The organism is Sporosarcina gallistercoris, from assembly GCF_014836415.1.
Classification (GTDB): domain Bacteria; phylum Bacillota; class Bacilli; order Bacillales_A; family Planococcaceae; genus Sporosarcina; species Sporosarcina gallistercoris.
In genome coordinates this window covers 115,344-173,014 of sequence record NZ_JACSQY010000001.1, presented here as the reverse complement: position 1 = coordinate 173,014, position 57,671 = coordinate 115,344, and the positions used below count along the sequence as shown (strand labels likewise).

At 43.7% G+C, this 57,671-nt stretch carries 65 protein-coding genes (2 of these 65 cut by a window edge); 58 read left to right on the top strand and 7 right to left on the bottom strand.

Translation table 11 applies throughout. The features are described 5' to 3' along the window. From H9659_RS00955 to mtnN, 7 genes are all read left to right on the top strand, one after another. On the top strand, positions 1-49 hold the 3' end of the coding sequence (locus H9659_RS00955) for a DUF1292 domain-containing protein (RefSeq protein WP_191688052.1). It extends 248 nt beyond the left edge of the window; only the last 49 of its 297 coding nucleotides appear in the window; the start codon falls outside the window, past its left edge; its stop codon occupies positions 47-49. A 113-nt stretch (positions 50-162) separates the two neighbouring features. Continuing rightward, positions 163-1,287 (top strand): endolytic transglycosylase MltG, encoded by a 1,125-nt coding sequence (gene mltG / locus H9659_RS00950; protein ID WP_191688051.1) that lies wholly within the window; start codon positions 163-165, stop codon positions 1,285-1,287. Positions 1,288-1,310: 23 nt separating this feature from the next. Further along, positions 1,311-1,949, top strand: coding sequence for an O-methyltransferase (locus H9659_RS00945; protein ID WP_191688050.1), 639 nt, complete (start codon positions 1,311-1,313; stop codon positions 1,947-1,949). A gap of 33 nt (positions 1,950-1,982) precedes the next feature. Further along, on the top strand, positions 1,983-2,621 hold the full coding sequence (gene udk / locus H9659_RS00940; protein ID WP_191688049.1) for a uridine kinase: 639 nt from the start codon (positions 1,983-1,985) through the stop codon (positions 2,619-2,621). A 102-nt stretch (positions 2,622-2,723) separates the two neighbouring features. Further along, a complete protein-coding gene (gene greA, locus H9659_RS00935) occupies positions 2,724-3,197 on the top strand; it encodes a transcription elongation factor GreA (protein WP_191688048.1) in 474 nt (157 codons plus the stop codon). A 105-nt stretch (positions 3,198-3,302) separates the two neighbouring features. After that, the gene (locus tag H9659_RS00930; protein WP_318240669.1) at positions 3,303-4,022 is read left to right on the top strand and encodes a YrrS family protein; all 720 of its coding nucleotides are present in this window, start codon (positions 3,303-3,305) and stop codon (positions 4,020-4,022) included. Positions 4,023-4,050: 28 nt separating this feature from the next. Beyond that, positions 4,051-4,743 carry a 5'-methylthioadenosine/S-adenosylhomocysteine nucleosidase gene (mtnN, locus tag H9659_RS00925; protein WP_191688047.1) on the top strand — a complete coding sequence of 231 codons (693 nt, stop codon included), beginning with the start codon at positions 4,051-4,053 and terminating at the stop codon, positions 4,741-4,743. 217 nt (positions 4,744-4,960) lie between these two features. On the opposite strand, the gene sigK is transcribed toward mtnN, so the two are convergent. Then, on the bottom strand, positions 4,961-5,665 hold the full coding sequence (sigK, locus tag H9659_RS00920; RefSeq protein ID WP_191688046.1) for an RNA polymerase sporulation sigma factor SigK: 705 nt from the start codon (positions 5,663-5,665) through the stop codon (positions 4,961-4,963). Between the two features lie 179 nt (positions 5,666-5,844). Here sigK and H9659_RS00915 point away from each other — a divergent pair, with 179 nt between their 5' ends. The 11 genes from H9659_RS00915 to H9659_RS00865 all read left to right on the top strand — a co-directional run bounded on the left by H9659_RS00915 (position 5,845) and on the right by H9659_RS00865 (position 14,442). Further along, entirely contained in the window at positions 5,845-6,360 is a 516-nt protein-coding gene (locus H9659_RS00915) for a YqeG family HAD IIIA-type phosphatase (protein ID WP_191688503.1), read from the top strand. After that, positions 6,357-7,460, top strand: a complete 1,104-nt coding sequence (gene yqeH, locus H9659_RS00910; RefSeq protein ID WP_191688504.1) for a ribosome biogenesis GTPase YqeH — start codon at positions 6,357-6,359, stop codon at positions 7,458-7,460. The genes H9659_RS00915 and yqeH overlap by 4 nt, the downstream gene beginning before the upstream one ends. A 15-nt stretch (positions 7,461-7,475) precedes the next feature. Beyond that, complete coding sequence (aroE, locus tag H9659_RS00905) at positions 7,476-8,318, top strand: shikimate dehydrogenase (RefSeq protein ID WP_191688045.1); 843 nt, start codon at positions 7,476-7,478, stop codon at positions 8,316-8,318. Then, on the top strand, positions 8,305-8,595 hold the full coding sequence (yhbY, locus tag H9659_RS00900) for a ribosome assembly RNA-binding protein YhbY (RefSeq protein WP_191688044.1): 291 nt from the start codon (positions 8,305-8,307) through the stop codon (positions 8,593-8,595). The genes aroE and yhbY overlap by 14 nt, the downstream gene beginning before the upstream one ends. An 11-nt stretch (positions 8,596-8,606) precedes the next feature. Next, positions 8,607-9,179, top strand: a complete 573-nt coding sequence (locus H9659_RS00895) for a nicotinate-nucleotide adenylyltransferase (RefSeq protein ID WP_191688043.1) — start codon at positions 8,607-8,609, stop codon at positions 9,177-9,179. After that, positions 9,166-9,720: a bis(5'-nucleosyl)-tetraphosphatase (symmetrical) YqeK gene (yqeK, locus tag H9659_RS00890; protein ID WP_191688042.1), complete on the top strand. Its 555-nt coding sequence runs from the start codon at positions 9,166-9,168 to the stop codon at positions 9,718-9,720. Before H9659_RS00895 ends, yqeK begins: the two co-directional genes overlap by 14 nt. A gap of 15 nt (positions 9,721-9,735) precedes the next feature. Then, complete coding sequence (gene rsfS, locus H9659_RS00885; RefSeq protein ID WP_191688041.1) at positions 9,736-10,086, top strand: ribosome silencing factor; 351 nt, start codon at positions 9,736-9,738, stop codon at positions 10,084-10,086. After that, positions 10,083-10,817 (top strand): class I SAM-dependent DNA methyltransferase, encoded by a 735-nt coding sequence (locus H9659_RS00880; RefSeq protein ID WP_191688040.1) that lies wholly within the window; start codon positions 10,083-10,085, stop codon positions 10,815-10,817. Before rsfS ends, H9659_RS00880 begins: the two co-directional genes overlap by 4 nt. Positions 10,818-11,003: 186 nt before the next feature. Then, positions 11,004-11,543, top strand: coding sequence for a helix-hairpin-helix domain-containing protein (locus H9659_RS00875; protein WP_318240668.1), 540 nt, complete (start codon positions 11,004-11,006; stop codon positions 11,541-11,543). 41 nt (positions 11,544-11,584) lie between these two features. Further along, on the top strand, positions 11,585-12,148 hold the full coding sequence (locus H9659_RS00870; RefSeq protein WP_191688039.1) for a ComE operon protein 2: 564 nt from the start codon (positions 11,585-11,587) through the stop codon (positions 12,146-12,148). A 17-nt stretch (positions 12,149-12,165) separates the two neighbouring features. After that, positions 12,166-14,442 carry a DNA internalization-related competence protein ComEC/Rec2 gene (locus H9659_RS00865; RefSeq protein WP_191688038.1) on the top strand — a complete coding sequence of 759 codons (2,277 nt, stop codon included), beginning with the start codon at positions 12,166-12,168 and terminating at the stop codon, positions 14,440-14,442. Between the two features lie 52 nt (positions 14,443-14,494). Here the strand turns inward: H9659_RS00865 and H9659_RS00860 are convergent, their stop codons facing one another. Further along, positions 14,495-14,629, bottom strand: a complete 135-nt coding sequence (locus tag H9659_RS00860) for a YqzM family protein (RefSeq protein ID WP_025784809.1) — start codon at positions 14,627-14,629, stop codon at positions 14,495-14,497. Positions 14,630-14,785: 156 nt separating this feature from the next. Here H9659_RS00860 and holA point away from each other — a divergent pair, with 156 nt between their 5' ends. Then, entirely contained in the window at positions 14,786-15,796 is a 1,011-nt protein-coding gene (gene holA / locus H9659_RS00855) for a DNA polymerase III subunit delta (protein WP_191688037.1), read from the top strand. Between the two features lie 38 nt (positions 15,797-15,834). Here the strand turns inward: holA and rpsT are convergent, their stop codons facing one another. Beyond that, positions 15,835-16,086 carry a 30S ribosomal protein S20 gene (gene rpsT / locus H9659_RS00850; protein WP_191688036.1) on the bottom strand — a complete coding sequence of 84 codons (252 nt, stop codon included), beginning with the start codon at positions 16,084-16,086 and terminating at the stop codon, positions 15,835-15,837. A gap of 196 nt (positions 16,087-16,282) precedes the next feature. On the opposite strand from rpsT, the gene gpr reads away from it, so the two are divergent. The 25 genes from gpr (at position 16,283) to recO (ending at position 41,045) form a co-directional block, all read left to right on the top strand. Beyond that, positions 16,283-17,326, top strand: a complete 1,044-nt coding sequence (gene gpr / locus H9659_RS00845; protein WP_191688035.1) for a GPR endopeptidase — start codon at positions 16,283-16,285, stop codon at positions 17,324-17,326. Positions 17,327-17,370: 44 nt separating this feature from the next. Beyond that, a complete protein-coding gene (spoIIP, locus tag H9659_RS00840; RefSeq protein WP_191688034.1) occupies positions 17,371-18,168 on the top strand; it encodes a stage II sporulation protein P in 798 nt (265 codons plus the stop codon). Positions 18,169-18,354: 186 nt separating this feature from the next. Beyond that, a complete protein-coding gene (gene lepA, locus H9659_RS00835) occupies positions 18,355-20,178 on the top strand; it encodes a translation elongation factor 4 (RefSeq protein ID WP_404828945.1) in 1,824 nt (607 codons plus the stop codon). 71 nt (positions 20,179-20,249) lie between these two features. Beyond that, positions 20,250-21,383, top strand: a complete 1,134-nt coding sequence (hemW, locus tag H9659_RS00830; RefSeq protein WP_191688032.1) for a radical SAM family heme chaperone HemW — start codon at positions 20,250-20,252, stop codon at positions 21,381-21,383. Positions 21,384-21,479: 96 nt separating this feature from the next. After that, the gene (gene hrcA, locus H9659_RS00825) at positions 21,480-22,532 is read left to right on the top strand and encodes a heat-inducible transcriptional repressor HrcA (RefSeq protein ID WP_191688031.1); all 1,053 of its coding nucleotides are present in this window, start codon (positions 21,480-21,482) and stop codon (positions 22,530-22,532) included. Further along, a complete protein-coding gene (gene grpE, locus H9659_RS00820) occupies positions 22,529-23,125 on the top strand; it encodes a nucleotide exchange factor GrpE (protein WP_191688030.1) in 597 nt (198 codons plus the stop codon). Before hrcA ends, grpE begins: the two co-directional genes overlap by 4 nt. Positions 23,126-23,173: 48 nt before the next feature. Further along, on the top strand, positions 23,174-25,000 hold the full coding sequence (gene dnaK / locus H9659_RS00815; protein ID WP_191688029.1) for a molecular chaperone DnaK: 1,827 nt from the start codon (positions 23,174-23,176) through the stop codon (positions 24,998-25,000). A 127-nt stretch (positions 25,001-25,127) separates the two neighbouring features. Next, entirely contained in the window at positions 25,128-26,264 is a 1,137-nt protein-coding gene (gene dnaJ / locus H9659_RS00810; RefSeq protein ID WP_191688028.1) for a molecular chaperone DnaJ, read from the top strand. A gap of 15 nt (positions 26,265-26,279) precedes the next feature. Beyond that, positions 26,280-27,224 carry a 50S ribosomal protein L11 methyltransferase gene (gene prmA / locus H9659_RS00805; RefSeq protein ID WP_191688027.1) on the top strand — a complete coding sequence of 315 codons (945 nt, stop codon included), beginning with the start codon at positions 26,280-26,282 and terminating at the stop codon, positions 27,222-27,224. Between the two features lies 1 nt (position 27,225). Further along, complete coding sequence (locus tag H9659_RS00800) at positions 27,226-27,966, top strand: 16S rRNA (uracil(1498)-N(3))-methyltransferase (RefSeq protein ID WP_191688026.1); 741 nt, start codon at positions 27,226-27,228, stop codon at positions 27,964-27,966. Between the two features lie 16 nt (positions 27,967-27,982). Further along, complete coding sequence (gene mtaB / locus H9659_RS00795; RefSeq protein WP_191688025.1) at positions 27,983-29,326, top strand: tRNA (N(6)-L-threonylcarbamoyladenosine(37)-C(2))-methylthiotransferase MtaB; 1,344 nt, start codon at positions 27,983-27,985, stop codon at positions 29,324-29,326. 99 nt (positions 29,327-29,425) lie between these two features. Beyond that, positions 29,426-30,094: a deoxyribose-phosphate aldolase gene (deoC, locus tag H9659_RS00790; protein ID WP_191688024.1), complete on the top strand. Its 669-nt coding sequence runs from the start codon at positions 29,426-29,428 to the stop codon at positions 30,092-30,094. A 100-nt stretch (positions 30,095-30,194) separates the two neighbouring features. Then, a complete protein-coding gene (gene rpsU / locus H9659_RS00785; RefSeq protein WP_025784794.1) occupies positions 30,195-30,368 on the top strand; it encodes a 30S ribosomal protein S21 in 174 nt (57 codons plus the stop codon). A 286-nt stretch (positions 30,369-30,654) separates the two neighbouring features. Then, a complete protein-coding gene (locus tag H9659_RS00780; RefSeq protein WP_225217575.1) occupies positions 30,655-31,965 on the top strand; it encodes an NfeD family protein in 1,311 nt (436 codons plus the stop codon). Continuing rightward, the gene (floA, locus tag H9659_RS00775; RefSeq protein ID WP_191688022.1) at positions 31,965-32,966 is read left to right on the top strand and encodes a flotillin-like protein FloA; all 1,002 of its coding nucleotides are present in this window, start codon (positions 31,965-31,967) and stop codon (positions 32,964-32,966) included. The genes H9659_RS00780 and floA overlap by 1 nt, the downstream gene beginning before the upstream one ends. A gap of 36 nt (positions 32,967-33,002) precedes the next feature. Further along, positions 33,003-33,533: a hypothetical protein gene (locus H9659_RS00770; RefSeq protein WP_191688021.1), complete on the top strand. Its 531-nt coding sequence runs from the start codon at positions 33,003-33,005 to the stop codon at positions 33,531-33,533. Positions 33,534-33,590: 57 nt separating this feature from the next. Further along, entirely contained in the window at positions 33,591-33,857 is a 267-nt protein-coding gene (locus H9659_RS00765) for a hypothetical protein (RefSeq protein WP_191688020.1), read from the top strand. Then, positions 33,838-34,932, top strand: a complete 1,095-nt coding sequence (locus H9659_RS00760) for a sporulation protein YqfD (RefSeq protein ID WP_191688019.1) — start codon at positions 33,838-33,840, stop codon at positions 34,930-34,932. Before H9659_RS00765 ends, H9659_RS00760 begins: the two co-directional genes overlap by 20 nt. Continuing rightward, positions 34,933-35,889 (top strand): PhoH family protein, encoded by a 957-nt coding sequence (locus H9659_RS00755; RefSeq protein WP_191688018.1) that lies wholly within the window; start codon positions 34,933-34,935, stop codon positions 35,887-35,889. Positions 35,890-35,943: 54 nt separating this feature from the next. Then, positions 35,944-38,061 carry an HD family phosphohydrolase gene (locus H9659_RS00750; RefSeq protein WP_191688017.1) on the top strand — a complete coding sequence of 706 codons (2,118 nt, stop codon included), beginning with the start codon at positions 35,944-35,946 and terminating at the stop codon, positions 38,059-38,061. A 21-nt stretch (positions 38,062-38,082) separates the two neighbouring features. Next, positions 38,083-38,553: an rRNA maturation RNase YbeY gene (ybeY, locus tag H9659_RS00745; protein ID WP_191688016.1), complete on the top strand. Its 471-nt coding sequence runs from the start codon at positions 38,083-38,085 to the stop codon at positions 38,551-38,553. Between the two features lie 40 nt (positions 38,554-38,593). Further along, positions 38,594-38,908, top strand: coding sequence for a diacylglycerol kinase family protein (locus H9659_RS00740; RefSeq protein WP_404828944.1), 315 nt, complete (start codon positions 38,594-38,596; stop codon positions 38,906-38,908). Between the two features lie 18 nt (positions 38,909-38,926). Then, positions 38,927-39,334, top strand: coding sequence for a cytidine deaminase (locus H9659_RS00735; RefSeq protein WP_191688014.1), 408 nt, complete (start codon positions 38,927-38,929; stop codon positions 39,332-39,334). Beyond that, positions 39,321-40,229, top strand: coding sequence for a GTPase Era (gene era, locus H9659_RS00730; protein WP_191688013.1), 909 nt, complete (start codon positions 39,321-39,323; stop codon positions 40,227-40,229). Before H9659_RS00735 ends, era begins: the two co-directional genes overlap by 14 nt. 30 nt (positions 40,230-40,259) lie before the next feature. Continuing rightward, positions 40,260-41,045, top strand: coding sequence for a DNA repair protein RecO (recO, locus tag H9659_RS00725; RefSeq protein WP_191688012.1), 786 nt, complete (start codon positions 40,260-40,262; stop codon positions 41,043-41,045). 155 nt (positions 41,046-41,200) lie between these two features. On the opposite strand, the gene H9659_RS00720 is transcribed toward recO, so the two are convergent. Further along, on the bottom strand, positions 41,201-42,580 hold the full coding sequence (locus H9659_RS00720; protein WP_191688011.1) for a glycine--tRNA ligase: 1,380 nt from the start codon (positions 42,578-42,580) through the stop codon (positions 41,201-41,203). A 326-nt stretch (positions 42,581-42,906) separates the two neighbouring features. On the opposite strand from H9659_RS00720, the gene H9659_RS00715 reads away from it, so the two are divergent. The 9 genes from H9659_RS00715 (at position 42,907) to H9659_RS00675 (ending at position 51,531) form a co-directional block, all read left to right on the top strand. Further along, positions 42,907-43,536, top strand: a complete 630-nt coding sequence (locus H9659_RS00715; RefSeq protein WP_191688010.1) for a helix-turn-helix transcriptional regulator — start codon at positions 42,907-42,909, stop codon at positions 43,534-43,536. 10 nt (positions 43,537-43,546) lie between these two features. After that, a complete protein-coding gene (locus H9659_RS00710; protein ID WP_191688009.1) occupies positions 43,547-44,389 on the top strand; it encodes a pyruvate, water dikinase regulatory protein in 843 nt (280 codons plus the stop codon). A gap of 164 nt (positions 44,390-44,553) precedes the next feature. Then, on the top strand, positions 44,554-46,365 hold the full coding sequence (gene dnaG, locus H9659_RS00705; RefSeq protein WP_191688008.1) for a DNA primase: 1,812 nt from the start codon (positions 44,554-44,556) through the stop codon (positions 46,363-46,365). Between the two features lie 33 nt (positions 46,366-46,398). After that, positions 46,399-47,517: an RNA polymerase sigma factor RpoD gene (gene rpoD / locus H9659_RS00700; protein ID WP_025784778.1), complete on the top strand. Its 1,119-nt coding sequence runs from the start codon at positions 46,399-46,401 to the stop codon at positions 47,515-47,517. A gap of 62 nt (positions 47,518-47,579) precedes the next feature. Next, positions 47,580-48,137: a hypothetical protein gene (locus H9659_RS00695; RefSeq protein WP_191688007.1), complete on the top strand. Its 558-nt coding sequence runs from the start codon at positions 47,580-47,582 to the stop codon at positions 48,135-48,137. Positions 48,138-48,220: 83 nt separating this feature from the next. Continuing rightward, positions 48,221-49,363, top strand: coding sequence for an acyl-CoA dehydrogenase family protein (locus tag H9659_RS00690; RefSeq protein ID WP_191688006.1), 1,143 nt, complete (start codon positions 48,221-48,223; stop codon positions 49,361-49,363). Between the two features lie 145 nt (positions 49,364-49,508). Continuing rightward, entirely contained in the window at positions 49,509-49,883 is a 375-nt protein-coding gene (gene cccA / locus H9659_RS00685; RefSeq protein ID WP_191688005.1) for a cytochrome c550, read from the top strand. 143 nt (positions 49,884-50,026) lie between these two features. Further along, positions 50,027-50,725 (top strand): tRNA (adenine(22)-N(1))-methyltransferase, encoded by a 699-nt coding sequence (locus H9659_RS00680; protein ID WP_191688004.1) that lies wholly within the window; start codon positions 50,027-50,029, stop codon positions 50,723-50,725. Continuing rightward, the gene (locus tag H9659_RS00675) at positions 50,722-51,531 is read left to right on the top strand and encodes a Nif3-like dinuclear metal center hexameric protein (protein ID WP_191688003.1); all 810 of its coding nucleotides are present in this window, start codon (positions 50,722-50,724) and stop codon (positions 51,529-51,531) included. Before H9659_RS00680 ends, H9659_RS00675 begins: the two co-directional genes overlap by 4 nt. A 34-nt stretch (positions 51,532-51,565) precedes the next feature. Here the strand turns inward: H9659_RS00675 and H9659_RS00670 are convergent, their stop codons facing one another. Next, a complete protein-coding gene (locus H9659_RS00670; RefSeq protein ID WP_191688002.1) occupies positions 51,566-52,537 on the bottom strand; it encodes a 4-hydroxy-3-methylbut-2-enyl diphosphate reductase in 972 nt (323 codons plus the stop codon). A gap of 66 nt (positions 52,538-52,603) precedes the next feature. Beyond that, positions 52,604-53,083 carry a VrrA/YqfQ family protein gene (gene vrrA / locus H9659_RS00665; protein ID WP_191688001.1) on the bottom strand — a complete coding sequence of 160 codons (480 nt, stop codon included), beginning with the start codon at positions 53,081-53,083 and terminating at the stop codon, positions 52,604-52,606. A gap of 111 nt (positions 53,084-53,194) precedes the next feature. Between vrrA and H9659_RS00660 the strand changes: the two genes are divergently transcribed. Both H9659_RS00660 and H9659_RS00655 read left to right on the top strand, forming a co-directional pair. Beyond that, positions 53,195-54,490, top strand: a complete 1,296-nt coding sequence (locus tag H9659_RS00660; RefSeq protein ID WP_191688000.1) for a DEAD/DEAH box helicase — start codon at positions 53,195-53,197, stop codon at positions 54,488-54,490. An 11-nt stretch (positions 54,491-54,501) separates the two neighbouring features. Next, complete coding sequence (locus tag H9659_RS00655) at positions 54,502-55,416, top strand: deoxyribonuclease IV (RefSeq protein ID WP_191688501.1); 915 nt, start codon at positions 54,502-54,504, stop codon at positions 55,414-55,416. 88 nt (positions 55,417-55,504) lie between these two features. Here the strand turns inward: H9659_RS00655 and H9659_RS00650 are convergent, their stop codons facing one another. Next, positions 55,505-55,753 carry a hypothetical protein gene (locus H9659_RS00650; protein ID WP_191687999.1) on the bottom strand — a complete coding sequence of 83 codons (249 nt, stop codon included), beginning with the start codon at positions 55,751-55,753 and terminating at the stop codon, positions 55,505-55,507. A gap of 99 nt (positions 55,754-55,852) precedes the next feature. On the opposite strand from H9659_RS00650, the gene H9659_RS00645 reads away from it, so the two are divergent. The 3 genes in view from H9659_RS00645 to H9659_RS00635 are tightly spaced (each overlapping or abutting the next) and all read left to right on the top strand, a layout consistent with a single transcriptional unit that may run on beyond the window. Then, positions 55,853-56,626, top strand: a complete 774-nt coding sequence (locus tag H9659_RS00645) for a metal ABC transporter ATP-binding protein (RefSeq protein ID WP_191687998.1) — start codon at positions 55,853-55,855, stop codon at positions 56,624-56,626. After that, complete coding sequence (locus H9659_RS00640; RefSeq protein WP_191687997.1) at positions 56,619-57,482, top strand: metal ABC transporter permease; 864 nt, start codon at positions 56,619-56,621, stop codon at positions 57,480-57,482. Before H9659_RS00645 ends, H9659_RS00640 begins: the two co-directional genes overlap by 8 nt. Continuing rightward, positions 57,479-57,671, top strand: the 5' portion of a protein-coding gene (locus tag H9659_RS00635; protein ID WP_191687996.1) for a Fur family transcriptional regulator. Its footprint extends 218 nt past the window's final position; 193 of the gene's 411 nt are visible here — the first part of the coding sequence; its start codon is at positions 57,479-57,481; its stop codon lies off the right edge, out of view. Before H9659_RS00640 ends, H9659_RS00635 begins: the two co-directional genes overlap by 4 nt.

The window sequence follows — 57,671 nt, the reverse complement described above, 5'->3', positions numbered from 1 at the left end:
AGAAGTTTTCGGTACTTTCTTGGACGAGCAAGACGAAGACGAAGAATAAGCCATATGCGCACGTACGGAACGGTGCACACCGTTCCGTTTTTTTCATTGCAAACGATTGGTAGCATTTAGTCAGCTGACCCGTGATACAACGAGAAAGAGGTGACCTTCCATATGGCGAAGGGTTCAAAAAAAGAAGTGATGTTTGAACGCATGCAAGAACAGAAGAAAGAAGTCAAAGTCGTGCGGAAAATTGTCTTTTGGATAGCGATTGCATTGATTCTAGTTGTTGCTGTTGGTGGATTCTTCACTTATCGATACATAAAAAGTGCACTTGAGCCAATCGAAGCGGAATCCGAAAAGACGGTCCAAATTGAAGTTCCTATTGGATCAGGTTTGGATACGATTTCTCAGATTCTTGAAGAGAAAGGGCTTATTAAAAATGCGAAAATTTTCAAGTATTATGCTAAAGTGAACAACGAATCAGACTTTCAAGCTGGTACCTACGATTTGTCTAAATCTATGACGCCTGATGAACTACTCAAGAGTTTAAAAACAGGAAAAGTCTATAGGACTCCTGTATTTACAATGACGATTCCTGAAGGGTTGACAGTTGAGCAAATTGCTGAACGGGTCGCAGCGAAAACAACCGTTACAAAAGAAGAGTTTTTAACTTATATAGACGCAGATGACACGATCGTCAATTTGCAAGCCGTCTATCCGGAAATCATTACAGACGAAGTGAAAAATGAGAACATTCGTCATCCGTTGGAAGGCTACCTATTCCCTGCTACGTATTCGTTTTATGAAGAAGAACCAACCGTCCAGACAGTTGTGGAAACGTTGATAGATGGAACAAAAGCGAATGTTACGCCTTATCTAGCGGCGCTTGAAGAAAAAAAGAAGTCCGTACACTGGTTGCTTACGTTTGCATCATTGCTGGAACGTGAAGCAACTGCACAAGCGGATCGCCAGACGATAGCGAGTGTATTTAACAATCGCATAGAAGAAGGCATGCCGCTGCAAACGGATCCCACTGTGCTCTATTCACTAGGAGAACATAAGGATAAAGTGTCGTTAAAGGATCTAGAAGTCAAGAATGCGTATAACACGTATCAGAACAAAGGGTTGCCACCTGGTCCGATTGCGGCCCCAGGAGCTGCTTCGATTGAAGCTGTCATTGATCCATCTGATACATCTTATTTCTATTTCCTTGCAGATAAGACCGGGAAAAATCACTTCGCCAAAACGTACGATGAACACTTGAAGTTAAAAGCAAAGTACATCGATGGGAAGTAAAAAAGCAGGATGGAGTTAGAATCATGACGAATTATGAAACCTATAGGGTGAACTTCGAAAAGGAAGTGCATCCCCTTGTGAAGGAAATGGAAAAATATGCTGAAGAACAGTTTGTTCCGATCATGGATCGCATCGGTATTGAGACATTCATCGGCTTGTTAAGTATTCAAAATCCGGCTACTCTGTTGGAAATTGGAAGCGCAATCGGATATTCTGCGATTCGTCTTGCGCAGGCGAATCCAGAACTGCATATTGCAACGATTGAACGTGACGAGGAACGACACGCAAAAGCGGTTCACTATATCGAACGTGCCAAGCTCAACGAACGAATTTCTCTGTTCAAGGATGATGCCTTGACTTTTGACACAACGTTGCTTCCGTACGATTGTTTTGATGCTTGTTTCATTGATGCGGCTAAAGGGCAGTATAAACGGTTCTTCGATAAGTACGAACCTCTTGTGAAAACAGGCGGTATCATTTATTGTGACAATATGTTTATGCATGGACTGGTGTTTTTGGAAGACCAGGACATACCAAGACGCAGTCGCACGATGATTCGTAATTTAAAAGCATTTACAGAGTGGATAATGGAAAATCCTGCGTATGAAACTTCCTTACTTCCTGTAGGAGACGGAATTTTAATCGCTCGTAAAAACTCATAATGTCGCATTCACTACAGAGGAGGAATTAGGAAGATGGGAACGCAAAAACCATTAATCATTGGTATTGCAGGAGGCTCGGGATCGGGTAAAACAAGTGTTACAAAAAAGATCCATCAAGTTTTTCAAGAGCATTCTGTAGTTGTAATCGAACAGGATTTTTACTATAAAGACCAGTCTCATTTAGAGTTTGAAGAACGTCTTTCCACAAATTACGATCATCCGCTTGCCTTCGATACGGACTTGTTAATAGAGGATCTGGAGAAGCTCCTCATTCGACAACCAATTGAGAAGCCTGTCTATGACTATGCATTGCATACACGATCGAATGAGAAAATTGCAATCGAGCCGAAAGATGTTATCATTCTAGAAGGAATCCTGATTTTAGAAGATAAGCGTCTCCGTAATTTAATGGACATTAAATTATTTGTCGATACGGATGGGGATTTGAGGATCATCAGAAGGATCTTACGGGACATCAATGACCGGGGAAGAACAATCGAATCTGTCATTGATCAGTACATGAGTGTTGTGCGTCCAATGCATAATCAGTTCATAGAACCGACAAAGCGTTATGCAGACATTATCATTCCTGAAGGCGGGCATAATGAGGTCGCAATTGACTTAATGGTAACGAAAATAAAAACAATTCTTGATTCTGGTAATGATTTGTAATATGATGTTGTCAGATATTCATATAGTAAACACTATGTCGCATACCTTTCTATAAGGTGCGACATATTATTTTGATGATTTTGCAAATTGAGGAGTGAGGAAATGGTTTCTGAAAAAAAATATCCAATGACTGTTTCAGGTAAACAGAAATTAGAGGATGAACTTGAATTTTTGAAAACGGTTAAACGCAAAGAAGTAGTGGAACGTATTAAAATTGCGCGAAGTTATGGAGATTTGTCTGAGAACTCCGAATATGATTCTGCTAAGGAAGATCAGGCGTTCATTGAAGGGAAAATTTCATCGCTTGAATCTATGATTCGTAATTCTGTTATCATATCAGAAGCGACACGTACTGAGGAAGCTCAGCTTGGAAGCACAGTCACATTTAAGGAAATCCCTGATGGGGAAGTTGAAACGTATACGATAGTCGGATCCGCAGAAGCTGATCCTTTAGAAGGGTTGATTTCAAATGATTCACCTATTGCCAAAGGAATTATTGGCCGTAAAAAAGGGGATCAAGTGAAAATCATAACACCCGGTGGCGAAATGCAAGTTGAAATCACAGAAGTGAAGTAACATAGAGATGCCGCCTTCGAAATAAAGGCGGCTTTTTTTGTGAAACATCACGCATGAAGAAACGTCCAATCGTTAGAGACGTGGAACTAAAGGAGATGATTTCAAGTGACTGAACAAAAACCGGAATTTTCAAGAGTACGTCGGAAACGACAAAACAATAAAGGAAACAAGATGTTGAACTGGATGATAGCTATTGTTGTTTTGTTAATCGTCCTTGTAGGTGTGAAAATACTTTCAAGTGACAATGCACCAAAAGACAAAGAAGTAGCTATCACTGAAACAACTCCAAAAGAGGATACGAGTGGTACTGAAACTGATACTGAAGGATCTGACGCTGATGACAAAGTGGAAGACTCAGATCAGGATGCAGACGCCGATGATAAGGACTCTCCAAAAGAAGGAACTGTCAGTGACGAAACTGATGAAGACGAAGATAGTGAGGATTCATCAGAAAAGAAGGACAATGAGAAAGAGGGAACTGTTACATATACAGCTAGTGAAGACGCCGTCGTGGATGAAACGGTTTCAAACACGTCGTGGAAGCCTATAGGAACCTCGCAGTCAGGGAATCATGTTTCGCAGTATGATGGGTCGTCAGTAGACTGGCAGGAGAAAAAGAAGGCACTAGCGTATGCAACAGGCATGACTGAAAATGACATGATTTTCTTGAAGATTAAAAATGGCGGAAGCCCACAGAAGTCAATCGGGATCGTCTCTTCAAAAGACAAATCAAAAAAATATAGAGTCTATTTGGAATGGGTTGACGGAGAAGGTTGGAAGCCGACGCAAATGGACGTGTTGAATACACTCGATTTTAACTATTAACAGATCAGTAGAGATAGGGGATACAACGATGAAAGTTGGAATTATTGGAGCGATGGAAGAAGAAGTTACCATTCTCAAAAATCAGTTACAGAACGCTCGTCACACAGTGATCGCTGGCTATGAATTCAGTGAAGGAACACTTGGAGGCCGTGAAGTCATACTTGTGAAAAGTGGCATTGGTAAAGTGAATGCTGCAGTGGCGACTACGTTATTGCTTCAACTTTTCAAGCCGGATGCAGTATTGAATACAGGATCAGCCGGCGGAATTGGTGAAAATCTAGAAGTCGGCACGGTCGTATTATCGAGTGATGTTACACACCATGATGTAGACGTGACTGCTTTTGGATATGCACTTGGTCAAGTTCCAGGTGGACCTGTCACATACGTCGCGGACGAAAAGCTGCTGCAAGTGGCTTCTACTGCAGTTGAAGACATCGGGAAGCACGCACATGCTTCTGGCCTAATTGCTTCAGGAGATGTGTTCATGAGTGACCCATCCCGGGTAATGAGTGTGAAGCAGCAGTTTCCGGAACTGATTGCTGCAGAAATGGAAGCTGCCGCAGTTGCACAAGTGTGTCACGAATTCAAGGTGCCATTTGTGGTCATAAGAGCCCTTTCAGATATTGCCGGTAAAGAGTCATCTTTGTCGTTCGATGAATTTCTTCCTGCTGCTGCACAACATTCTTCGGAAGTTGTTCTCCAAGTCATCTCGAAACTTTGACACATTCGTGGTAAACTAGACATACGTACGAAAACCTATTTCATGGAGCGAGGAGGCAACTAGTATGTTACTTTTAATGTTAGGCGCATTTATCGTCACGACCGCTCTTACAGGCGTGATCTACTTTGAAGTGAAAGCTGATTGAAGCTGATCAGTGTAGACGTCTCCAGCGAGGGTACGAATGCTGGAGATGTCTTTTTTTCTTTGAAAAATCCCGTTATTTCGAGTCTTGTTCACGTTTGAACAGCTGATACAATTTGACAATCGCTCTTTTCTCAATTCTTGAGACATAACTGCGAGAAATTTGAAGCTGGTCTGCAATTTCCTTTTGTGTCATCGGTTTGTCATTTAACAAACCAAAACGTTTTTGAAGAATTTCGAGCTCACGGCCTTCTAATTTGTGTAAGTGACGATAAAGACGTTCTTTGCGTTCATTCAATTCGGCTTGGTCGTGAGGAGTTTCCTCGTCGGTTTGCAGTAAATCCGCAATTTCTAACGACTGACCTTCACTGTCTGTGCCGATCGGTTCGTATAAAGAGATGTCTTTTTGCGTTTTTTTCTGAGTACGCAAAAACATTAAAATCTCGTTTTCGATGCAACGGGCTGCATACGTAGCCAGTTTTGTTTTACGATCCGGTGTGAAGCTGGCAATGGCTTTCATGAGACCGATTGTGCCAATTGAAATGTAATCGTCAAGCTGTTCATGTTTCGGATGGAACTTCTTAACGATATGAGCAACGAGCCTCATATTGCGCTCGATCAGTTCATCGCGGGCATCTTCGTCCCCTTGGGCCAAACGTTCGAGACAATCGGCTTCTTCCGCTTTTGATAGGGGGCGTTTAAACGCCTGACCTCGGATGTATCCTAGAACTGCAGGGATTTCGAGCCATAGTTGGACGATCGCCATCACTAAGCCGCTCAAAATGATCCACCTCCTGTGTCGTTGTCTGACATCCTATGCGGTATAAAGATGGCGTATCACCGCTGATTTTGGCGGACAGGCAGTTTTTAAAAGGCAGGGCTGTCCTTATGGGTCAACAAGTATTTTGGCATGGATATGGTATAATAAGTGCGAGTCAGCACAGTAATGGAGTGGATAAGATGTACAATTATTTCTTACCGAATGAATATGTTAAAGATGTATATCAGCTTTCGCCAACTGATTTTTTAAATAAAGGTATCAAAGGGATCATTACGGACCTCGATAACACGCTTGTCGCTTGGGATCGTCCTGATGCTACTCCGGAAATTGCTACTTGGATCAAAGACATGCAAGATGCAGGTCTGCAAGTAACGATTTTATCGAACAATAACGAGCTTCGTGTGAAAGCATTCTGTGACCCGATTGAAACACCTTTCATCTTTTCAGCGAGAAAACCTTTGTCCAAAGCGTTTAAAAAAGCGCTCACGCAGATGGAACTTCAAAAAGAGGAAGTCGTGATGATTGGGGATCAGTTAATGACTGATATACTTGGGGGCAACCGATTCGGATTGCATACGATTCTAGTTGTTCCCGTTGCAAGTTCTGATGGCGTCATGACGAAATTCAATCGTCAGCTGGAACGTCGTATAATGAAAACGTTGAAACGAAAAGGAATGATTTCGTGGGAGGAATAGATTTGGAACTCACTTGCATTGGATGCGGAATTGCCATTCAAACAGAAAACCCTGCAAAAGAGGGGTATGCACCACCCGCTTCACTTGAAAAGGATGAGGTAATTTGTCAACGTTGTTTCCGTTTGCGGAATTATAATGAGCTGCAGCCGGTGTCTCTATCTGGAGATGATTTTCTAGCCATTTTAAACGGAATCGGTGACCGGAAAGGTCTTGTAGTCCTTGTAGTCGATATTTTCGACTTCAACGGCAGTTGGATCCATGGTTTGCAGCGCTTTGTCGGTAAAAAAGATATTGTTTTAATCGGAAACAAAGCGGATGTGTTACCGAAATCGGTGAATCGTAATAAGCTGATCAATTGGATGAAGGAACAATCTGCTAAACTTGGTTTGAAGCCTGTAGACGTCATGTTGGTATCTGCAGTGAAAGGCCAAGGAGTTCCTGAAGCGCTAGCGAGGATTGATGAGTTACGTAAAGGTCAAGACGTCTATGTAGTAGGTTGTACAAATGTCGGTAAGTCCACATTTATCAATAGAATTATCAAGCAAGCTACAGGTTTTGGAGAAGTGATTACAACTTCTCATTTCCCGGGCACAACTCTGGATCTTGTTGAAATTCCATTGGATGACGGGAAAGCGATTTATGACACCCCGGGTATTATTAACAGCCATCAGATCGCTCATTATTTAGACCCTAGTGAATTGAAGGCCATCACACCTAAAAAGGAGATCAAGCCGAAGATTTTTCAGCTGAATGCGGAGCAAACGCTTTTCATCGGTGGTTTAGCGCGCTTCGATTTCATGAAAGGCGAGCGTTCGTCGTTCAACGTACACACAGCAAATGCACTACCGCTTCATCGGACGAAGCTTGAAAATGCAAATGCATTATATGAAACACATCTTGGTGACATGCTGTCTCCGCCAGGCAAACAATCTTTGGAGGCATTCCCTAAGCTCGTCCGCCATGAGTTTTCTATCAAAAAGGCAAAGACGGACATTGTCATTTCAGGCCTAGGCTGGATTACTGTTCAGCATCCTAATGTCGTTGTAGCTGTTCATGCTCCTCGTGGCGTTGACGTCGTCCTGCGCCCGTCATTAATTTAACTAGGGGGATTCAGGATGAAAAAATGGTTTGCAGTCATCGGAGATCCTGTTGCACAATCGATGTCTCCTGGTATGCACGATTACTGGCTCCAGGAAAACGGGATCGATGCCGCCTATCTTCCTATTCATGCGAAATCCGAGAATCTCCAGTCGGTTATTACGAGCTTGAAATTGTTAGGCTGTAGTGGCTGGAATGTGACGGTACCGCATAAAAGTGATATACTCCCTTTTCTAGGCAGTGTTGACGATGCGGCAGCACATATGGATGCAGTCAATACTGTAGTGATTGAGGAAGAAGGGTCACTAGTTGGATATAATACGGATGGAATCGGTTTTGTGCGTGCATTGGAAGAGAAGTATGGAAAAACCCGTAAAGAAGAAGAGATTCTTATAATCGGAGCTGGCGGGGCTGCAAAGGGGATTGCTTTTGCATTGCGTAGCGCTGGATATGGACCGATTACGTTTACAAATCGGACTATGGCGAATGCTGAAGAGTTAAGTGAACGTTTACCCAATTCTACTTGTTTAACGATTGCCGAAGCAGAACAGCAACTTTCACGTTTCGGGATCATTATTCAAACAACTTCTGTAGGAATGGCATTTTCCTCCGAGGGGATGCCTCTGAATCCTATTAATGTTTCACCAGGAACCGCCGCCATTGATATTATCTATAATCCTCTGGAAACGGAATTTTTAGCAACTGCCCGGAAAAAAGGCGCAGATCCAGCGAATGGGATTGGCATGTTTGTCCACCAAGGAGCACTCTCTTTTGAGAAATGGACAGGCATTCGCCCAGACACCGTTGGAATGATGGAACAACTTACACAACAATTGGAGGATCAACATGCTAACAAGTAAACAAAAGAGCTTTTTGCGCAGTGAAGCACATCACTTACAACCTATATTCCAAATTGGTAAAAGTGGCATGACTGACGCAATCATTAAACAAATCGAAGAAGCGTTAGAAGCTAGAGAATTGATTAAACTATCTGTATTACAAAATTGTGAGCAAGACAAAGAAGAGATTGCTGATATCCTATCGCAACAGGACGGATTCGAAGTTGTCCAAATCATTGGCAAGACGATTATCCTTTATAAAGAGTCGAAAGAGAAGAAAAAGATCGTATTACCATAAGGAGGCTGGACATGCGGAAGATCGGGATTCTTGGCGGTACGTTCAACCCGCCGCATATCGGACATCTCATTATGGCAAGTGAAGTTCGCGAAGCACTTGAATTGGAGGAGGTGAGGCTTATGCCCACGGCAATTCCTCCCCATAAGCAACTTCCGGACACAGCTACACCTATTCAGCGTCTTGCGATGACGGAATTGGCAGTGCAAGGAAACGGATATCTCAGCAGTTGTGATGAAGAAGTCCATTTCGGAGGCGTCTCCTATACGTTCCTTACAATGCAGCGTCTGCTTGCAAAAGAACCTGATACCGAATTTTATTTCATCATCGGGGGAGATATGGTGGATACTTTGCACACTTGGTACAAAATTGACGAACTCCTAAAGATGGTTCGTTTCGTGGGTGTCCAAAGACCGGGTGCTTTGCGGAAGACCGACTTTCCGATTGCATATGTAGACACGCCATTAATCGATGTCTCTTCCACTCTCCTTAGAACAAAATATGCTGCCCATAAGACAACTGCATATTTAGTGCCGGAGTCGGTGGATGGTTATATTCGTCAGGAGGGCTTATATGGAACCTGCTAACCTTATTCAAGAACTGCAGCAACGGATGCCACAGCAGCGTTTTCAACACGTGTTACGAGTGACTGAGACGGCTAAATCGCTCGCTAGCATGCATGGCGAGTCGATTGAAGCTGCAGAAACGGCAGCGCTATTCCATGACATTGCGAAATTCATGGAACCCGAAGAAATGCGCGAACTTTTAATCGCTCACCAAGAAAATCCTTTGTTATTTGAATTCCATAAAGAACTATGGCATGCACCAGCAGGAGCAATCATTGCCCGAGAGGAATTCGGAGTAGACAGAGAAGATATTTTGAATGCTATTCGTTTTCATACGACCGGAAGAGCCAATATGTCCAAACTGGAAATGATTATATATATCGCAGATATGACAGAACCCGCTCGCAACTTTCCCGGGGTCGATGAATTACGCCTTTATGCAGAAGGTCCGTTAGACCAAGCGATGCGTGCCTGCATTACACACACCGTTACACACTTAATTGGAAAACAGGTACCAGTATACCCGGATTCGATTGAGTGCTACAATTATTTTGTGAAGTGAAAGGAAAGTGAAACAATGCCAACATTATTAGAAGTAACATTTAAAGCAGCTGACGACAAACGAGCAGAAGACATTGTCGTACTGAATATGGAAGGCGTCTCGTTAATTGCGGACAACTTTGTAATCTGTCATGCGAATTCCGAGCGCCAAGTGCAAGCCATTGCTCGCGAAATAGCGGACAAAGCTTCTGAAGAAAACTATGAAGTGAAACGGATCGAAGGAATGGATTCAGGTCGCTGGGTTCTTGTTGACCTTGGAGACGTGGTCGCTCACATATTCCACAAAGACGAGCGTGGTTTCTATAACTTGGAACGACTTTGGGGCGATGCTCCGATGATCGAAGTTGGAGACGACTCCGTTCAATGATGTATGCTCAATTTGCATCTGTATACGATGAGCTGATGTTAGATATTCCCTATCCGGCGTATGTCGACTTAGTGGATACAGCGCTTCATGGGTTATCAGGTAAAAAGATCCTGGATGTCGCTTGCGGCACCGGGATTCTTTCCGTTCTTCTTGCAGAAAGAGGTGCGGACGTCACGGGAATCGATTTATCTGAAGAGATGCTTGCTGTCGCTAGCTCGCGTGCAAGCGAGCGTTTTCCATCAATGATATTTTTGCATCAGGCTATGCAACAGTTGAACGTGCCTGGACAGTACGACGCAGCAGTGATTCCGATCGATTCACTGAATTACTTGGAAGATGAGCAGGATGTGAAGCAAACATTCAAAAAGATACATGATGCGCTTACCCCTGGAGGCTTGTTCTTGTTTGATGTCCATTCAACATTTAAAACTGACGTACTCTTCATGGAGAGTCCGTTTACCTATGATAGTAAGAAAATATCGTACATATGGGAAACAGAGGAAGGGGAAGAACCTCACTCTATTCACTCGGAACTCGCTTTTTTCGTTCGTGAGGAAGATGGCCGATATGTTCGTTTTGACGAAGTCCACTATCAACGGACGTTTCCAGTCATGAACTACGTTGAATGGCTGGAGCAAGCTGGATTTTCTGTAGAACGAATTTTTGCGGATTGGTCGGATGAAGCGCCGGAAGAAGAGAGTGAGCGAATATTTTTTCAACTCCGTAAATAACAGTACCGATTCCTTTCCGCATGCGGTATAGTATAGGGGACTCGATGCGCCAGCATCTTTAAGAAAGGGTGACATATTCTGTTTTCTGAATTGATCTTTGGAAAATGGCGGAAAGTCACCACTCCTCTTGCAATAGCGGCAGTTATCTCTGTATTTTTGTTCTTTCCCCGAGGACAAGGAGATGAAGTGCCACTCCCTGATGAAAGTTTGTATGATTCACTGGAAACCCCACCTGATAATGAGAAGGTTGACCTGGTTGCTGAACCTGACATCCAGCCTCCCAAAATAATTGTTGTAGATGTGAAAGGTGCCGTTCTTCATCCGAACGTCTATACATTACAGGAAGGGCAGCGTCTGATAGATGCCATAACGGCTGCAGGAGGATATACAGCGGACGCAGATAGCAGACTTCTGAATCACGCACAGCGTTTAACGGACGAGGCGGTAATCTATGTACCGCTTGTCGGTGAAGAAGTGCCTATATTTGAGTCGGCCCCTAATGAGGGGGAAGCTACAAGTGACTCCGGTTCGTCATTAGTTAATATTAATAGTGCGGATGAGTCTCAGTTGATGACCTTAACGGGAATCGGTCCTTCAAAAGCTGCAGCCATCATCAAATACAGGACGGAACAAGGTGCATTTCAAACAAACGAGGATTTGAAAAAGGTTTCCGGTATCGGTGACAAGACGTTTGAAGCCTTGTCGGATGCGATAACCGTAAAATGAATGGATGAATCATAACGTTGTATAAGTTCGGAGGCGAATGTATGGAGAGAATTACGTGGGAACAGTTTTTCATGGCGCAATGCAGCTTGCTTGCTGTCCGAAGTACGTGCACCCGGCTTGCGGTTGGTGCAGTCATTGTACGGGACAACCGAATAATCGCTGGAGGCTATAACGGATCTGTATCCGGTGGAGATCATTGCATTGACAAAGGATGCTACGTTGTTGACAATCATTGCATCCGTACAATTCATGCGGAGATGAACGCCCTATTGCAATGTGGGAAATATGGGATTCCAGCTGCAGGTTCCACGTTGTATGTGACACATTTCCCTTGTTTGCAATGTTCAAAGGCGATTATACAAGCTGGTATTTCCAAGGTCTATTATGGCATGGATTATCGGAATAGTGATTACGCGATCGAATTGTTCAAGCATGCAGGAATTGATGTAGAACATATACCATTTGATAGCCGCACTCTGGACTTTGAGAAAACTTCCAAAGAGAAATTATTTAACGATATGTTGCAAACGATGCAGCAGATGGATGTTCCTGAAAACGACCTGAAACGTTTTTCGGAACGTGCACAACAACTATTCGGAAACTGATACCTGAAACCCGCTTGATGTACTGGACAATCTCAGTAGCCGTATCAGCCCTTGCTGCATACGGCCTTACTGAATTGTTATGGCTCAACCTGCTTCTACTCCCCCTCATTCTGACAAGTAAAAAAGACCTCCCCAATTTATTGATACTGCTAGCAGTCAGCTCACTTTCCTTTGGTTACTTCAAAAATTATATAGCGGCAAACACGCCCATACAGACCGATGAGACAATCATACGATCTTTGCAATGGACCGATTCCGTTAAAATTGACGGCGGTAAAGTAAAAGGTTTTGCAAAAGATACAGATGGAATACCTTATTACGTCTTATACTCGATTGAAAGTGAAGAGGAAAAAAAGCGCCTACTGGAAATCCCTTTGGCAGGCGTGAGGGTTTCTATGCGAGGGACACTTGAACTTCCAGAACCACCCGCTCATGAGTTTTCATTCGACATGGCTTCCTATCTTCGTATGAATGGTGCCGCCTATCTATTACGTGCAACTCAAATGACTGTACATGGAAAAGTGGATCGGCCATGGACCCGATTATCAGAAAGGCGTACTGCTGTTAATAATCATATTAAGAACACGTTTCCCATCTCATTGCAAACAGAAGCTGAAGCATTACTTATTGGCGATCGGAGTGGTATGGATGCCGAGCTATCTTCAGAATATAGGAAGCTGGGCATCACTCATTTGTTCGCGATCTCTGGACTTCACGTGGGTCTGTTAACGGTCATGCTCCGTATTACGGCCAAACGGTTACGTATTCGTATTGAGACGATTGATGCAATCCTGTTGTTCTTATTACCTTGCTATGCGCTGCTTGCAGGAGGGGCCCCTTCCGTCTGGCGTGCAGTGACCGTGACGATGCTGCTGCTTGTATCAGCAACTGGAAAGTTGAGACTGAAAATGGACGATGCGTTAGCGTTAAGTGCTATAGGATTTATAGTGATAAAGCCGTATGTTCTGTTCCAACCAGGGTTTCAGCTATCTTACCTTGCTGCATTCTCACTGCTATATTCAGCTAGTTATCTACGGAAACAGCAATCGGTTCTGGCGATTTCAGCGAGTGTCACTGCAATCACGCAAATTGCGCTAGCTCCGATCCTATTAGTGCACTTCTATGAGCTATCTCTCTCATCCTTTCTAGTGAATTTACTATATGTTCCTTTGTACTCAGTAGTAATTCTTCCGAGTAATATCGTGTTACTCTTCGTTTCTCTGCTTTCTCAAAGAGCGGCTGCACCACTGTTCTTCATATATGAACCGTTCCGTAAGTGTGTCGCCTTTATTACCAGTTGGCTGGCAGATCTACCTTGGCAAGTGTGGACTGCCGGAAAGCCGGAAACGCTATGGTTGATAGCTATGGTTATGGGTACTGCCTGTGCCTTTCTCGTGATTGAACGATGGAACAGGAAACTGCTAGGACTGGTAATTGTTCTTATTCCTGCAATCCTTTTTCAGGTAAAACCATATTTGGATCCTACTACGTATGTCTCTTTTTTGGATGTCGGCCAAGGAGACAGCATGGTTATCGAACTGGGGTATCGCAAAGGTGTGTATGTAATCGATACGGGAGGCTCTGTCTCGATTGGTCCTCCTAACTGGAAAACACCTGAGAAGCAATTTGAAGTAGGCAGGCAGATTGTCGTCCCGTATTTAAAAGGGAGAGGGATCAGCAAGATTGATAAGTTGATCATTTCCCATGCACATGATGATCATATGGAAGGAGCGGAGGAATTGCTTCAAGAATTGAGAGTCAAACAAGTGCACGTACCAGTTGGAAGTTTGGAAGAAGAAAATATGGTTCCTCTTTTAAGAGAAGCAAAGCAGAGGAAGATACTTGTCAAAAGTATGCTAGCGGGGGATGGATGGAAAACTGGCCGTGCAGAATTCACGTACGTATCGCCATTCGATGAAAAATACTTACACAATGACAGTTCCCTCGTATTACTGATGAAAAATGATTATGGCTACTTGTTATTCACGGGTGATTTGGAAATGGAGGGTGAACAGAAGATCATTCGGAAATACGGAAAAACAGAACTCACTCCGCTCATTTTGAAAGTTGGCCACCATGGAAGCAAAACCTCGACAACCGAAGCGTTCTTAAATATGCTACAGCCCGATTTTGCGGTTATTTCCGTTGGTCGTAATAACCGATATGGCCATCCTCATGACGAGGTCGTGGATCGTCTTAACACGCGAAATGTAAAAGTGTTTTCAACAGCCGAGCATGGAACTGTCACATTGCAAATGGATGGAGACACGTTAATACCAACGATTACAAGATAAAAAAAGAAAGACTCCGCGTTCTGGAGTCTTTCTTTGTTCAACTATTGTCTGATCAGCGCGCAGCGACTTCGACAATCGTAGCAATTACCCAAATTAAAGAGAAACCTACGAAAGATACAATGAAGCCAACACCTGAGTCAAGAAGATCGTTACGTTTGGACTGGACGTCCTTTTCGAATTCGTTCATTGCTACACCTCCTGATTCAACTACAAGTATAGAACAAAGGGACTTAAAAATCCATAGTTAAACGGAGATATGGCAATTGCGTTTCAATTTGTCACAAATTCTCCATACAGCATATCTGTCATGTATAATTAAAAATAGTGAATGAGGTGATTGGCTATGGTATCAGAAGCATGGAAAGAGATAAAAAAAAATCCGGAACAGCCAGTTTATTTATTAACAGGATCAGAGCTGTATTTGTTACAGCAGACATTGGCTAAAATCATTTCTGAAACGCCGGGTATAGAGCAACAGGATGTCATATACTTCGATTTGGAGGAGACCCCCGTCGATCGTGTAATCGAGGAAGCGGATACGCTCCCTTTCTTACAAGATCGTAAGGTGATTGTCGCTAAAAATGCATCGTTCTTGAAAGCGAAAGAGCGAGGAAAAGAGAAGATTGAACATCCGATAGCTCAACTTGAAGCGTGGCTGCAAGATCCTTCGCCGACAGCCACGGTTATTTTCACAGCGCCATATGAAAAGTTGGATTCCAGGAAGAAAATCACAAAAGTGATGTCGTCAAATGCATTTGTCATTGAAGCGAATAAGTTGACGGGGACCGATCTGGCAGTTTGGGTGCAGCAACAAGCAACGGCTTTCGGAGTTGTGATGGATAGGGATATAGCTGACTACCTTGTAGAAGCAACAGGGGAAAATATGATGCAGTTGTCTAAAGAACTCGAGAAACTTGCCGCTTATCTAGGGGACGCAGGGAAGATTACAAAAGAAGTTATTGATAGCTTAGTTCCGAGATCTCCGGAAACGGAGATTTTCAGACTGACGGACACCTATATTGCCGGAAATCGAGCAAAAACGCTGGCGGTGTATCATGATCTATTGAGAAGTGGTGAAGAACCGATTGCTATGACCTCGCTAATCGCCGGTCAAGTTCGGCTGATGTTGCATGTGGGGACGCTAAAGCGAAAAGGATACCATCAACAGCAAATTGCCAGTACACTGAATGTCCATCCATACCGTGTGAAATTGGTCATGAATAATCGGAACAGTCCTTCAGAACAGCGCTTATTACGTGTATTGAATGACCTCGCATCGATCGATTTGAAATTGAAATCCACATCAGGCAGTCGGGAAAGGGTACTCGAATTATTCTTTATGGAAAAATTATAACAAAAAAACTGTCCGTCAATGACGGACAGCTTTTAAAATTACAAAGCTTTTTTTGTAAGACGTGCTTTTTGACGTGCAGCTGTATTTTTATGGATAAGGCCTTTGCTGGCAGCAGTGTCCAATGATTTAATAGCAGCGCGCTTCAATTCCTCTGCGTTGTCAGCTTTGTTGTCGATTGCAACATCAGCTTTACGTAAAGCAGAACGCATTGCGGACTTTGTGCGTGAGTTTTGTTCGTTAGTCGCGTTGCTTTGCTTAACGCGTTTGATTGCACCTTTAATGTTTGGCATTTCATTCACCTCCAGAAATCAGGTAAGAAGAGTGTTTCCACGATCTCTCGGATATCTCTTTATAACAAAAATAATTTTATCAAACTCAAGCCGTTTATGCAACAACAAAACACAGACAGGAATAATCTCCTGTCAAAAAAACGACAAAGCATAAAACGTAACCATCACGTACACACTTATATTAGAGGTGATGGTCATGGAAAACTACGACTTTTACAGGACGGATCTAGTCGTTGAGAGTGAAGAGATGGTGAGACACCGAACTTCAGAGGAAAAAGAGAAACTCGATGAATCTTCGGGTATTCAGTTTAACGAAGAAAAAAAGGACAGAACGATTTTGACGACCGTGGTTGTCGATGAAGAAGGGGAGAAACGGATAGGGAAGAAGAAAGGCACGTATATTACGTTAACAGACCCCTTATTGCATGCAGATGATCACGTAGGATTAAAGAAATTGGCAAAGACGATGACGCAGCAACTGAGAAAATTGACAGAGCCTTTGCAGCTTAAGGAAGATAGTAAACTGTTATTCATTGGACTTGGCAATAAGGATGTAACCCCTGATGCTGTCGGTCCATTGACAATGGAGCGCCTCAACGCAGTGGTGCCTGATTACTATAAAGAGGATGGCGCCGATGTTTTCGTCTATTCACCAGGTGTGACGATTCAAACAGGATTGGAGACGGCAGACTTCATTAAAGCAGTCGTGGACGTTGTGCATCCTGATTTACTCATCGTCATCGATGCCCTTGCCGCGCGGGATAGTTCAAGATTGTGCAGAACCATCCAACTCACAGATACAGGAATCCACCCAGGTTCAGGAGTAGGGAATAGCCGGAAAGAAGTGTCACAAGAATCGTTAGGTGTGCCTGTCATCGCAATCGGAATCCCTACTGTGGTGGATGGACCTGTCCTTATTGCGGACGCAATCGATACATTATTCGGATATATGGCAGCCAAAATTGAAGAGGAAAGTAAACCATCTTCACGCCTTTCAGTTACACCGTGGCTTTATTCCGATACTAAAAGTGCTGACCGGACCAACTTAGTGCCGGTGTTTGGAGACTGGGCATCCTGGCCTCACGAAGAGCGTGTCCAACTATTTGAAGAAGTCCTGTCCAATCATCAGTTGAAAACGTTCATTTCACCTAAAGAAATCGATAGCTGGGTACAACATTATTCCGCAGCCCTTTCTACTTCCTTAGGGTCCTGGATACGTAATATAAAACAGAGTTCTTGACTTGCGTCTCTCTGCATATAGTAGCGGAGACGGGGGGATGACTGTTGAAAAAAACACTGAAAATCTGGACTCTTGCTATACTTATCTTATTTCTATTCCCGATCCTGCTACAATTGCTTCCCGCGAAACAATCGGACAGTTCTTCAGTGATGCTGAAACAAAAAGCATATATTGTTTACGCATCCAATGTACTTGAAGCGCCAAAACCTTCAAGCGACAAGAAAGTATTAATCCATTTCACGCATTCTGAAGAAGCGTATGAGCCGATTACTCTCGCTAATGACGGAAAGGTTGCAGTTTCTCACAAAACGGAAAACATCACAAAATTAGGGGAGAAACTTCAGCTGCAATTTGCCGCATTCGGAATAGAAGCTGATTTACTACCGGTTGATATTCAAAAAGTGATGGCGAAAAAGGGGATCTCTTATCATCGCTCTTATAAAGCGATCCGACCATATTTACAACAATCGCTGGCGGATAAAACCTATGATATCGTACTGGATATCCACCGTGACTCCGTGACTGCGGACAAAACTACAGTTACTGTGAACGGGGAGCGATATGCCAAAATAGCATTTGTCGTCGGCAAAGAACATAAGAATTACTCTAAAAATTATGATGTGGCAAAGCGATTGAATGAACAAATGGAAGCACGGGTACCTGGTATTACGCGTAATATTATTGTAAAAGGTGGTCCAGGAGTGGATGGAAAGTACAATCAAGACCTACACCCGGGATTTGTTCTAGTGGAACTTGGAGGAATCGGAAATAATGAGGAAGAGCTGAATCGAACGGTTTCCGTTATCGCTGAAGCAGCTGCTTCATCATTTGCAGGTGAATAGAAGAGTGAAATTGAACGCGCGTGAATCATCATACAGTTTTAAGAAGGGGAAGCGAAACCAGCTTCTCTTTTTTTGCACATTTTTTGAAGAAACATGGAATTAATGCTGAGTTAAAAGGAAATGTGTAACACCCCTGCTCGGTTTCTGCTATAATTCATACTAGCCGAATTAGGAGTGAAAATTATGATGAATCATCAACAGAAATTGGAACGACAGAAAAACATACGGAATTTTTCAATCATCGCTCATATCGACCATGGAAAATCCACTCTCGCAGATCGCTTGCTCGAAAAAACTGAGACAATCACTGCGCGAGAGATGAAATCCCAAACCCTTGACTCGATGGATCTCGAAAGGGAGCGAGGGATCACCATTAAACTGAATGCGGTCCAGATTTCATATACTGCAAAAAATGGGGAAGACTATACATTCCACCTGATTGATACACCAGGACACGTCGATTTCACGTATGAAGTATCCCGCAGTCTTGCAGCATGTGAAGGAGCAATCCTAGTAGTGGATGCTGCTCAAGGTATCGAAGCACAGACGCTTGCAAACGTATACTTAGCTCTTGATAATGACTTGGAAATCCTCCCGGTTATCAACAAAATCGATTTGCCTGCAGCTGATCCAGAACGCGTGAAAGACGAAATCGAAAATGTAATCGGCATCGATGCTTCAGAAGCGGTCTTGGCATCAGCAAAAGCAGGAATCGGAATCGAAGAAATCCTAGAACAGATCGTTGAAAAAGTACCGGCTCCAACTGGTGACCCCAGTGCACCATTGAAGGCATTGATATTCGACTCTCATTACGATCAGTATAAAGGGGTCATCGTCAACATTCGAATCATGGAAGGTACCGTTAAACCAGGAGATACAATTCGTATGATGGCAACCGGGAAAGAATTCGAAGTCGTCGATCTTGGCGTCTTCACGCCGAAAATCTCACCTCGGGAAGAATTGACTGTAGGGGATGTTGGCTATTTGTCAGCAGCTATTAAAACTGTTGGAGATACACGGGTAGGGGATACGATCACACTCGCAGAAAATCCAGCAGAAAAAGCGCTGGAAGGATACCGTAAGATGAACCCTATGGTGTTCTGCGGGTTATATCCGATCGATACGTCCAAGTACAATGACCTCCGGGACGCGCTGGAGAAACTTGAGCTGAATGACTCGGCTTTGGAGTACGAGGCGGAAACTTCACAAGCACTCGGCTTCGGCTATCGTTGTGGCTTTTTAGGCCTCCTTCATATGGAAATCATACAAGAGCGGATCGAGAGAGAATTCAACATCGATCTAATCACAACTGCACCAAGCGTAATCTACAATGTTGTCATGACAGATGGTAGTGAACTGAAAGTCGACAATCCATCTATGATGCCGGATGCGCAAAAAACGGAATATGTGGAAGAGCCTTATGTGAAAGCGTCGATTATGGTCCCGAATGATTATGTCGGTGCGGTCATGGAACTTTGTCAGAAAAAGCGCGGGAATTTCCTAACAATGGACTACATGGATTCTTCACGTGTCAATATTTTTTACGAGCTCCCATTGGCAGAAATCGTCTATGATTTCTTCGACCAGTTGAAATCAGGGACAAAAGGGTATGCATCACTCGACTATGAATTGATTGGCTATAAGAAATCGAAGCTGAATAAAATGGACATCCTGTTGAACGGAGAAACAGTCGATGCGCTCAGCTTCATCGTACACCGTGATTTTGCATACGATCGAGGCAAAGCGATTGTTGAAAAATTGAGATCGCTGATTCCACGCCAGCAATTCGAAGTTCCTGTTCAAGCTGCAATCGGACAAAAAATCATCGCACGGTCTACAATTAAATCTATGGGGAAAAACGTACTTGCAAAATGTTATGGAGGAGACATCTCCCGGAAAAGAAAACTTCTAGAAAAGCAAAAAGAAGGAAAGAAAAAGATGAAACAAGTAGGATCCGTGGAAGTTCCTCAAGAGGCGTTCATGGCAGTACTGCGTATGGACGAGGAATAATCGGATTTCAAGCTGCACGAGCAGAGGGCGTATAGCCCTCTGTTTGGCGTTTACAGGAGGGAAAGCAACTAATGAGAGGTATTTACATCCACATTCCGTTCTGTCACCAAATCTGCCACTATTGCGATTTCAACAAAGTTTTTTTTGAAAACCAGCCAGTGGATGAATATATTGAAACGATTAACAAAGAACTGACGCTTTTAAAACAAAGCGGGACAGATTTTACCAAGGTTGAAACGGTCTTCTTCGGAGGGGGCACTCCTACAGCGCTGACCGCAAAACAGTTAGACCGATTACTTGAAATTGTTCATAGCCACGTAAACGTTGACAGTCTGTCGGAGTTTTCAACTGAAGCGAATCCTGATGAGCTGACACAAGATAAGCTGGATGTATTGAAAAATGGGCAAGTGAAACGGTTAAGTCTCGGTGTTCAGTCTTTCGATGAAGAACTTCTGAAGAAAATAGGGCGTTCCCACAGCCCCGAACAAGCGATTGACGTTGTCAATAACGCTAGACGAACTGGTTTTGACAACATTAGTATCGATTTAATATATGCATTACCGGGCCAATCCCAAACTCAATGGAAAGACACGTTGGACCAGGCGATGGCACTTGAGCTGCCGCACTATTCAGGATACTCGCTGATTATAGAACCGAAAACGGTGTTTTATAATCTGATGAACAAAGGACGTCTGCCGCTGCCAGGAGAAGATGAAGAGACAATGATGTTCGACGAACTCATTAATCGGATGGAGCGCGCAGGAAGAACACAATATGAGATCAGTAACTTCGCAATTCCCGGGAAAGAATCCATCCATAATATGATTTACTGGGAGAATGATGAATACGCAGGAATCGGGGCTGGCGCTCATGGCTATCTGAATGGTGTGCGTTACGCAAACATCGCACCACTCAAACGCTATATGGAACATGTGGAAACTGCGCAATTGCCAAGGATCGAAGAAAATACTGTAACTCCTCAAGAAAGAATGGAGGAAGAAATGTTCTTGGGACTTCGAAAAACAGAAGGCGTTTCTGTCAAACACTTCACTGAAAAATTCGGAGTTTCACTGGAAGAGAAATACGGGGCAGTTATCAACGATCTGATACGCAAAGACTTGGTGGAATTACAAGAGAACCGAATCCGATTAACTCGAAACGGCATTTTTAAAGGAAATGAAGCTTTTCAGCAATTCCTCGGGTGAAAAGCGATTCAAATGTTTGACACTGTCGTTATGATTTGATAAATTATGAGTAGTATTAGCACTCATTAATAAAGAGTGCTAACAGGAGTGATGATTATGTTGACAAACAGACAATTGCTTATCTTGCAACTGACGGTTAACGACTTCATCGAATCCGCTCAGCCTGTGGGCTCCCGGCAGCTTTCCAAAAAGGAGGAAGCTCCTTTTAGTCCGGCAACCATCCGGAATGAGATGGCGGATCTAGAAGAAATGGGTTTTCTTGAAAAGCCACATACATCTTCCGGAAGGGTTCCTTCTGAAAAAGGATATCGATTTTACGTCGACCACTTGCTGACACCTCAAAAGCTGAAAATGGAGGACAACCTTCAATTACGCTCCATCTTCCAGGAGAAAGTACTGGAAGCGGAAGTACTTATCAGAAACTCAGCATCTATTCTCTCTGAACTGACGAACTATACGACTGTCTTACTCGGACCTGATACTACGGCTCATAAAGTGAAGCGGTTTTCAATAGTTCCACTGTCAGGAACGAAAGCGGTAGCCATCATGGTGACGGATAGCGGAAGAGTGGAAAATCATGTATTCGATGCAGCTGACGGATTATCACCTTCGGATATTGAGAAAATGGTCAATCTGTTGAATGAGCGTCTCGTCGGAACTCCGCTCTCTGAAATTCCGCGTAAACTAGCTACTGAATCGAAAGTGCTATTTGAACGACATGTTAAAAATGCGGGGAATATTCTTCTTTCCCTTCAAGACGCCATGTCTGGGAAAACCGAGGAACGGCTGTTTTACAGCGGACAGATGAACATGATGAAACAACCTGAATTCAATGATGTTCAAAAAGTTAAAACGTTTTTAGAAGCTATCGAGCAAGGAATGCCGCTCACATTATTCCAAAATGATCTTGCTGGTATACAAGTGCGAATCGGTTCGGAAAACAATGAGCAAACACTGGATGATTTCAGTGTCATAACGACAGCATATGCGGTCGGTACTAATATGACTGGTTCGATTGCCATTATTGGACCGAAACGTATGGACTATGGAAGAGTGATTACATTGCTTGATATTTTAAGTGATGATCTCTCTAGCGCACTAGCGAGACTCACGATTGACGGAAGAACGGACAGGAGGAACGAATCATGACAGAAAAAAACCAGACATCTGAAGAGCTGGAAACTGCAGCGAATCCGGAACAGGACGAGGCAGTTGGTACTGAGCCTATTGAAGAGGAAGCAGTCGAAGCGGAAGAACAAGAGCAAGTGACTCTGACGGCAGAGGAAATGAAAGATGCTGAAATTGAAGAGCTCAAAACAAAGTTGCAGGAAGAAGAGAACAGACGTCTGCGAGTATTAGCGGACTTGGATAATGTCCGCAGAAGGGCAACGCTAGATCAAGAAGCACTGCAAAAATACCGTGCACAGGAAGTGTTAACGAATCTTGTACCTGTGTTGGATAACTTCGAGCGCGGACTCTCTGTGAAAGTTGAAAGTGAAGATGCTAAATCCCTTCTCACCGGAATGGAAATGGTATTCCGGAGCCTGGAGGAAGCCCTGAAGTCATCAGGATTAACTGAAATTGAGGCCGCTGGAATAGAATTCGATCCGAATTACCATCAAGCTGTCATGACGGATTCAGATGAGAACTTCCCATCAGGATCTGTGCTTGAAGTATTGCAGAAAGGGTATACGTTGAAAGATCGTGTGCTCCGGCCGGCAATGGTTAAAGTAAACGAATAATCATTCAACCAATAAACTTTGATGAACCAACTTAGGAGGAATTTTGATATGAGTAAAATTATCGGTATTGACTTAGGAACAACAAACTCAGTAGTTTCAGTATATGAAGGCGGAGAAGCGAAAGTAATTCCAAACCCGGAAGGTAACCGTACAACACCATCTGTTGTCGCATTCAAAAATGGGGAACGCCAAATCGGTGAAGTAGCCAAGCGCCAGTCTATCACGAACCCGAACACGATCATGTCCGTTAAGCGTCACATGGGTACGGACTACAAGGAAAAAGTGGAAGATAAGGAATACTCACCACAAGAAATTTCTGCAATGATCCTTCAATATATGAAAGGTTATGCGGAAGAATATCTTGGAGAAAAAGTAACAAAAGCTGTTATTACAGTACCTGCATATTTCAACGATGCACAGCGCCAAGCAACAAAAGATGCTGGTAAAATCGCGGGACTTGAAGTTGAGCGGATCATTAACGAGCCGACAGCAGCAGCGCTTGCTTACGGTTTGGATAAAACTGAAGAAGACCAGACAATCCTAGTATATGACCTTGGTGGCGGTACATTTGACGTGTCCATCCTTGAACTTGGGGACGGAGTATTCCAAGTGCGTTCAACTGCTGGTGATAACAAACTAGGTGGGGATGACTTCGATGACGTGATCATCGATTATCTCGTACAAGAGTTCCGTAAAGAGAATGGAATTGATCTTTCCAAAGACAAAATGGCGATGCAGCGTTTGAAAGATGCCGCTGAAAAAGCTAAAAAAGATTTATCAGGTGTTACATCTACTCAAATTTCACTTCCATTCATTACAGCAGGAGAAGCTGGACCGCTTCACTTGGAGATTTCGTTGACACGCGCTAAGTTCGACGAGTTGACAGCTTCACTTGTTGAGCGTTCGATGGTTCCAACACGTCAGGCAATTAAAGATGCGGACCTTTCCCCTTCTGACTTGGATCGCGTAATTCTAGTAGGTGGTTCGACTCGTATTCCAGCCGTACAAGAAGCCATCAAGAAAGAGACAGGTAAAGAGCCATTCAAAGGCGTGAATCCGGATGAAGTAGTAGCAATGGGTGCGGCCGTTCAAGGCTCAATCCTTACTGGTGACGTTAAAGATGTAGTATTGCTAGACGTTACACCTTTATCTCTAGGTATTGAAACAATGGGCAGTGTATTCACAAAATTAATCGAACGTAATACAACGATTCCGACAAGTAAATCTCAAGTGTTCTCAACTGCGGCTGATAACCAGCCAGCTGTAGATATCCACGTCCTGCAAGGTGAGCGTGCGATGGCAACTGACAACAAGACGCTTGGTCGTTTCCAATTGACGGATATTCCACCGGCTCCACGTGGCGTTCCGCAAATCGAAGTGACATTCGATATCGACAAAAACGGTATTGTTACAGTCAAAGCAAAAGATATGGGAACACAAAAAGAGCAAAATATTACAATCCAATCGAGCTCAGGTCTTTCTGACGATGAGATCGACCGCATGGTAAAAGACGCTGAAGCACATGCAGAAGAAGATAAGAAACAAAGAGAAGAAGCGGACCTTCGTAACGAAGCAGATCAACTCGTATTCATGGCTGAAAAGACATTGAAAGATTTGGAAGGCAAAGTATCTGAAGAAGAAGTGAAAAGTGTTGAAGATGCGAAAGAAGCATTGAAAACTGCTATTGAAGCGAACAACCTGGAAGAGATGAAAGAGAAGAAAGATGCACTTGAACAAGTCGTTCAACAAATGACGATGAAAATGTATGAGCAAGCTCAAGCGGAAGCTAATGCACAAGGCGAAAACGCAACCGGTTCCGATGATAGTGTCGTTGACGCTGACTTCTCGGAAGTAGAAGATGATAAGAAAAACTAAATCAGTAACAGATTGACGGAAAAGTCAAAGTCCGATATTCCGGCTTTGGCTTTTTCGTTTGTTACCAAACTAACTCAAGAAGTGTTACAATACACACAATGCTAAATGAGTTTCGGGAGTGTAGACAATGAGCAAACGGGATTATTATGAAGTGCTTGGCGTGTCGAAGACGGCTACCAAGGAAGAAATCAGGAAAGCCTATCGTAAGCTTTCCAAGCAATACCACCCTGACTTGAACAAAGAGGAAGGCGCAGAAGCACAGTTTAAGGAAGTAACAGAAGCATTTGAAGTGTTGAGTGATGAGAATAAGCGCGCATCCTACGATCAGTATGGTCATGCAGATCCGAACCAAGGTTTTGGCGGTGGTGGATTCAGCGGCTTTGGTGGCGGCGATGGCTTCGGATTTGACGACATTTTCAGTTCCTTCTTCGGAGGAGGCGGCGGAAGCCGGCGACGCGATCCGAATGCACCGCGTAAAGGCGACGATCTCCAATATACAATGACCGTCGATTTTATGGAGGCGGCTTTCGGTAAAGAGACGGAAATTGAAATACCACGTGAAGAAGTTTGTGATACTTGTGATGGAACTGGCGCTAAAAAAGGAACTTCAGTGAAAACTTGTACGAATTGTGGCGGTGCCGGACAGATTTCTGTTACGCAAAACACACCACTTGGTCAAATGGTGAACCGTAAAGTATGTAACGTCTGTCAAGGGACAGGTAAAATCATTCCGGAAAAATGTGAAACTTGTCATGGCAGCGGCCGGATCAAGAAACGTAAAAAAATCAAGGTAACAATCCCTGCGGGTGTAGATGATGGACAGCAACTTCGTGTAGCCGGCCAAGGTGAAGCGGGTATGAATGGTGGACCTTCAGGAGATTTATATATCGTATTCCGTGTTCGTCCACATGAGAAATTCATCCGCGAATCTGATGATATCATCTTGGAAGTCTCACTGACATTCCCTCAAGCCGCTCTTGGCGATGAAATAGAGGTACCGACGATTCATGGATCCGTGAATTTGAAAATTCCTGCTGGCACACAAACTGGAACTACATTCCGTCTGCGTGGAAAAGGGATTCAGAATGTCCATGGTCATGGAATCGGTGACCAACATGTAATTGTGAAATTGCTGACACCTAAGAAAATGACAGAAAAGCAAAGAGAACTGCTTCGGGAATTCGCTTCAATCGAAGGGGATGCCCCAGGAGAATATTCTAGTTCGCTTTTCGATAAAATCAAACGATCGATTAAAGGTGATTGAAAGGATTGAGCGTACGTGAAATGGTCTGAAATAGCGATTCACACGACAAATGAGGCAACTGAGGCAGTTGCTAACATTCTCCATGAGGCAGGCGCAAGTGGTGTAGTCATTGAAGACTCCGGCGAACCGGAACGCACCCATGAAGATCGTTTCGGCGAAATCTATGACTTGGATCCGCAAGACTTCCCTTCAGAAGGGGTTTTAGTGAAAGCGTATCTACCGGCAAGCAGTTTCTTAAAAGAAACGGTGCAAGAAATCAGTGAATCGATAGATAAGCTTAAACAATTCAATTTGGATACAGGTAAGAAAGCCATCACCACTACTGAAGTCGATGAAGAAGATTGGGCGACTGCTTGGAAAAAGTATTATCATCCGGTGAAGATTTCAGGTCGTTTCACGATTGTTCCAACTTGGGAGACCTATGTACCGGTTGAATCCGACGAGCTGCTAATTGAACTTGACCCGGGTATGGCGTTCGGCACAGGAACGCATCCGACTACGGTCATGTGTTTACAAGCTCTAGAAAAATATGTGAAGCCGGAAGACTATGTCATCGATGTGGGAACAGGTTCAGGTGTTCTTGCAATCGGAGCAACCTTGTTAAACGCTAAACGTGTACTCGCATTGGATTTAGACGAAGTTGCTGTTCGCTCCGCTAAAGAAAACATTGCATTAAACCATTGTGATGAAAAGGTGGAAGTCGTACATGGCAACCTGTTGGATTCTGTCAAAGAACCGGCGGACTTGATCGTCGCAAATATTTTGGCGGAAGTGATTGTTACATTCTCGCAAGACGCCTATCAGTTATTAGCCGAAAATGGATTATTTATCGTATCCGGAATCATCGGAGCTAAAAAAGACTTTGTAAAAGAAGATCTCATTCAAAAAGGATTCGAAATCGTTGAATCTGTTGTTATGGAAGATTGGGTTGCCTTGGTTGCCCGCAAACGGGGGGAATAACGTGCAGCGCTACTTTCTTGCAAAGCCGTTTGACGAAGACGGCTTTGCAATTATAACTGGAGAAGACGAAAAGCATATTACACGTGTGATGCGTATGCGCGAAGGCGAAGAGATCTGTTGTGTTTCTAAAGGTGTTGGTCACATTGCAACTATTCATCGATTTGATGAAAATGGGATAATTGTTCAGGACACAGGCAATACTTTTTCAATGAGCGAACTTCCTGTCCAAGTTACATTAGCATGTGGTTTACCTAAAGGGGATAAGCTGGAGCTGATTGCCCAAAAAGGAACTGAGCTTGGAATGACAGGGATGATACCTTTTCAAGCGGAACGCTCGATTGTGAAATGGGACGAAAAAAAGGGAGACAAAAAAACAGCGAGGCTTCGTAAAATTGCAAAAGAAGCTGCTGAACAATCCCACCGGACAGTCATTCCTGAGATTTCCGAGCCGCTAACCTTTAAAGGCATGCTGAAACAAGCGGAATCTTTCGATGTACTCCTCTTTGCAGATGAAGAAGAAGCGAAGGAAGGAACTTCGAATAGGATTGCAGTGCGTCTCGAGAAGGTGTATCATGGACAATCGATACTGGTCTTATTTGGACCTGAAGGCGGCCTGTCGAGAGTCGAAGCAGCAGCTTTAAGGGATGCCGGGTTCTTATCAATGTCGCTTGGACCACGTATTCTCCGCACAGAAACCGCACCATTATATGTCTTATCCGCCGTGTCTTACGAATTCGAATGAAAGAGGTGAGCAGCTGATGCCATTGGTTGCCTTCCATACATTGGGCTGTAAAGTGAATCACTATGAAACTGAAGCGATCTGGCAGCTTTTTAAAGATGCTGGTTATGAACGGACCGACTTTGAAAAAAACTCCGATGTATATGTCATCAATACATGTACAGTTACCAATACCGGTGACAAAAAAAGCCGACAAGTCATCCGTCGTGCAGTGCGCCAAAATCCGGATGCAGTCATTTGTGTAACAGGTTGTTATGCGCAAACGTCACCTGCAGAAATCATGGCGATTCCTGGCGTCGACATTGTCGTCGGTACGCAAGACCGTACGAAATTGCTTGGATTAATCGAACAGTTCCGCAAAGATCGCCAGCCGATCAATGCTGTGCGCAACATTATGAAAAATCGGGTGTATGAGGAACTGGATGTACCTGCATTCACTGACCGTACACGTGCATCGTTGAAAATCCAAGAAGGATGTAACAACTTCTGTACATTTTGTATCATCCCATGGGCTCGCGGTCTTATGCGATCACGAGATCCTGAAGAAGTTGTTCGTCAAGCACAGCAGTTAGTCGATGCCGGATATTTGGAAATCGTTTTAACAGGTATCCATACGGGCGGATATGGAGAGGATTTGAAAGACTATAATCTTGCTAAATTGCTGATCGATCTCGAAACAAAGGTCAAAGGTCTTAAACGACTTCGGATTAGTTCCATTGAGGCAAGTCAGCTAACGGATGAAGTGATTGAGGTGCTGAATAACTCGTCAATCATAGTTCGTCATCTGCATATTCCAATACAATCCGGTTCGAATACCGTTCTAAAAAGAATGCGCCGTAAATATACGATGGAATTCTTTGCGGAGCGTTTAGATCGTCTCCGCGAGGCATTGCCTCATCTGGCGATCACTTCAGATGTGATTGTCGGATTCCCAGGTGAAACGGAAGAGGAGTTTATGGAAACCTATAATTTCATCCGTGATCATCGTTTTTCTGAGCTGCATGTATTCCCGTATTCCAAACGTACAGGAACACCAGCAGCACGCATGGAAGACCAAGTGGAAGAAGACGTGAAAAACGAACGTGTCCATCGTCTAATCGAATTGAATGATCAGCTTGCAAAACAATATGCTGCTGAGTTTGAAGGGGACGTGCTTGAAGTCATCCCCGAAGAGAAATTCCAAGAAGATCCAGAAAATGATTTGTATGTAGGGTATACGGACAATTATTTAAAAGTGGTGTTCCCTGCCGATGAAGCAATGGTCGGGAAAATTGTTCGGGTAAAACTATTGAAAGCCGGATATCCTTACAACGAAGGACAATTCGTCCGAGTGATGGAAGAAGAACCAGAATTAGTCCATTAACAGGGACCGCTTGGCATTTTGCCTAGCGGTTTCTTTTCTATTGTGATCGATTTCTGATATGATGAAAGAGGTACGTACATCCTCCAGGAGGTCATGAAAATGAATTCAATAGCAAAAATGATCGATCACACATTATTAAAAGCAGATGCGACAAAAGAACAAGTATTGGAACTTTGTAACGAAGCCAAACGATATGAATTTGCTTCTGTATGTTTAAACCCGACATGGGTCAAAACAGCTTCGGAACTGCTTGTGGATACATCGGTAAAGGTTTGCACAGTTATTGGATTTCCGCTCGGTGCCACAACATCAGAAGTGAAAGCTTTTGAAGCGGAAAATGCAATTAAAAACGGTGCAAGTGAAATTGATATGGTTATTAATATCGGGGCATTGAAGAGTGGGGACACGAAAGCGGTTCAACAAGATATCGAAGCAGTTGTAAACGCCGCGGCAGGAAAAGCAATTGTAAAAGTGATCATTGAAACTGCATTGCTTACCGACGCAGAAAAGCGTACAGCATGTGAATTGTCGGTACTTGCAAAAGCGGATTTCGTAAAAACCTCTACTGGATTTTCAACTGGGGGAGCTACAGTGGAAGATGTTAAATTGATGCGCAGCACAGTTGGCCCTGAAATGGGTGTCAAAGCTTCGGGTGGAGTTCGTAGTTTAGAAGACTTGACAGCTTTGAAAGAAGCTGGCGCAACACGTATTGGCGCAAGCTCTGGCGTGGCGATCATGAATGGTCTTCAGTCAAAATCCGACTATTAATTTCATCTTTTATATTGACCGTTAGAGAATAATACGTTATAATTTTCAAGTACATAGCAGTATGCTATGTTCGAAGTGTGTTCGGAGGGAGGGACAAGAGATGACTAAAACAACTGTTCGTAAGAACGAATCACTTGAAGATGCTCTTCGCCGCTTCAAACGTACTGTATCAAAGAGTGGTACGATACAAGACGTAAGAAAGCATGAGTTTTATGAGAAGCCAAGTGTTAAGCGTAAAAAGAAATCTGAAGCTGCTCGTAAACGCAAATTCTGATTAACTCCTATATTGTTTGCTTAAAGCAACGTTAACCCAGTAAAATGCGCGTAAGCCGGAAAATCCTATGGATTTTCCGGCTTACTTTTTTTGTTTCCTTATTTGCAGACCTTCTTGGAACAGAACCGATCTTACATACCAATGGCTGATGGATTTAAATCTTAACAAAACTTTTCGGATAATGAAACTTACGTGTGTTTCGTCCGTATAATAGGTATACTTGAAGGACAATCAACTTAGAGAGTAGGTGAGATTTTTGCAGAAGCTCATAAGAGGATTTCTGCTTTTGACACTTATCGTATCAGCCTTTGCACTTCCATTTTCGGCTACGTCACTAGCGAAAACTGGAACCGTTTACAAAGTCCCGATTCATAATGAAGTCGAAAAAGGCTTATATGCATTTCTGAAGCGATCATTCACAGAAGCGGAACAATCAGGTGCAGATGTAATTGTACTCGATATCAATACACCAGGCGGCTTCACAGATGCAGCAGAGGAAATTGCGAAGTTGATGGATGAGACTGACTTGAAAATTATCGCACACATCAACAAACGCGCATTGTCAGCTGGAGCTTTCCTTGCTCTCCATGCAGACGAAATCTATATGGCACCAGGGTCTACGATGGGCGCAGCGGCAATAATAGATGGCTCTGGCAATGCGGCAGAGAAGAAAGCCCAAAGCGCATGGTCTGCAGCTATGATAAATGCGGCAAAATCGCAAGGCAGAAAGCCGAAATTTGCATTAGCAATGGCGAATCCTGAGGAAGACATCCCGGAATTTCGTGCGGGTAAGGGGGAGCTGTTAACATTAAGAGATGAGGAAGCCGCTCTACCTGAAGTTGGTTACAGTGAAGGGACAGTCGCTAATTTTGATGAGTTGTTAGCGAAGATCGGCAAAAAAGATGCAGTGATTATTTCCTCTGATCCGACATTCAGTGAACAGATCGCACGTTTCATCACCAATCCTGTTGTTGTTCCGATTTTACTTTCCATTGCGGGACTTGGTCTGATTGTGGAATTGTATTCTCCGGGATTTGGGGTTGCCGGTACAATGGGTGTTTCGGCGTTGTTACTCTTTTTCTACGGACATTTGATAGCGGGCTTGGCAGGCTATGAAACAATTCTTCTTTTCCTCCTTGGTGCGGGACTGATTGTCGCAGAGTTGTTCTTGCCTCACGGGATTGCAGGAATAGCAGGTGCAGTCGCTGTCACCGGCAGTATAATAATGGCAGGTGCAAATCCTGCATATATGGCATTATCAGTGCTCATTGCAATCGTGATTGCTATAACGGGGATGGTGGTTATTATGAAATTCTTTGGAAAGAAACTGCATTTGTTGAACAGAATGATTCTTATGGATGCAACGGACACGGAAAGTGGTTATGTTTCAAATGTGAATCGTATCGATTGGCTCGGTAAAACCGCAATCACTCTCACACCGCTTCGGCCGTCGGGAGCAATTGTCATGGATGGAGAACGGATTGATGTAGTTTCAGAAGGAAACTACATTGATAAAGGAAAGCATGTTAAGATAGTGAAAGTTGAAGGATCTCGGACAGTTGTCAGGGAACTTCAAGAAATGGAGGGAAATGAATAATGATCAGTGGTAGTCTAATTGGGATTGTAGTAATCGCCGTCGCTGCGATTATCGTGTTGTCTGTGTTCTTTACGTTCGTACCTGTAGCATTGTGGATTTCCGCAATATCCGCAGGTGTTCGAGTAAGTATCTTAACACTCGTCGGAATGCGTCTCCGTAGAGTTATTCCGAGCCGTGTTGTAAACCCGCTCATTAAAGCTCACAAAGCTGGCGTTGATGTGACGATTAATCAGCTAGAGAGTCACTATCTTGCTGGTGGTAACGTAGACAGGGTTGTGAACGCTCTAATCGCAGCTCAACGTGCAAACATTGAACTGACGTTTGAACGTGCTGCAGCAATTGACCTAGCAGGTCGTGACGTGTTGCAAGCCGTACAAATGTCCGTAAACCCTAAAGTTATTGAAACACCATTCATTGCAGGTGTTGCCATGAACGGTATCGAAGTAAAAGCAAAAGCACGTATTACCGTTCGTGCTAACATCGACCGCCTCGTCGGTGGTGCTGGTGAAGAGACGATTGTCGCGCGTGTTGGTGAAGGTATCGTCTCCACAATCGGTTCTTCTGTGGATCACGCGAAAGTGTTGGAAAATCCGGATTTGATTTCTCAAACAGTTCTTACGAAAGGATTGGATTCGGGTACAGCATTTGAAATCCTCTCAATCGATATCGCTGACGTGGATATCGGTAAAAACATTGGTGCAGAATTGCAAACTGAGCAAGCACAAGCAGATAAGAATATTGCGCAGGCAAAAGCGGAAGAACGTCGTGCAATGGCTGTTGCAAGCGAACAGGAAATGAAGGCCAAAGTTGTGGAGATGCGCTCTAAAGTTGTGGAAGCGGAAGCGGAAGTACCACTTGCTATGGCAGAAGCACTTCGCAACGGCAATATTGGCGTGATGGATTATATGAATTACAAGAACCTTCAAGCAGATACGGGTATGAGGGATTCCATCGGGAAAATAAGCGGCTCTGGTGATGAGGACAATAAGCCGAATAACTAATAGTTGGCCGCAACTTCCCGGAAAGGGGATGTGCTGATGGAACAAATTATCATTCTGATTGTGATCGGACTTCTCAGTACGTTATTCGGTAAAAAGAATAAGGGCGAAGAGCAAAATCAGGAGCAACGGAAGCCTCAAAAGACAATGACTCCCAATGGGGGCCCAGGTTCAGCAAGACAGTCGATGCCTCAAAGAGCGGAAGCATCTCCAAATCGGCAGGCATCATCATCTGAACAGATGGATCCCTTTAAAAGATTAAAAGAGCTTACAGGTGAAATCTATAAGGAGATTCAAGAAGACCAACGGAAAACGGTTGCGGAACAACCCGTACAGATCGAACCCGTTTCAATTCCTGAAACTCCTGCGAAGAAGCCTGTAAACCCTAAGCCGGTTCGACCTGAAAGACAGGCGAACTCTCGATCTTCAGGGAGACTCTCGACACACAATCCTGACCAACAGCGTTTTGTAAAGAGTGAATCCTTGAATGTAGATGTTACGAGTAAACAGGATATACTGAAAGGCATTGTGTTTTCAGAAATTTTGGGACCTCCGAAATCTAAACAGTAAACCAATACGCATTGACCCCCTGTACCGAGCATAAGAATGGTATAGGGGGTCAATGCGTTGAGAAAACTATTTGAAATGAGTTCTTTGATATCAATGGAAGGTTTCACTTCACTCAAGATACTTGGCGGTTATGAACTTGTGATCATTTCTGAAGGTTTGGCCAAGATACGTAAGGAAGGGTATGTCATCTCGATCAAAGGCACGGATATTCATTTTGACATGTTAATGGAACAATCCGCTTTACTCTCCTTCACCGAACTCCATGAACTCCGGATTACTAAAGAGTTGAAGGAAGGGGAGCCACATGAAACGAAAGCTATATGACGTTGAATTGAGCGGGGAGGGAAAGCCTGCCCATCTTGTCAATGAAATGATCCGCAATAAGAGACGAGTTTCAAGGCTAGAACACGTGGATGGTGCAATCTGGTTTCAGACAGACGCAAGTGGTTTGCGGTATATCCGGTCAAATAGACGGAAATTTAAATTAAAAGTACACGTACTCCGCTTAGGTGATGGCACCCCTGTCAATCGATTGTTCCATTCCTGGGTTGCTCTACTACTCTGCATTGTCCCATTTTTCGCTTCGCTATTTCTTTGGCAAGTAAACGTCGATGCAGAACACCCTGAAATCGCGGAGCGAATAGAACAAAAGTTGGAAAAGTCAGCAGTAGTTCCAATGAAACTGCTACGTCAGTTACCCGATGAAGGAACAATCCGAAGTATGATCATGACTGATGAGCCTGACTTATCTTGGGTGCGCTTTGAAAAGAAAGGTGCAACACTAACAGTGATACCGATGATTTCTCCAAAAACTACAAGCAAGGTCGAAAAAACTGGTAAACCAGGCGAGCTAGCAGCACGCACGGGAGGTGTCATTACAGGCTTTCAACTGAAAAGTGGGGAAAGGGTTGCCCGACTCAACCAAACCGTTAAAAAAGGGGACCTGCTGGCGACAGGCGTATTAGAACAAGGCGACAAGGTGGCGATAGTCGGAGCGGAAGGTTCTGTCTTTGCGGATTATTGGCTTGAATACAATTTCTCATTGCCTAAAACGATTCAATACCGAGTGGCGGGTGAGAAACGTGTGATAATCGAATGGAACTTACCATGGCTGAAACAAAAACCGGCAAATCGTCCATTTTGGAAGATTGCAGAGTGGCATGAAGAAGTAGACGATACAACAAAATCAATTACGTTAGAAGAAGGAATGGAAAAAGATTATCTAGTCCCATTACTAAAACATAAATTACTCTCTGAAACCTCGTATGAAAAGGATATTAAGGATGAAAATATTTTACAGGTGACGTTTGACAGTGATAAAGTAACAGGGACTATCCTTTTTCTGATCAACGAAAATATTGCAGTAAAAAGACCATTATCCCAAGGGGGAGACGATTGATTGAGTGAACAACAACTTCAACTACACCTAGAAGATCCAAACGAAGCGATCATGTTGCTTGGTATTTCCGACCAGAACATTAAGCTTATTGAAGAAAATCTATCCGTTGCTGTACTTTCACGAGGTGAAACGATTTCTCTCAAAGGATCCGAAGAGCATACGGAAGCTGCGAAACAGCTATTGGAACAATTGTTAAAAGTGATTCGCAAAGGAATCCAGATTAACCAGAGAGATGTTGCAACTGCCATTGAAATGGTGAATAATGGTACTATCGAATACTTTGCGGAACTGTATGACGTGGAAATCGCCCGAAACAGTAAAGGTAAAGTAATCCGTGCTAAAACAATCGGGCAACGGGAATATGTTCAAGCGATCCGGCAAAATGATCTGACATTTTGTATTGGACCTGCCGGAACAGGAAAAACGTATCTTGCTGTTGTACTTGCAGTTCATGCCATGAAGACCGGTTCCGCGAAGCGAATCATTTTAACGCGTCCGGCGGTGGAAGCAGGGGAGAGTTTAGGTTTTTTACCCGGGGACTTGAAAGACAAAGTCGATCCCTATTTACGGCCGCTTTATGATGCGCTCCATGATATGTTAGGAGCTGAGCATACGGAACGTCTAATTGAACGGGGAACGATAGAAATTGCACCTCTTGCTTACATGAGAGGACGGACACTTGATGATGCATTTGTTATTCTGGACGAAGCGCAAAACACAACGCATGCTCAAATGAAAATGTTCTTAACACGGTTAGGATTCGGTTCTAAAATGGTCATTACGGGAGATAAGACACAAATCGATTTACCGAAAGGGGCAAAGTCTGGGCTCATTGCTGCAGAATCCATTTTGTCGAAAGTTCGGGAAATCCATTTCCAATATTTAGAGCCTGCTGATGTAGTACGACATCCCATCGTTGCAAAAATCATCGATGCATACGAAGAAGAGCAGTCCTAACCGGGCTGCTCCTTACATACTTTTTGTATATCAGACTGAAAGGGGATTCAAGGGATGTTAAAGCCGTTGATCCAACTGTTCAAGTCCTTGAAATTTCATGTAACTGCCTGGTTGGTTATTGGATTGTCCGCAGTCCTTCTATTTTTCTTCCTCTATGATGATGTGAAGCAAGAGACATATGAGTTAACACCTTTTCAAATTGCTCCAAATACGATCCGCTCTTTAAAGACGGTTGAGGACACTGTGAAAACTGAAGAAGAGCGTGAACGTGTTGCGGAAGAACAACCCCCTGTCTATCAGTTCAATGACGAAATTTCCACAAATAGACAGTCGATTGCTGCGTCGCTTTTCGACTACATTCTTGAAGTGAAGAAAAGCACGTTGAGTGAAGAAGAGGCGATTTCAGCTCCCACGCTTAAAGCAGCACTTCGTGAAATGAACAAGAAGTTAAAGGAGTTAAAAGAAACTGAACCTGACTTTTACTTGAGTGAATCCGTTTTAACAGGACTTCTTACTGAAGATGAAGCCGTGTTACTAGATATGCGCTCTGAGCTTACTAAAATCGTGGCAGAGGAACTCTCAAAACCGATTAAAGAAAAAGATGTCTCAGTTGCCCAATATGATGCGGAACGTAAAATCAGAACTTCCTCAAAAATACCAGATGGACAAGTCCAAATAATGATTCAGCTTGTGCGCCCTTTAATTATCCCTACAGAATCCATAAACGAAGAGTTGACGGAGCAACGATTGAAACAAGCTAGAGACAGCATAGAACCAACTAGAATACTTCAAGGGCAAGTAATTGTCCGGGAAGGTCAAGTGATAGATAAAGAAATTTACCGACAGCTTGAAGTTACGGGATTGCTGACAAACCAAACATCTGCAAAACCGATAGTAGCATTGGCTTGTTTGATCGTTCTGTTATCAGGTCTCGTCTATATTCATTTCTTGTCCAGAAAAGAAGATAAACAGGTCTTGAAGAAATCATTAGTGATCTTTTATTCGATATTCTTTCTGATCGTTGTAATGATGAAGTTCACAGGTATGTTGGAGAAAGAGTTCGATGTGCAAGTTTCATTTCTTTTTCCTGTCGCATTGGCTCCGCTGCTCGTGAAGATTCTGACGAATGAACGTCTTGCCATTCTTTCTGTCGTCATGATTGCGGCTACAAGCGGCCTCGTCTTGCAAGAAGGTGTAACGTCGGTCATGCAAATGGAAGTAGTATTGTATTTCTTACTGAGTGGTGTAACGGCATTGCTAGCCCTTGGTGAAAGTGGAAAACGACTTACAATCATGAGAACAAGCTTGGCGGTCGCTGTTGCCAACTTGTTGTACGTTGCGTTTTATCTGCTTATGACACAATCCACATATACACTGTCGGAAATACTGTTCTATGGCATAGCCGCGATCAGCTCAGCCATTCTCTCTGCGGCGCTTACGATTGGCTTGTTACCATTCTTTGAGTCTATATTTGGAATCGTCTCTGATATGCGTCTAGTTGAGTTATCTAATCCGAACCATCCACTATTGAAAAAAGTGTTAACAGAGACTCCAGGAACGTATCACCACAGCGTGATGGTTGCCAATTTAGCTGATGCCGCATGTGAAGCGATTGGAGCGAATGGTCTCCTGGCTCGGGTTGGCAGTTATTATCATGACATTGGCAAGAGTGTGCGGCCTCTGTACTTTATCGAAAATCAGCACGGTGCGAACCCACATGATCAGCTAACTCCTGAAGAAAGTCGTGATATCATTATTGCTCATGCGGCTGACGGTGCAGATCTGTTGGCTGCTAAGAAGATGCCTCAGCAAATCATAGATATCGCGCGTCAACATCATGGAACCAGTTTCTTGAAGTTCTTCTATATGAAAGCAAAAGAACAAGGTGAAAATGTAGTAGAAGATGACTTCAGATACTTCGGTCCTAAACCGCAAACTAAAGAGATTGCTGTCATTTCGATTGCAGACAGTTGTGAAGCTGCGGTTCGTTCCATGAAGGAACCGACTCCTGAAAAAATATCAGGTCTGGTGAAATCGATTGTGAAGGACAAACTAAATGATGGTCAATTCGATGAATGTGAATTGTCCATGAAAGAAATACGTGTTGTGGAGCGAGTAATTTGTGAAACACTAAATGGGATTTTCCATAGCAGAATCGAATATCCGAAATAAGAAGAATAGAGGTGGGAGAATATGTTGGAAATCGATTTCATAGATGAAATAGATGGGGACGGAAAAGCTGCCGAACAGCTCATTCAGAAACTCCTATCTTTTGCTGCGGATTCGGAAGGTCTTGAAAAGGGAACAGAGCTCTCTGTCACTTTTTTGAATGACGACGGAATTCAACAGATCAACCGGGATTATCGGGGTAAAGATCAGCCAACTGACGTCATCTCTTTCGCGCTTGAAGAAGAAGTCGATGGTGAAGGGGCTATCATCGGAGCAGATGATATGCCGCGTCATTTAGGAGACTTGCTAATATCGGTTGAAACCGCACAACGTCAGGCTGAAGAGTATGGGCATAGTGTGGAAAGAGAACTTGGATTCCTTGCGTTACATGGCTTTTTACACTTGCTCGGATATGATCATATGACGGAAAATGATGAAAAGAAAATGTTCGGCCGACAAGATGAAATTCTGCAGTCGTTCGGACTCAAGAGATGATACTGTGAAAAATTTTATTAAAGCATTCACCTATGCTTGGATGGGCATTGTCCACGGAGCTGCCCAGGAACGGAACGTGAAGTTTCATCTAGTGGCGGCAATTGTCGTAATAGTTGCAGGGTGGTTGACAGGGTTAAGTCGATTTGAATGGATAGTTATCACCGCGGTTATTGCTCTGGTGATTGCATTAGAATTAATGAATGCTGCAGTTGAGCGTGTGGTAGACTTAGTTACGCAAGAAAGACATCCTTTGGCTAAACAAGCAAAAGACCTCGCAGCCGGGGCTGTGCTTGTTTTTTCAATCGCTAGTGCGATAATCGGTGTGCTCATCTTTTTGCCGAAATGGCTGATGTAAACGAATGGAGTGGAACTTTTGGACAAACAACAACTAATGGAACATGCAAAACATGCAATGCAAAACGCATACGTACCCTATTCCAAATTTCCTGTAGGTGCTGCTTTACTTACAGAAGACGGGACTATATTTGAAGGGTGTAACATTGAAAACTCAGCATATAGTATGACGAATTGTGCTGAGCGTACGGCTTTTTTCAAAGCGATTTCTGAAGGCAATCGTTCTTTTGCAGCGCTGGCTGTGACAGGGGATACGGACGGACCGATTTCACCATGTGGTGCTTGCCGGCAAGTGATTTCTGAGTTTTGCTCTGTAGATATGCCAGTCTATTTGACGAATCTTAAAGGGGATGTCTTGGCTACAACAGTTGGAGAACTGATTCCAGGGGCATTTCGGAAGGAGGACCTCGAATATGGCACCAAGTGAATTCAAATCGGGGTTTGTTTCAATCATTGGACGACCTAACGTAGGGAAATCGACATTTTTGAATCGTGTAGTCGGTCAAAAGATCGCGATTATGAGCGATAAGCCTCAAACAACGCGCAACAAAGTCCAAGGAGTCGTCACAGGAGATGCTTCGCAAATTGTATTCATCGATACACCAGGAATCCATAAACCGAAGCATAAGCTGGGGGACTTCATGGTGAAATCCGCAAAGAATACTCTTAAAGAAGTAGACGTCATCATGTTCATGGTCAATGCGAACGAAAAGATCGGCCCTGGAGATCGCTTTGTGATTGAAATGCTCAAAGGCTCAAAAACTCCAGTATTTTTGGTTATCAACAAAATCGATCTGGTTCACCCGGATGATTTGCTCGGAATCATTACATCTTACGTGGATGAGTACGACTTTGCTGAAATCGTCCCATTGTCCGCTTTAAACGGAAACAACGTGGAACGTCTGATGGAGACACTCAATACGTATCTCCCTGCAGGACCGAAGTATTATCCGGATGACCAAGTTACGGACCATCCCGAGCGTTTCATCATCTCTGAATTGATTCGAGAAAAAGTATTGCATTTGACACGCGAAGAAGTTCCTCATTCGATCGCGGTAGTTATTGAGAAAATAGCGCGCGACGAAGATAAGAATATAGTCAATGTGATGGCGACAATCATCGTGGACCGGGATTCCCAAAAGGGTATTGTCATCGGTAAACAAGGAGCCCTTTTAAAGCAGATCGGTACAAAAGCCCGACGTGATATTGAAATGTTGTTAGGCTCTAAAGTATTCCTTGAACTGTGGGTGAAGGTTCAGAAGGATTGGCGGAATAAACCTGGACAGCTGAAAGAATTCGGCTTCCGCGACGACGAGTATTGATCGTCTCGCACAGCAGTGGAGGCGAACGTCATGATGAACAAATGGGAAGGGATTGTACTGCGTACGATGCCTTACGGTGAGACAAATAAGATAGTAACGATATTAACGAAAGAAGCCGGGAAAATGACTGCGATGGCTCGGGGGGCAAAAAAACCTGCAAGCCGTCTGTCTTCCGTTTCTCAAGTGTTTGTCTATGGATCCTTCCTGTTAAGAACAGGAAAGGGGATGGGATCACTTGAACAGGGAGAACCCATCGATTCCATGCGTCATATTCGCGAAGATTTGGAAGCAACAGCGTACGCGAGTTATATCGTTGAACTGATCGATAGACTCACGGACGATGGTGAGCGGTCATCGGGCGTCTTTAATCTTTTATACGAAGCCCTGCATGCGATTAATGAAGGATATGATCCTGAAGCCATTGCGTTATTCGTCGAGTGGAAGATGCTGCCGGTAGCAGGGATTCACCCTGTGCTGAATCAATGTGCATCTTGTGGGTCAGTTGAAGGGGAATTTGCGTTTTCTTTTCAGGAAATCGGCTTTCTATGCCATCGTTGCTTTCATACTGATCCATATATCGTAAGGATTACTCCGGCACAATTGAAACTTATACGTACATTTGCGACAGTACCGATCACACAAGTAGGTTCTCTCACTTTGAAAAAATCGACAAAGCAATTCATGAAAAAGGTGGTCCGACAAATCTATGATGAACAAGTAGGACTGCGATTGAAATCACGGTCTTTTCTGGATCAGCTCGATCGGACACCTAATCTTTTACCTCCTAAAGAAAAACCGGCAGAATCAGATGAATAATCTGATTCTGCCGGTTTTTTTAAAAGACAATAACGCTTTGGCGAAATTGCGTCCGGATTTTTATTTAATGCCGCAAAGGTATAATGCCGCCCTGAATGAAAAAGTCAGTCTTCATCCCATAGCATTTAGAAGTAGAAAACTTCTGCTGAATTCAGTTAAAACGCGATACGTTCTTCGATATAAGCTTTTAGCTCTTCAATCGGCAAGCGGACTTGCTCCATTGAATCGCGATGGCGTACCGTTACTTGACGATCTTCTTCAGAGTCGAAATCGTACGTAATACAGAACGGCGTTCCGATTTCATCTTGGCGACGGTAACGTTTACCGATGGACTGTGAGTCGTCATACTGAACAGGGAAGTACTTGCAAAGCTCCGCGTACACCTCGCCAGCACCTTCAGCTAACTTCTTTGACAATGGCAATACAGCAGCTTTCACAGGTGCTAGAGCCGGGTGGAAACGCATAACTGTACGTTTGTCATCGCCTTCAAGTTCCTCTTCGTCAAAAGCATCACAAAGGAATGCAAGTGTGACACGGTCTGCACCGACGGAAGGTTCGATGCAATAAGGTACGAATTTCTCGTTTGTAATTGGATCTTGATAATGGAAGTCTTCATTGGAATATTCCATATGACGGTTCAAGTCGAAGTCTGTGCGGTTAGCGATTCCCCATAGTTCTCCCCAGCCGAATGGGAATTTGAACTCGATATCTACTGTTCCTTTTGAGTAGTGGGAAAGTTCGTCTTCATTGTGCTCACGAAGACGCATATTCTCTTCTGAAAGGCCAAGATCGAGTAACCAGTTCTTGGAAGCGTCACGCCAAAAAGCATACCACTCCTCGTCTTCTCCAGGTTTACAGAAGAATTCGAGTTCCATCTGTTCGAATTCGCGTGTACGGAATGTGAAATTTCCAGGTGTGATTTCGTTGCGGAAACTTTTACCGATTTGAGCAATCCCGAAAGGAAGTTTTTTACGCATCGAGCGCTGGACATTTTTGAAGTTCACAAAAATACCTTGAGCTGTTTCAGGACGCAAGAAGATTTCGTTAGCAGAAGAATCAGTAACCCCTTGAGTCGTTTTGAACATCAAGTTGAACTGGCGGATATCCGTATAGTCCAATGATCCGCAAGACGGACATTCAATATTATGCTCGATGATCAAGTCTTTCATCTTCTCAAATGGCATTCCGTCAACGACAATTTCCATGCCCTTCGCTTCGAGTGCATCCTCGATCAGTTTGTCTGCACGATGACGTGTTTTACATTTTTTACAGTCGATCATAGGATCATTGAAGTTCCCGATATGACCAGACGCTTCCCAGACTTTCGGGTTCATCAAGATTGCAGCATCGAGTCCTACGTTATGAGGAGATTCTTGAACGAATTTTTTCCACCATGCTCGTTTGATATTGTTTTTCAGTTCAATACCAAGTGGACCGTAATCCCATGTATTCGCTAGTCCTCCATAAATTTCAGATCCAGGAAATACGAATCCACGCTGTTTTGAAACGTTCACAATTTGTTCCATTGTATACATACTAATCCCTCCAATTAAAATAAGCACCCATCCTCGGACATATGTCCGAGGACGGGTGCGTAACGCCCCGCGGTTCCACCTCGATTGACTGTACAAAAACGGACAGTCCTCTTTAAACTTACAATGGCTCCAGGTTGCCTTTTCATGTCAAATACGGGCTTTCACTATCCCCGATCGCTTTTGGCTGACAATACTTATCGACCTTTCTTCGCCTATTCAAATGTTGAATTCAGTTTAGCACGGTTCACGATTCTTCGCAATAGAACTGAATTTGTTATATACTGTAGACAGATTTGTTTAATTGAACGCTTAGGACGGTGACATAGATGGAACTCAATAAGCGCCAGACGGAGATTCTCGAGATCGTCAAGGCGGATGGACCGATAACGGGAGAACATATTGCCGAGCGGTTAAACCTGACCAGAGCTACTATACGACCAGATCTCGCCATCTTGACTATGGCCGGATACTTGGATGCACGCCCACGTGTCGGCTATTTCTATTCAGGTAAAAAGCAAGTGCACTCTGTGGGAGATGAAATGATCGGGATGCAAGTAGGCGATTTCCAATCCACTCCCGCGGTTGTGACGGAGCATAGTTCGGTCTATGATGCGATCTGCCAGATGTTTTTACAGGATGTAGGTACCCTGTTTGTGGTAGATGAAAAAGCATGTTTGACAGGCGTGCTTTCCCGCAAAGATCTGCTGAGGACAAGCATTGGGAATAATGAGCTTGAAAAGATACCAGTGCATGTCATTATGACCAGAATGCCGAATATCATATACTGCCATAAAAAAGACACGCTTTTATCTGCTGCCCGTAAAATGATCGACAAGCAAATCGATTCCTTACCTGTTATTGGAACAGCAGGAGAAGGGTTAGAAGTGGTCGGCAGAATAACGAAAACAAATATTACTGCAGCATTTTTAACGCTGGCACAAGATCATGAACTATGAGGTGCATTCTATGAAAAAACTCAAGTTTTTTATCGTTTCAGATTCCGTGGGAGAAACCGCAGAACTAGTTGCAAAAGCAGCGGCAAGTCAATTCCGTCAAGATCTGGACACAGTTTCGATGAAACGTTTTTCTCATATTGAAGAAAAAAGTCAGCTGAAGGAAATTGCGTGGCTTGCGGAACAACAACAAGCGGTCATCGTTTATACACTTGTCCGCAGCGAGATGCGGGAAGCCCTAGTAACATGTTGCGGACAACATGATGTTCAGTGCATCGATCTTTTAGGCCCGATTATGCAGTCCATTGAACATGTACTCGAAGAGAAGCCTACTGAAGAGCCAGGTCTGGTCCGACAATTGGATGAGGACTATTTCCGGAAGATCGAGGCGATTGAATTTGCAGTTAAATATGACGATGGACGTGATCCGCGTGGAGTATTGAATGCGGATATCGTACTGGTAGGGATTTCAAGAACTTCCAAAACACCACTTTCCCAGTACTTGGCCCACCAACGTTTTAAAGTTGCGAATGTCCCTCTCGTCCCGGAAGTTGAACCGCCGGCCGAGTTATATGAAATCGACCCTGATAAATGTTTTGGTCTAGTGATTTCTCCTGACATCTTGAATTCGATCCGAAAAGAACGCTTGATTGCTTTAGGATTGAAAGATGACGCAAGTTATGCGAAAATCGATCGGATCGAACAAGAAATCAACCATTTCAATAAAGTTGTAAAAAAAATCGGCTGTACAGTGATCGACGTCTCAAATCGGGCGGTTGAAGAGACGGCTAATATGATTATCTCGGATATGAATAGTAGAAAGTTTGAGAGAATTCGGAAGGACCTCCATCGTTAAGGCGGTCCCTCTTTTTTCGTTCAAGATTCCAGTTAGCAACTATACTAGTATTCCCAGTCGGAATGCTGTAAAATAGCAGTTTCGGAGTAAAATAAAAAATTTGTCGAATAAGAAGGGTTTTTAAAGGATACATCGAATCTATAGACAGTGAAGATGGTGATAGCATGTCGAAAATCCCGGAACAGACGATAGAAGAGATCCGCAGCAAGACAGATATAGTCGATCTAATCGGTGAGCATGTCCGCCTTACGAAGAGAGGGAAGAACTGGTTTGGCCTTTGCCCATTCCATGGGGAAAGTACGCCTTCTTTTTCAGTGTCTGAAGAAAAACAGCTCTTTCATTGTTTTGGCTGCGGTGCGAGTGGCAACGCAATCACTTTTGTTATGGACATCGATAACCGACCTTTTACGGAAGCGGTCGTTCAACTTGCTGAGCGGCTTGATATTCCAATTGACGCATCCGTTGAGATGGGAAGCCGATCCGAAAAAGATGTTGCGAACAAACAGATGTATGAAGCCCATGAATTCGCGGCAAACTTCTATAACCACCTTCTTTTGAATACGGTAGAAGGCGAAAAAGCATATCAATATCTTGAACAAAGAGGATTTACAAGGGAAAATATCGAAAAGTATAGTATTGGCTGGGCACTTGATGACTGGGAAGCGTTATCTTCCCTTTTACAGCGTCAAGGTTTTGATATGAAAGAGATGGAACAAGCAGGTCTTGTCATCCAACGTGATAACGGAACAGGTTTTTTTGATCGGTTTCGTGGCAGAGTCATGTTTCCTCTTTATGACGATCATGGTACAATAGTCGGGTTCTCCGGAAGGGTGCTTGAGAAATCGGAAAAAGAAGCCAAGTACCTGAATAGTCCGGAAACCCCTATATTCGAAAAAGGACGATTGTTGTACAATTTTCATCGTGCACGTCTTAATGCTCGGAAAAAGGGTAATGTAATAGTATTCGAAGGATTTATGGATACGTTAGCAGCGGATCGAAATGGTGTGGAAAATACTGTAGCAGTAATGGGAACTGCATTATCGGACACTCAACTGATCAAACTGAAGCGGATTACCAACGATCTGATTGTTTGTTGTGATGGGGACAACGCGGGATGGGAAGCTTCAAAACGTTTTGCAGGGCTGATTATGCAAAAAGGGTTTTCTCTTAAAATTGCTATACTTCCCAATAAAATGGATCCGGATGATTATATTTCCGAAAATGGAATTGAAGCATTCCGGGAAAAGATCTTAGAACGGCCCCACACGTACATGTCTTTCATAATGGCATATGCTAAAAGATCTAAGAACCTTTCGCATGAAAATGATGTTCTGCAATATATTCATGAAGTGATGGAAGAACTTGCTGGGATTTTAACACCTGTCGAAAAAGACATGATGCTAAGACAGCTGTCGCTGGATACGGATGTATCAGTTGATGCACTCGAACAGCACTATGCAAAAGCTGCGGGAAAAGCCGTCAGGAAACCACAGACTGACAGCTTTTCCGAGCCGGTGATGCCGGTCATTCATCAAAGAAAGAAAAGCATCTCCGCAACAGGACGTGCTGAGCAATTGCTTCTCAGTCATATGTTGAATGATGGTTCAATATTTGACACGATTCAGAACAATCATGAGGAACTGTTTGTTCATGAGGATTATGCTACAATATATATCCGATTAGCAGGTTTCTATGAGCAATACGGTGCCCCTGATTTCCATCGATTTGCAGAAACGATTGAAGACCGCGGATTGCGCAGGATCGTTTTGGAAGCTGCGGTGATGGAACGGGATCCCGAACATGCAGAGCAAGAAGTGGAAGATTGTGTGCTGCATTTAAAAAAACATCGGATTCAACAAATCATTACACAAAAAATGCATGAATCAAAAGACGCAGAAAAGATGAACGATTTCCCAGCAGCGTTAGAGCTAGCGAGAGAGATCATACAGCTCCGGAAATCATTATCGGCAATGTAAGCCGACCGGCGTACTAAGGAGGAACAGGTTATTATGGCTAAAAAAGAGGAACTAACTGGAGAAACAGAGACAACGTTGGAGGAAGTCAAAGCTGCTTTACTGGAAACCGGTAAAAAGAGTGGCGAATTGACGATTGAAGAAGTCACTGAAAAATTGGCTACTTTTGAAATGGAGCCCGACCAGTTTGAAGAGTTCCTCGATCAAATCGAGGCAGCTGGTATTGAAATGGAAGGCAAAGAGGAAAGTTCTGAGGAAGCGCCGGGCAAACCTGCTGCAGATGAAGAACGATTCGATCTGAATGACCTAAGCGTTCCACCGGGTGTGAAGATTAATGACCCCGTCCGCATGTACTTAAAAGAAATTGGTCGAGTTGACTTGCTTACAGGCAAAGAGGAAGTAGCGCTTGCTAAACGTATTATCGCTGGCGAAGAGGAAGCTAAAAAACGTTTGGCTGAAGCCAATCTACGACTAGTTGTAAGTATTGCAAAACGTTATGTCGGTAGAGGCATGCTCTTCTTGGATTTGATACAAGAAGGAAATATGGGTCTTATCAAAGCCGTTGAAAAATTTGATCATACGAAAGGATTCAAGTTCAGTACGTATGCAACTTGGTGGATACGTCAAGCGATTACACGTGCTATCGCTGACCAAGCGAGAACTATCCGGATTCCTGTTCATATGGTTGAGACCATAAACAAACTGATTCGTGTTCAGCGGCAGTTGTTGCAGGACTTAGGAAGAGAGCCTTCACCTGAGGAAATCGGGGAAGAGATGGAGCTGACTCCGGAAAAGGTTCGTGAAATCCTGAAGATTGCACAAGAGCCGGTTTCATTGGAAACACCGATTGGTGAAGAGGACGATTCACATTTAGGAGATTTCATTGAAGATTCGGAAGCCCAGTCCCCTTCAGATCATGCAGCTTATGAATTGTTGAAGGAGCAGCTTGAAGACGTTCTGGATACACTGACAGATCGCGAAGAAAATGTACTTCGATTGCGATTCGGATTGGACGATGGCCGAACAAGAACCTTAGAAGAAGTTGGAAAGGTCTTCGGGGTAACTCGTGAGCGGATCCGACAAATCGAGGCGAAGGCACTTCGTAAATTACGACATCCTTCTCGTAGTAAGCGCCTGAAAGACTTTTTAGAATAAGAAAAATGGCACCGTGCAAATTCCTTGCCGGTGTCTTTTTTCAGTAGAAGGAGAGACCGTTTATGAATTCACAACGTAAACGAATCATAATGTCCGAAATACATTATTGGAAAAAGAATCGTCTTTTGCCAGAGCATTATTGTGATTTCTTAATTACGTTATACGCTCAAGGGGATGCAGACGCAGCAGCGGATGAAAAAATTGAAAAAGCCGTCCTTGAAAAAGAGCGGTCCTCGGTCACGAAGAAAATGATCTTATTAGTATTTTTAGCAACAGGTCTTTCCGCTTTAATGTTTATAGTTGGAAATTACCCTGTAATTATGATATCGATTGCTTCCATATTTGTAATCGGTTTACTTGTAAAAGTAATGTTCAGTCAACCATTCCGTTCCGCGCTTATACCTTTTACTTATATTATTGCAGCCTTCATGTTACTCGGGATATCACTCAAAGTATTGTTTGTTTTCTTTGAAAATGAGACGATGGTGTTAGTAGGCATTCTTATGTTGAATAGCATTTTATGGCTATTTGCAGGGCGCTTGCTCAAGCTTTTGTATTTTACAATTTCAGGCGCTGCAGGTTTACTGATGATTATTGGATTTTTGCTCATATATTATTGAGCAAAAATCCTTTTTTTCTATCAAACTATCCGCTAATTCTGTATAATGAGATTTGTAAGCGTTCACAAAAAGGGGATGTCATAATGGATTTCAATTTAACTTCAGAACAACAAATGATACAGCGGACAATTCGAGAGTTCGCTAACGAAGTTGTCGCACCAGGTGCAATTGAGCGGGATCGAACGAATGAGTTTCCTGAAGAGATCTTTAAACAACTTTCTGAAATGGGAATGATGGGACTTCCATTTTCAGAAGAGTATGGGGGAGCAGGGGCAGACACAATCAGTTTTGCTATCGTGACGGAAGAGTTGAGCCGGGCTTGTGCGTCCACAGGGATTACCTACTCTGCTCATATTTCGCTTGGTGGGGCACCTCTGAGCCTATTCGGAACAGAAGAACAAAAACAGAAATATTTACGGCCAATCTGTGAAGGGACATCATTTGGTGCATTCGGGTTGACAGAACCGAATGCTGGATCCGACGCAGGGGGTACGCAAACAACCGCTAAGCTTGAAGATGGAACCTATACGATCAACGGTTCAAAAGTGTATATTACAAATGCCAGTTACGCTAAAAATCTTGCGTTGACGGCTATAACTGGCAAGACGGAAAAAGGCGGAAAGGAAATTAGTGCAATTATCGTTCCTACAGATGCAGAAGGATTCAAAGTGATTGATAACTATGAAAAGATGGGATTACATGCTTCCAATACGACGGAACTCGTCATGGAGAATGTACAAGTACCTGAGGAGAACCTCCTCGGAACTAAAGGAAACGGATTCCGTCAATTCTTAGTTACATTAGACGGCGGGCGGATCGGGATAGGAGCCATGGCAGTTGGAATTGCTCAAGCGGCATACGATCGAGCTATGCAATATGCAAAAGAGCGCAAACAGTTCGGTAAGTCGCTGTCCGAGTTCCAGGTGACACAATTCAAACTCGCGGATATGGCGTTGAAAATTGAGCTGGCAAGAAATATGGTCTACAAGGCAGCTTGGTTGAAAGACGAAGGGAAGCCATTTACAAAAGAGGCTGCGATGTGTAAATTATACGCATCCGAGATTGCAATGGAAGTGGCAGACGAAGCCATTCAAATCCATGGTGGTTACGGGTATATGCGTGAATACGAAGTAGAGCGATATATGCGGGATGCAAAGTTATTGGAAATTGGAGAAGGAACTTCTGAAGTCCAACATATGGTCATTGCGCGGCAAATCGGGTGTTAACGAAAAAAGTTCACAAAGTATGTCCAAAATGTCACAAAAGAGAAAAGTCTATTGATAAGTCTTTCGATTTTATCCGGAATACAGTACAATAAGAGTTGTGCACTATATACTACAGAATAGTTTCTGGTGAAGGAGGTTAAGTTCGTTGAGTAAAAATCCTGTTGTTCCTTATATTTTGATTTTCGCACTAGGTATCGGACTCATTTTCTTCATGTCCCTTTATGGTATTGATCAGAAGAAAGAAATTGCCGATGCTGATGGCGAAGCAACTGAAGAAGGTGCGAAAGATGATGAAAGCGCATCTGCTGAATTCGATGCTGAAGCTGTTGCTCAGCAAAAATGTATCGGTTGTCACGGTGGAGATCTAGAAGGAGCTGTTGGTCCAAGTCTTCACGGTGAAGATAAGGATGCTAAAGAGCTTCACGAAATCATCAAGAATGGTAAAGGCGGCATGCCTGGTGGACTCATCCCTGATGAGAACATCGATGCGATGGTCGATTACATTCTAACTCTAAAATAATAATCTGGAGAGCAATCAGAGTGGCGGAACTCCGCTGCCTGGTTGCTCTTTTGTTTGATGCGTGCAAAAAATCCCCATTTTCGATAAGATGAATTGAAGAAGTCGACGGTTGTGTGTACGTCTGCTGAAAGGTGGAACAAATAGTGAACGCGAAAAATTTATCAGAGCGATTACGTCTGGTCGCATCATTTGCTGAACAAGGAACTGTCCTTGCAGATATCGGAAGTGACCATGCTTATTTACCATGCTGGCTCATACAAAAAGGCCAGATATCTCGAGCCATTGCGGGTGAGGTTGTAAAAGGTCCTTTTGAATCAGCCAAGCGGAATGTTGCGAAGGAAGGGTTAACAGATAAAATCATTGTACGACTCGCAAATGGGCTACAAGCGATCTTGCCTGAGGATGGGGTCGAAAATGTGAGCATTGCCGGGATGGGCGGGTCCTTAATTGCCACGATTTTAGAGAATGATCTGGAAAGATTATCTGGAGTGAACCGAATTATTGTCCAGCCGAATATACATGCTAAGGCTATACGTGATTGGGCAGTCAGCCATTCATGGAAAATCGTGAATGAAGCGATCCTTAAAGAAGATCACAAAATCTATGAGATTCTTGTGCTAGAACGAGGAGAGGAGTCTTACAATCCTGAAGAGTTACTAATGGGGCCGATTCTTCTTAAAGAATGTTCTCCTGTATTTCAAGAGAAATGGCAAGGAGAACTAAATGAGATAGAACGTGTGATACAAGTGCTGACACATTCTGCTCAATCTGAAGAGGCGAAAGCAAAACGTCAGCAATTGAGTGCTACGAAGGAATTGATTGAAAGGGGATTGAAGTCATGAAGAACGTAAATGGTCATGAAATCATCCAGTTGTTTGAAGAGTGGTCTCCGAAAAAGTTAGCAATGGAAGGGGATCCCATCGGTTTACATATTGGTCAACTGAATCGTCCGGTCGACACAGTCCTGGTAACGTTAGATGTGAATGAAGCGGTTATCGATGAAGCGGTTGAACGAGGCGCCACGCTTATCATCGCCCACCACCCCCCGTTGTTTAGACCAGCAAAACATATTTTAACGGATACACCGCAAGGACGAATGATTGAGAAATGCATTAAAAACGATTTGTCCGTTTATGCTGCTCACACGAACTTGGACATTGCAAGTGGTGGGGTGAATGATCTGCTAGCTGCAAAACTAGGACTCACTGAATTGAAAATAATTGAGCGTACCTCTGGTGATTCTGAGCAGGAGTATGGGTTAGGAAGAATAGGGTTGTTATCTTCCAGTATGACGCTTGAACGGTTTGCCCTTCATGTGAAAGAGAAATTAGAGGTGCCTGCAGTTCGGATAGTAGGGGATAAAAACCGGCTGATAAGAAAAGTGGGTGTTTTAGGTGGAGATGGCAACAAATATATCTATGCCGCTAAACGTGCTGGAGCTGACGTATTCGTTACTGGTGATTTGTATTACCATGTCGCTCAAGATGCCGAAGCGATCGACTTATGTGTTGTAGACCCTGGTCATAACGTTGAAAAAGTGATGATCCAAGGGGTCGCAGAACATATGACAGCCGCATGTGAAGAGCGTCACTACAATGTGACCTTTTTACAATCCCGGATCAATACAGAACCGTTTACTTTTATTTAAAAAATCCCCCAGTGAAGCTGGGGGATTTACTGGTTTAAACATACGGTTCAATTCGAGTAACAGGTGTCGGGTTTTTAATCTTCGGTAATAATCGGTTCAAGTCAAACTTCCGCTCTGCACTATGAGTGGATGGATCTGCAGGGTCATATTTAGTCAGGAATTCGATCACTTCACGAACGATTAATGTAGGAGTGGATGCACCTGCCGTGACAGCCACGCGTTCGACTCCTTCCAACCAACTTAACTCAATCTCAGAGACATCTGAAATTCGATATGAAGGGGTATTCGCAATTTCAACAGAAACTTGTGTCAAACGATTGGAGTTATTGCTCTTCGGATCACCGACTACAATCAGCAAGTCTGCTTCGCCCGCTTGCTCTGCAACTGCCTCTTGTCTAACTTGAGTCGCCATACAAATTTCTTTGTGCACTTCGATGTGAGGATATTTCTTTTTCAGGTCTTCCATGAGATGGACGACATCCCATTGGCTCATAGTTGTCTGGTTTGTTACAAGCAATTTGTCGTTATGAAGAGTTAACTGCTCGATATCCTCGCTATTTTCCACTAAGTGGACCTTTCCAGGAGCAACACCAAGAGCACCTTCAGGCTCCGGATGATGTGCCTTGCCGATATAGATGATATCATAGCCTTCAGCCGTCTTCTCGCGAATCAGGTCATGGGTGACCGTTACGTCAGGACACGTAGCGTCGATGGAAACGAGCCCTTTTTTACGCGCAAGTTCACGTACTTCAGGAGAGACTCCGTGTGCTGTGAATATTACAGTACCTGTTTCAACTTGGTTGAGAATCTCGAGACGGTTATTTCCTTCTAAAGTGATGATGCCATCTTCCTCGAACGCATCCGTCACATGCTTGTTGTGTACAATCATGCCCAATATATAAATCGGTCTCGGCAATGATTCGTCGAGTGCCGCATTTCTAGCAATCACCATTGCATCGACGACCCCGTAACAATAACCACGCGGGGAAATCTTCAATACTTCCATTCTAAGCTCACTCCTCTAAAGGGATCTAACCCTATTATAGCGGAGATGGCCAAAAGGTACAAAATCTTAGATTGGTGGCTGGAACACTTTAGGCACAGACGGCAACGGTCCCGAGGCGACAGGTGCTGTTCCTCGTGCAACAGTTGCTGCCGCAGATGCCCCTGCTACCCCTGCATCCGGGAGGGATTGGAATCCGCGATACAATTTCCACATGGCAGGTATATTTTGAATCATCGGTGCAAACTGTTGTATGATAGGTGCATATTGTTGCACAGTCGTCATAAGGCGATTGGCGGTTTCCATATACATTTCTGGTTTTGAGAGGCCAGCCCCTGCAGGTGATCCGCCTTGTGCTTGCTGCTGACCGCCAAACCCGGGATCCATTCCGAATGGGGAAGGCGGCTGATTTGCTTGATTAGGTGAAAATGGTGTCGCAGGTCCTTGCATAAAAGGGGTTGCCTGCTGAAAGTTTCCGCGAAACATCTGCTGGCCAGCAGGAGCTTGCCGCTGCTGATTGGCAAATGGATAAAAAGATTGATATCTCATAATTATCTCCTTTCCCAAAGAGTACTTTGTCTATAATGTATCCTATGCGAAAAAAACAACCAGCGGTACAGTTTCGTGCTACAATGAACGAATGAATAGGAGGACACGAACATGTCTAGATATACTGATTACCAATTTAAACCGTTTCTTCGCGAAGCGATAGAACAGATGGGCTTCACAAGCCCAACCCCCATCCAGAAGGAGATGATTCCGCTCGTTTTAAAAGGTCAAAGCGCAATCGGGCAAGCACATACAGGAACAGGAAAGTCCCACAGCTTCCTGATTCCGATTCTCCAACGTGTTAATACAGATGTGGATGAACTTCAAGCGGTGATTACAGCACCTACACGGGAGCTTGCTATTCAGTTGTTTGATGAACTGAAAAAACTGACTGCTTCTTCAGAAGTCCGCACAAGCCTATTGATCGGCGGAACAGATAAGAAACGTTCTGCTGATAAATTGAAATCCAACCCTCATGTAGTTGTCGGCACACCTGGACGTATCCGGGATATGTCGGACACAGGAGCGTTAGCCATTCATACAGCCCGCATTCTCGTCATCGACGAAGCAGACCTTGCGTTTGACATGGGCTTCATTGAAGACATTGACCAATTTGCAGGCAAAATGCCAAGTGACTTGGAGATGTATGTTTTCTCTGCGACCATCCCGGAAAAGCTGAAGCCGTTTCTTGCGAAGTATATGGACTCACCGGTTCATATTCAACTCGGGACGAAGAAGCCATTGACAGAAGGCATGCATTATTCACTCGTTCCAGTACGAGGAATGGATCGCAAAAAGAAACTCTTGAACGTCATCCAGGCGATCAATCCATATTTGGCAATCATATTCACCAATACAAAGCAAAATGCAGATGAACTTGCGGGTTATCTAGCTGCTCAAGGTGTTAAAACCGGGAAAATCCATGGTGATTTGAATGCTCGCGAACGTACACGCATGATGAAACAAATCCGTGACTTGGAGTATCAATTCATTGTAGCTACAGACTTAGCTGCGCGCGGAATCGATATCCCTGGTGTAAGTCACGTCATCAACTATGAGCTTCCGGAAGATCTGGAATTCTATATTCACCGTGTTGGTCGTACGGCGCGGGCTGGATTAGAAGGGGTCGCAATCACATTATTTGACCCTTCTGAAGACGATGCGATCGTAAAGATCGAGAAAATGGGGATCCCATTTGTACACGAAGATGTGAAAAATGGGGAATGGTCCCAACTGAAAGAGCGTCATTCAAGAAGAAATCGTCCGAAAGAACAGGACGATATCGACAAGAAAGCTGCTTCTTTAATCCGTAAACCGACAAAAGTGAAACCGGGATATAAAAAGAAGCGAGCTAAGGAAGTGGATCGTTTTAAGAAGCGTGAAAGGAGATTGACTAAGAAAAAATGAGTGAACAACCTATTCTGCTCGGATCCCATGTATCCATGAGTGGTAAAGACATGTTACTTGGTTCAAGTAAGGATGCTGCCGAATTTGGTGCTTCCACATTCATGATCTATACAGGAGCTCCGCAAAATACGCGTCGTAAAGCAATTGAAGACTTGAACATTGCAGCAGGACAAGCCCATATGAAAGAAAACGGGCTATCCTCAATGGTCGTCCATGCTCCTTATATCATTAACATCGCAAATACGGTAAAGCCCGAAACGTTCAGATTGGGCGTCGACTTTTTGCAAGAAGAAATAAGACGTACGGCAGCTCTTGGTGCAAATCAGATTGTTTTGCACCCTGGAGCGCACGTCGGTGAAGGCACAGACAAAGGAATTGCCAAAATCATCGAAGGATTGAATGAAGTTCTTTCGGAAGACGCAGATGTCCGGATTGCCTTGGAAACCATGGCGGGTAAAGGGACTGAGTGTGGAAGAAGCTTTGAAGAACTTGCGCGGATTTTCGATGGCGTTGAAAACAACGATCGACTTTCGATTTGTTTTGATACGTGCCACGTGCATGATGCGGGGTATGATATCGTGAATGATTTCGAAGGTGTATTGGAAGAATTTGATCACTTCATTGGCAGAGACCGAATTTCTGTGATCCACGTCAATGACAGTAAGAATGTTTGTGGGGCAGGAAAAGACCGACACGAAAACATCGGATTCGGCAATATCGGTTTTGATCCACTCCACTATATTGTTCATCATCCATCATTCTCGAACGTTCCGAAGATACTGGAAACACCATTCATTGGAACGGACAAGAAAAACAAAACGGCACCCTATAAAGAAGAAATTATGATGCTGAAAAGCGGAGAATTCACCACGAAATACCGTGACGCATTAATGAACGAAGTGAAAAACGTTACCACGTCTGGGTAAGAGTTTCAATTTCCTATCAAGACAATCCAGACTTCTTGCGGTTAATGAAGAAGGCTGTCGAGCGGCTGATCTGCTCGACAGCCTTTTCCTACTTACGCATATTCAAGTAATCTTCCAGCAGCTGATTGGTTCGTTTCTGACCTAGAATCCTCTCCACCTTTGAAATGAAACTTTCAGGGACCCCGGTTAAGATCCAATGCATGGAAATCTCATCCAACAACGGTCTTAACAGTCTGATCTCCTCGACAGAGAAGTCTAATCCATAGGACTTAGACATCTTCAACATCTCTTCATCGCTTCTTTTTTTCATCTCCAGCAGCAATCGTGTGTAATCCAACTTGTCACCTAGCTTTCTTTAGATTTGTAAGCCCGCGCCATTTGGTTTATAATCATTTGAGTGAATCGTAATCATTACTATTAATAGAAGGATGGTTGTATGCAAGAAAGTCTAGTGAAATTAACGAATGTAACTTTTAATTATGGAAACTCACCTGTGTTGAAAGACATCACCTTAACCGTACAACCAGGTGAGTTCTGGGCACTTATTGGTCCGAACGGATCTGGTAAATCGACGCTTATTAAAATTCTATTAGGATTGCTGAAACCGGATAGGGGATCAGTGGAACTGTTTGGTTCGCCGATTTCTTCAGTCAGTCATAAAGAACGGATTGGTTACGTATCTCAAAAATCGAATTCTTTCAATAGCGGATTTCCGGCAACTGTTCTGGAAGTTGTAAGAAGTGGCTTAACAAAAAAAACAGGATTGTTCAAGCGTTTTTCAAAAGAGGATACAGAAGCTGCTATGAACGCACTTCATGAGGTCGGTATGGAAAAATTCGCTGATCGTAATATCGGTGAGCTTTCTGGTGGACAACAGCAACGCGTCTTCATTTCACGAGCACTCGCAGCAAAGCCGGATCTGCTCATTATGGACGAACCGACTGTCGGAGTGGACCAGCAAAACTCGGCTTCTTTCTATTCTATGCTTGAAAAATTGAATCGTGACAATGGCATAGCCATAATTCTAGTCTCCCATGAAATTGACCTTGTAACAGATCTTGCGTCACATGTTGCTTGTTTGAACAGGACGATGCATTTCCATGGTGGGAGAAGAGATTTCGCGAAGCTGAATGATACTGATTTATCACGATGGTATGGCCATTCCGTCCGTTTCATTCATCAGAAGGAAGGGGCCACTTCCGATGATTGATGCATTATTCACGTATGAGTTTCTGCAGAATGCTTTTTTCTCCGGTCTGATTATCGGTGTGATTGCACCAATGCTTGGCCTCTTCATTGTTGTGAGACGTCTCGCTTTGATAGCAGATGCTTTAAGTCATGTTTCCCTTGCTGGGATAGCGGGGAGCCTGTATTTGAGTCAGCAAGTATTGTTTTTCGCGGGGCTCAATCCGATCTATTTAGGCATGGCGGCCGCAGTCGGCGGCTCTTTGCTTATCGAACGTTTGCGAAGGGTTTATCGGAATTTTGAAGAGCTTGCGATTCCGATCATACTCTCAGCAGGAATCGGATTCGGTGCCATTTTCATTTCACTTGCAAAAGGATTCGGTGCGGATTTAGTCGGCTATTTGTTCGGTTCGGTATCTGCAGTTAGCAGACAAGATTTGTTAGTCGTCGCCATTCTTGCGATCGCTGTGTTCGTGTTCATATATTTGTTCTATAAAGAGCTCTTCACGCTATCGTTTGACGCGGATTATTCAAACGCATCGGGTATCAAAGGGCGTTGGATCCAAATGTTCTTCATGGTGCTTACCGCATTAGTAATCGGCGCTTCTATGCGGATTGTGGGGATTCTACTCGTATCATCACTTATGACGCTTCCGGTTGCGGCTGCAATTCAAATAGCGAAAAGTTTTAAATCTGCCATGTTGCTATCCATTCTGTTTGGAGAAGTATCCGTGATTGCTGGACTATTTGCTGCTTATCACATGGATATTGCTCCAGGAGGTACAATTGTAGTGACTGCCATTGTCATTTTGCTATTCGTGTTAATGGGTAAACGGTTGACCGGGAAAAGTACTGTGAGAAGAAAGGGGGAAGTGCTGTGAATGTAGAAAAGGCATGGGATACGTTAAAGGAACATTCTTTCAAACGGACGAAGAATAGAGAAGCGATTTTAGAGTTTCTTGCAGAGCGTGATGGATACACTGCTGCAATGGACGTCGGTGAATTTCTGAAAAAAGACAATCCTGGAGTAAGCTTCGATACAATTTACAGAAACTTAACCACGTTTGCAA

Coding starts and splice junctions, on each gene's coding strand:
- floA (WP_191688022.1), top strand. CDS start 31,965: ATGATCAGTGGTAGTCTAATTGGGATTGTAGTAATCGCCGTCGCTGCG.
- greA (WP_191688048.1), top strand. CDS start 2,724: ATGGTTTCTGAAAAAAAATATCCAATGACTGTTTCAGGTAAACAGAAA.
- holA (WP_191688037.1), top strand. CDS start 14,786: ATGGTATCAGAAGCATGGAAAGAGATAAAAAAAAATCCGGAACAGCCA.
- aroE (WP_191688045.1), top strand. CDS start 7,476: ATGAAAAAATGGTTTGCAGTCATCGGAGATCCTGTTGCACAATCGATG.
- H9659_RS00715 (WP_191688010.1), top strand. CDS start 42,907: ATGGAACTCAATAAGCGCCAGACGGAGATTCTCGAGATCGTCAAGGCG.
- lepA (WP_404828945.1), top strand. CDS start 18,355: ATGAATCATCAACAGAAATTGGAACGACAGAAAAACATACGGAATTTT.
- H9659_RS00895 (WP_191688043.1), top strand. CDS start 8,607: ATGCGGAAGATCGGGATTCTTGGCGGTACGTTCAACCCGCCGCATATC.
- yqeK (WP_191688042.1), top strand. CDS start 9,166: ATGGAACCTGCTAACCTTATTCAAGAACTGCAGCAACGGATGCCACAG.
- H9659_RS00710 (WP_191688009.1), top strand. CDS start 43,547: ATGAAAAAACTCAAGTTTTTTATCGTTTCAGATTCCGTGGGAGAAACC.
- gpr (WP_191688035.1), top strand. CDS start 16,283: ATGGAAAACTACGACTTTTACAGGACGGATCTAGTCGTTGAGAGTGAA.
- mltG (WP_191688051.1), top strand. CDS start 163: ATGGCGAAGGGTTCAAAAAAAGAAGTGATGTTTGAACGCATGCAAGAA.
- H9659_RS00870 (WP_191688039.1), top strand. CDS start 11,585: ATGGAGAGAATTACGTGGGAACAGTTTTTCATGGCGCAATGCAGCTTG.
- H9659_RS00750 (WP_191688017.1), top strand. CDS start 35,944: ATGTTAAAGCCGTTGATCCAACTGTTCAAGTCCTTGAAATTTCATGTA.
- H9659_RS00770 (WP_191688021.1), top strand. CDS start 33,003: ATGGAACAAATTATCATTCTGATTGTGATCGGACTTCTCAGTACGTTA.
- H9659_RS00880 (WP_191688040.1), top strand. CDS start 10,083: ATGATGTATGCTCAATTTGCATCTGTATACGATGAGCTGATGTTAGAT.
- H9659_RS00915 (WP_191688503.1), top strand. CDS start 5,845: ATGTACAATTATTTCTTACCGAATGAATATGTTAAAGATGTATATCAG.
- rpoD (WP_025784778.1), top strand. CDS start 46,399: ATGGCTAAAAAAGAGGAACTAACTGGAGAAACAGAGACAACGTTGGAG.
- H9659_RS00720 (WP_191688011.1), bottom strand. CDS start 42,580: ATGTATACAATGGAACAAATTGTGAACGTTTCAAAACAGCGTGGATTC.
- grpE (WP_191688030.1), top strand. CDS start 22,529: ATGACAGAAAAAAACCAGACATCTGAAGAGCTGGAAACTGCAGCGAAT.
- hrcA (WP_191688031.1), top strand. CDS start 21,480: ATGTTGACAAACAGACAATTGCTTATCTTGCAACTGACGGTTAACGAC.
- recO (WP_191688012.1), top strand. CDS start 40,260: ATGATGAACAAATGGGAAGGGATTGTACTGCGTACGATGCCTTACGGT.
- H9659_RS00860 (WP_025784809.1), bottom strand. CDS start 14,629: ATGAACGAATTCGAAAAGGACGTCCAGTCCAAACGTAACGATCTTCTT.
- H9659_RS00945 (WP_191688050.1), top strand. CDS start 1,311: ATGACGAATTATGAAACCTATAGGGTGAACTTCGAAAAGGAAGTGCAT.
- yhbY (WP_191688044.1), top strand. CDS start 8,305: ATGCTAACAAGTAAACAAAAGAGCTTTTTGCGCAGTGAAGCACATCAC.
- dnaK (WP_191688029.1), top strand. CDS start 23,174: ATGAGTAAAATTATCGGTATTGACTTAGGAACAACAAACTCAGTAGTT.
- rsfS (WP_191688041.1), top strand. CDS start 9,736: ATGCCAACATTATTAGAAGTAACATTTAAAGCAGCTGACGACAAACGA.
- mtnN (WP_191688047.1), top strand. CDS start 4,051: ATGAAAGTTGGAATTATTGGAGCGATGGAAGAAGAAGTTACCATTCTC.
- H9659_RS00760 (WP_191688019.1), top strand. CDS start 33,838: ATGAAACGAAAGCTATATGACGTTGAATTGAGCGGGGAGGGAAAGCCT.
- H9659_RS00740 (WP_404828944.1), top strand. CDS start 38,594: ATGGGCATTGTCCACGGAGCTGCCCAGGAACGGAACGTGAAGTTTCAT.
- H9659_RS00865 (WP_191688038.1), top strand. CDS start 12,166: ATGTACTGGACAATCTCAGTAGCCGTATCAGCCCTTGCTGCATACGGC.
- ybeY (WP_191688016.1), top strand. CDS start 38,083: ATGTTGGAAATCGATTTCATAGATGAAATAGATGGGGACGGAAAAGCT.
- H9659_RS00690 (WP_191688006.1), top strand. CDS start 48,221: ATGGATTTCAATTTAACTTCAGAACAACAAATGATACAGCGGACAATT.
- H9659_RS00660 (WP_191688000.1), top strand. CDS start 53,195: ATGTCTAGATATACTGATTACCAATTTAAACCGTTTCTTCGCGAAGCG.
- mtaB (WP_191688025.1), top strand. CDS start 27,983: ATGCCATTGGTTGCCTTCCATACATTGGGCTGTAAAGTGAATCACTAT.
- era (WP_191688013.1), top strand. CDS start 39,321: ATGGCACCAAGTGAATTCAAATCGGGGTTTGTTTCAATCATTGGACGA.
- rpsU (WP_025784794.1), top strand. CDS start 30,195: ATGACTAAAACAACTGTTCGTAAGAACGAATCACTTGAAGATGCTCTT.
- vrrA (WP_191688001.1), bottom strand. CDS start 53,083: ATGAGATATCAATCTTTTTATCCATTTGCCAATCAGCAGCGGCAAGCT.
- dnaG (WP_191688008.1), top strand. CDS start 44,554: ATGTCGAAAATCCCGGAACAGACGATAGAAGAGATCCGCAGCAAGACA.
- dnaJ (WP_191688028.1), top strand. CDS start 25,128: ATGAGCAAACGGGATTATTATGAAGTGCTTGGCGTGTCGAAGACGGCT.
- H9659_RS00675 (WP_191688003.1), top strand. CDS start 50,722: ATGAAGAACGTAAATGGTCATGAAATCATCCAGTTGTTTGAAGAGTGG.
- H9659_RS00645 (WP_191687998.1), top strand. CDS start 55,853: ATGCAAGAAAGTCTAGTGAAATTAACGAATGTAACTTTTAATTATGGA.
- hemW (WP_191688032.1), top strand. CDS start 20,250: ATGAGAGGTATTTACATCCACATTCCGTTCTGTCACCAAATCTGCCAC.
- deoC (WP_191688024.1), top strand. CDS start 29,426: ATGAATTCAATAGCAAAAATGATCGATCACACATTATTAAAAGCAGAT.
- rpsT (WP_191688036.1), bottom strand. CDS start 16,086: ATGCCAAACATTAAAGGTGCAATCAAACGCGTTAAGCAAAGCAACGCG.
- udk (WP_191688049.1), top strand. CDS start 1,983: ATGGGAACGCAAAAACCATTAATCATTGGTATTGCAGGAGGCTCGGGA.
- H9659_RS00695 (WP_191688007.1), top strand. CDS start 47,580: ATGAATTCACAACGTAAACGAATCATAATGTCCGAAATACATTATTGG.
- H9659_RS00670 (WP_191688002.1), bottom strand. CDS start 52,537: ATGGAAGTATTGAAGATTTCCCCGCGTGGTTATTGTTACGGGGTCGTC.
- H9659_RS00640 (WP_191687997.1), top strand. CDS start 56,619: ATGATTGATGCATTATTCACGTATGAGTTTCTGCAGAATGCTTTTTTC.